We start from the raw sequence: 56,449 nt of genomic DNA, 5'->3' as shown, positions 1-56,449 counted from the left end.
CGCCGCGGCCAGCCCGCCCAGGCGTTCGAAGCCTTCGCCGAGGGCAACCGGCTGAAGCGCGGCCTGATCAATGCCCCGGGCGCAGCGCGCGCCAACGCCCAGGCCGCCGAGCGGATGCAGGCGCGGATGACGGCGGACTTCCTCGCCGCGCACGAGGGCAGGGGCGACCGCACGGCTCAGCCGATCTTCATCGTGGGCTTCCCGCGCTCGGGCTCGACCCTCATCGAGCAGGTGCTGGCGATCCATCCGCAGGTCCAGGGCCTGGGGGAGACGGGCGTGCTGCCCGAGCTCCTGGCGCAGGCCTACCCGGCCGCTCCGCGCCTTCCCGCCGCGCAGCTGAAGGACCTCGGCCACCGCTACCTGGCGGCCATGCGCGCCCGCGGCTGGGATGGCCGGCGGCGGTTCGTCGACAAGACGCTGGAGAACTACCTGCACGTCGGCATGATCCACCTGATGTTCCCGCGCGCCAGGATCGTCGAGAGCGTGCGCGATCCGATGGACGCCGGCCTATCCGCCTTCCGGCAGCTGTTCGCGAGCGGCAACGAGACGCTCTACGACCTGGCCGACATCGGCGCCGAATACCGCCGCTACCGCGCCCTGATGGACCACTGGCGCGAGGTGCTGCCCGGGCGGGTGATCGAGACGCCCTACGAAGCCCTGGTCGCCGATCCGGAGCCGGAGATCCGCGTCCTGCTGGCGCGGCTCGGCCTGCCGTGGGATCCCGCCGTGCTGCGCTTCCATGAGCGCGGGGGGGCGGTCAGGACGGCGAGCTCGGTTCAGGTGCGCAGGCCGATGTCGACGGCCTCGGTCGGCGCCTGGCGGGCGCTTGCCGACCAGCTCCGGCCGCTGATCGCGGCGCTCGGCCCGCTTGGCCCGTCGCCGAATGGAGGAAGTGGCGCGAGTGACGGGACTTGAACCCGCGACCTCCGGCGTGACAGGCCGGCGCTCTAACCAACTGAGCTACACCCGCACAAGGGGCCGGGCCGGCCCGTCGCGAAGTCGCGTCTGATAGGTCCCGGCCGGAATCGTGTCAACGGAAGAGTGGTCGGGGCTCCGCCCGGCATCTTCCGTGAGATTTCGGAGCTGGTCCGTGAGGTTTCATCGGTACGCCAAGCCCCGTTTGAATCGCGAGAATGGCTGGTCTAGAAGGGCGCCCGACTCCCCGAGGATTCCATGACCGCGTTCCTCCTTCAGTACCTGCCCATCGTGATCTTCCTGGGGATCGCGGGGGCCCTGGGCCTCGCCTTCATCCTGGCCGCCTGGGTGCTGGCGCCGAAGGCGCCGGACCCGGAGAAGCTGTCGTCCTACGAGTGCGGCTTCAACGCCTTCGACGATGCGCGGATGAAGTTCGACGTCCGCTTCTACCTGGTCTCCATTCTGTTCATCATCTTCGATCTGGAGGTGGCCTTCCTGTTCCCCTGGGCGGTGGCGTTGATGAAGTTGCCGGCGGCGGCCAGCCAGTTCGCCTTCTGGTCGATGATGTCGTTCCTGGGCGTGCTCACCGTGGGCTTCATCTACGAGTGGAAGAAGGGAGCCCTGGAATGGGAGTGATCGTCCCACCAGGCGAAGCGCGGTCTTCCATGGCGCCTGCCGGGGAGGCCGGACGCAGTTCGGTCGAAGGCTACGATCCCAAACGCCACGATCCGTTCTTCGACGGCGTCTCGCAGCAACTGGCCGACAAGGGCGTCATCACCGCCGGGCTGGACGACCTGATCACCTGGGCGCGCACGGGCTCGCTGATGTGGATGACGTTCGGGCTGGCCTGCTGCGCGGTCGAGATGATGCAGGCCTCGATGCCCCGGTACGACCTCGAGCGCTACGGCTTCGCGCCGCGCGCCAGCCCGCGGCAGTCGGACGTGATGATCGTAGCGGGCACGCTCTGCAACAAGATGGCTCCGGCGCTTCGCAAGGTTTACGACCAGATGCCCGAGCCGCGCTACGTGATCTCGATGGGCTCCTGCGCCAACGGCGGCGGCTACTACTACTTCAGCTACTCCGTGGTGCGCGGCTGCGACCGGATCGTGCCGGTCGACGTCTACGTGCCCGGCTGCCCGCCCACCGCCGAGGCCCTGGTCTACGGCGTGCTGCAGCTGCAGAAGAAGATCCGGCGGACGGGAACCATCGTCCGATGACCTGGCCACATAAGTCCGCCGAGCTGGAAAGGCTCGGGAAGCGGCTCGTCGCCAACAGCGCCGGCGCGCTGACCAGCTTCGAGGTGGCGTACGGCGAGCTCAATCTGACCGCGCAGCCGCCGCGCATCGCCGAGGCGATGAGCTACCTGCGCGACGCCCACGGCTTCCAGCAGCTGATCGACGTCTGCGGGGCGGACTATCCCGAGCGCGAGCGGCGCTTCGACGTGGTCTACCACCTTCTCTCGATGACCCAGAACCTGCGCTGCCGGGTGAAGGTGGAGACCGACGAGGACTCGGCCGTGCCCTCCGTCACCGCGGTCTACCCCTGCGCCGACTGGTACGAGCGCGAAGCCTTCGACATGTACGGCATCTTCTTTGAGGGCCATCCCGACCTTCGGCGGATCCTGACCGACTACGGCTTCCACGGCCATCCGCTCCGCAAGGACTTCCCGATGACCGGCTTCGTGGAGGTCCGCTACGACGACGAGCTGAAGCGCGTGGTCTATGAGCCAGTGAAGTCGGTGGAATGGCGCAACTGGGACTTCCTCTCGCCCTGGGAGGGCGTGGAGAAGGGCTTCGCGCCGATCCCCGGAGACGAGAGGGCGGCCCTGGAAGACAAGCGCGGGGCCAAGCGATGACCGGCGAGAACGCGCCCGCGCTGCCGATGAACGCGGACCTCCCGGAAACCCCGGTCCGTAAGTTCAACATCAACTTCGGTCCGCAACACCCGGCGGCGCACGGCGTGCTGCGCCTGGTGCTGGAGCTCGACGGGGAGGTGGTCGACCGCGTCGATCCGCACATCGGCCTGCTGCACCGCGGCACCGAGAAGCTGATGGAGGCCAGGCCGTACCAGCAGACCATCCCTTACTTCGACCGCCTGGACTACGTGGCGCCAATGAACCAGGAGCACGCCTATGTGCTCGCCATCGAGCGGCTGATCGGCGTCGAGGTCCCGATCCGCGGCGTGTTGATCCGCACCCTCTACGATGAGATCGGCCGGATACTGAATCACCTGCTGAACGTCACCACCCAGGCCATGGACGTGGGCGCGCTCACCCCGCCGCTGTGGGGCTTCGAAGAGCGCGAGAAGCTGATGGTGTTCTACGAGCGGGCCTCCGGCGCGCGCATGCACGCCAACTACTATCGCGTGGGCGGCGTGCGTCAGGACCTGCCGCCGGAGCTCGTGCAGGACATCGTCGACTGGTGCGGCCACTTCCCGAAGGTGCTCGATGACATCGAGGGCCTGATCACCGAGAACCGCATCTTCAAGCAGCGCAACGTCGACATCGGCAAGGTGACCAAGGACGAGGCGCTGGCCTGGGGCTTCTCCGGGGTGATGGTGCGCGGCTCGGGCATCGAGTGGGACCTGCGCCGCACCCAGCCCTACGCCGCCTACAACGAGATGGAGTTCGAGATCCCGGTGGGCGTGCACGGCGACTGCTACGACCGCTACCTCTGCCGGATGGAGGAGATGCGGCAGTCGACCAAGATCATGCAGCAGTGCTGCGAGCGGCTGAAGAAGACGCCCGGCCTAGTGCTCTCCGACGATCACAAGATCGCCCCGCCGCGGCGCGGCGAGATGAAGCGCTCGATGGAGGCGCTCATCCACCACTTCAAGATCTACACCGAAGGCTACCGGCCGCCGCCCGGCGAGGTCTACGCCTGCGTCGAGGCGCCGAAGGGCGAGTTCGGCGTCTACCTGGTCTCGGACGGGACGAACAAGCCTTACCGCTGCAAGATCCGCGCGCCGAGCTACGCCTTCCTGCAGGCGATGGACTGGATGACCCGCGGCCACATGCTGGCCGACGTCTCGGCCGTGCTGGGCTCGCTCGACATCGTGTTCGGGGAGATCGACCGTTGAGCGTCCGCCGCCTGGCCGTCGAGCAGCCCGAAAGCTTCGCCTTCCGGGCGGATACCCTGAAGGCCGCCAGGGCCTGGATCGGCAAGTTCCCTGCGGGTCGGCAGGCCTCGGCGGTGATCCCGGTGCTGTGGCTGGTGCAGATGCAGGAGGGCTGGGTCTCCGAACCCGCGATCCGCGCCGTCGCCGAACTGCTCGACATGCCGGTGATCCGGGTCTTCGAGGTGGCGACCTTCTACACCATGTTCATGCTGGAGCCGGTGGGCACGCATGCGCTCATCCAGGTGTGCGGCACGACGCCCTGCCAGCTGCGCGGCTCGGAAGCCCTGATGGACGTCTGCAAGCGCCGCATCGGGCCGCGCGATCACCGCTCGGCCGACGGCAAGCTCTATTGGCAGGAAGTCGAGTGCATGGGCGCCTGCGCCAACGCCCCGATGGTGGCGATCAACGACCTGTATTACGAGGACCTCACGCCCGAGGCGCTCGAGGCGCTGATCGACGAGTTCGCGGCCGAGCGGCGCCCGAAGCCCGGCTCGGCGATCGGCCGGCAGGGTTCGGCGCCGGAGGGCGGCCCGACGACTCTGACCGATCCCGCGCTCTACGACGGCTCACGCGCCAAGCCGATCACCATCCCGAACCTTCCGGCGAAGGAGCGGGCGTGAGCATCGACCTGCGCGCCGCCAAGAAGCGGCTGATCGTGATGGGCGTGATCGACGGCGCGTGCTTGCTGGCGGCGCTGGCCGCGATCGCGGTCTATGTCGTAACGCACCGGCAGCCGGCGCTGATCGCCTTCGCCGTGTCGCTGGCGAGCGGTTTCGGGGCGCAGATCTGGTTCATCGCGGGCCTCAGGCGCCCGGGCGAGGGAGCGTAGGCGTGGCGGGTCTGCTGGCGGACAAGGACCGCATCTTCACCAACCTCTACGGCCTCCACGACTGGGGCCTGGAGGGCGCCAAGCAGCGCGGCTGCTGGAACGGAACCAAGGAGATCATCGACCAGACCCCGGAGTGGATCTGCGACCAGATCAAGGCCTCGGGCCTGCGCGGCCGCGGCGGCGGCGGATTCGGCACCGGGCTCAAGTGGACTTTCATGCCCAAGCAGGAGAGTGAGCGGCCGCACTACCTGCTGGTCAACGCCGACGAGAGCGAGCCCGGCGCCTGCAAGGACCGGGAGATCCTCAGGAACGACCCCCATCTCCTGATCGAAGGGTGCCTGGTCGCCTGCCGCGGGATCCGCGCACACACCGCCTACATCTACATCCGCGGCGAGTACGTCTTCGAGCGCGAGCGGCTCGAGGCCGCGATCAAGCAGGCTTATGAGGCGAAGCTGATCGGCCCCGGCAACGTCAACGGCTGGGACTGCGACGTGCGGGTGACGCATGGCGGCGGCGCCTACATCTGCGGCGACGAAACCGCGCTCATGGAGAGCTTCGAGGGCAAGAAGGGACAGCCGCGCCTGAAGCCGCCGTTCCCGGCCGGGGCCGGCATCTACGGCTGCCCGACGACGGTGAACAACGTCGAATCCATCGCCGTGGTGGGCACGATCCTGCGGCGCGGGGCCGACTGGTTCGCGGGCTTCGGCACCGAGAAGTCGACCGGCACGAAGCTGTTCGCGGCCTCCGGCCACGTGAACCGGCCCTGCGTGGTCGAGGACGCCATCGGCATCCCCATGCGCCAGCTGATCGAGGACTATTTCGGCGGCGTCCGCGGCGGCTGGGGCAACCTGAAGGCCGTCGTTCCCGGCGGCATCTCCATGCCGATGATCCCGGCCGCCGAAGCCGAGGAAGCGATCATGACCTTCGAGGACCTGGCGGCGCGCAAGTCGGGCCTGGGCACGGGCACAATGATCGTCATGGACAAGGACGCCGACCTGGTGAAGGCGATCGCCCGGGCCGCCTACTTCTACAAGCACGAGAGCTGCGGCCAGTGCACGCCCTGCCGCGAAGGCACCGGCTGGATGTGGCGGGTGATGGAGCGGATGGTCACCGGCGAGGCCGAGATGAGCGAGATCGACCTGCTGCTGGACGTGGCTTCCCAGGTCGAGGGGCACACGATCTGCGGCCTTGGCGACGCCGCCGCCTGGCCGATCCAGGGTCTGTTCCGCCACTTCCGCCCGGAAGTGGAGGCGCGGATCAACACCTACCGCGCGCGCAAGGGATCCTTTCCCGGCGCCAAGGTGGCGGCGGAGTAGGTGATGTCCGGCGAACCCGACAACATCGTCCTGCAATATCTGCCGAGGATTGATAAGAAGGTCGACCAACTGATTCAGGACGTGCGCGACCTGAAGGGCTGCGTCTGCGCACTCGAAGACAACATGGTGGTTGCCCGGCGTCGGCTGGATCGGGTCGATGAACGCCTGGATCGCATCGAGCGTCGGCCGGACATCATCGACGCTCCGCCGGGAGTTCGCGAATAATGCCCATCTGCAAGGTCGACGGCGAAGAGGTCGAGTTCGAGCCGGGGATGAACGTCCTGCAGGTCTGCGAGCTCGCCGGCAAGGAGATACCGCGCTTCTGCTACCACGAACGGCTGTCGATCGCCGGCAACTGCCGGATGTGCCTAGTCGAGGTGAAGCCCGGACCGCCGAAGCCGCAGGCCTCGTGCGCGCTGCCCGCCGCCGAGAACATGGAGATCTTCACCGACACGCCGATGGTGACCAAGGCGCGCCACGGGGTGATGGAGTTCCTGCTCATCAACCACCCGCTGGATTGCCCGATCTGCGACCAGGGCGGCGAGTGCGACCTGCAGGACCAGGCGATGGGCTATGGCCGCGACGACAGCCGCTACACGGAGAACAAGCGGGCCGTCGAAGAGAAGTACATGGGCCCGGTCATCAAGACGGTGATGACCCGCTGCATCCAGTGCACCCGTTGCGTGCGGTTCATCACGGAAGTCGCCGGCGTGCCTGAGATCGGCCTCATCTCCCGCGGCGAAGATGTTGAAATCACGACCTATCTCGATCGGGCGGTGAGCTCGGAGCTGAGCGGCAACGCCGTCGACCTCTGCCCGGTGGGTGCGCTGACCCACAAGCCCTGGGCGTTCAACTACCGGCCCTGGGAGCTGAAGAAGACCGAGAGCGTCGACGTCCACGACGCGCTGGGCGCCTCCATCCGGGTCGACGCCCGCGGCTCGGCGGTGCTGCGGGTGCTGCCGCGCACCAACGAGGACATCAACGAGGAGTGGATCTCCGACAAGACCCGCTATGCGGTGGACGGCCTCTCGCGCCAGCGGCTCGACCGGCCCTACATCCGCGAGGGCGGGCGGCTGCGGCAGGCGTCCTGGAGCGAGGCGCTCGACCTCGTCGCCGCCAGGCTCAAGGCCGCCAAGCCGGAGCGCATCGGGGTGATCGCCGGCGACCTGCAGGACGCCGAATCCATGAAGGCTGCGATCGACCTGTTCCGCGGACTGGGCGTGGCGAGCCTGGATTGCCGTCAGGACGGGATGGCGCTCGGCGAGGGCCCGCGCGCCAGCTGGCTGTTCAACTCGACCATCGCCGGCATCGAGGCGGCTGACGTGGCCCTGCTGATCGGGACCAATCCGCGCCTCGAGGCGCCGGTGCTGAATGCGCGCTTCCGCAAGCGCTGGCTGGCGGGCGGACTGCGCGTGGGGCTCATCGGCGAACCGGCCGATCTCACCTATCCCTATGACCATCTGGGCGCCGGCCCCAAGACCCTGGGCGGGCTCTCGCGGCAGCGGAACGAGTTCGTGCAGGCGTTCAAGGCCGCCAAGGCGCCGGCGATCATCCTCGGCGCAGGCGCGCTGACGCGAGCCGACAGCGCAGCGGTCGTGAAGGCCGCCGCGGCGCTGGCCAAGGCCGTCGGGGCGACCTGGAACGTGCTGCACACCGCGGCCGCCCGCGTGGGCGGCCTCGATCTCGGTTTCACGCCGCAGGCGGGCGGCAAGACCGCGCGTGAGCTCGCGTCCAGGGGCGGCGCGGACGTGCTGTTCCTGCTGGGCGCAGACGAGATCGACCTGACGGCCAGCAAGGCCTTCACCGTCTACCTCGGCACGCACGGCGACCGCGGGGCGCACCGGGCCGACGTGATCCTGCCGGGCGCGGCCTACACCGAGAAGAACGGCATCTACGTCAACACCGAGGGCCGGGCGCAATTCGGCGTGCGGGCGGTGTTCCCGAAAGGCGAGGCGCGCGAGGACTGGGCGATCCTGCGGGCGCTCTCCGAGCGGGTCGGGCAGCGGCTGCCCTACGACACCCTGGACGATCTGCGCCGCAAGCTGTTCGCCGACCACCCGACGTTCGGGCGCATTGACTACGTCGAAGGCAGGGCCGCCGCCGCCGCGATGGACCTCGGCGCCCTGGGCGCGCCCGGCGAGCTTTCCGACGAGCCGTTCGCGAGCCCCGTCAAGGCGTTCCACCTCACCAACCCCATCGCCCGCGCGAGCGTGACGATGGCCGAGTGCGCGGCCCTGGCCGCGGGCCCGGCGCGGATGGCGGCGGAGTAGGCCATGATCCGCGCTCAGAGTTATTGGGCCACACCCGGCGGCTGGACCCTCCTCACCGTCGGCCAGATCCTGGCGGTCGTGGTCTGGATCCTGATCTCGCTGGCCTTCCTGCTGCTGGCGGACCGCAAGATCTGGGCGGGCGTGCAGCTGCGCAAGGGCCCCAACGTGGTCGGGCCGTTCGGCTTGCTGCAGTCGTTCGCCGATTTCGGAAAGTTCCTGATCAAGGAGATCGTGGTGCCCGACGGCGCCGACAAGACGGTCTTCCTGCTGGCGCCGCTGATCGCCTTCACCCTGGGCTTCGGGGCCTGGGCGGTGATCCCGCTCGCCCCCGGCTGGGTGGTCTCCAACATCAACGTCGGCGTCTTGTACCTGTTCGCGATCTCCTCGCTCGGCGTCTACGGCATCATCATGGGCGGCTGGGCGTCGAACTCGAAGTACCCGTTCCTGGGCTCCCTCCGCTCGGCCGCCCAGATGGTCTCCTACGAGGTCTCGATCGGCTTCATCATCGTCACCGTCGTCATCCTGGCGGGCACCCTGAACCTGCAGCAGATCGTCGCCGCGCAGGCCGGAGGCTTCTGGAACTGGAACGTGTTCGGCGGACCGGGGCCGATCTGGACCAAGCTGCTGACGATCGTCATGCTGCCGATGGCGGTGATCTTCTTCATCTCGGGATTGGCCGAGACCAACCGGCCGCCGTTCGACCTGCCGGAAGCGGAGAGCGAGCTCGTGGCGGGCTACGCGGTCGAATACTCCTCGACCCCCTACCTGCTGTTCCAGATCGGCGAGTACGCAAACATCGTCCTGATCTGCGCGATGACCTCGATCCTGTTCTTCGGCGGCTGGCAGGCGCCGTTCCCGACGCCGTTCACGGCCAGCTGGAGCCCGACCGCGGCGAGCTTCTTCGGCTTCATGTGGTTCTTCCTGAAGATCATCTTCTTCTTTTTCCTGGTGGCGATGGCCAAGGCCGTGGTGCCCCGCTATCGCTACGACCAGCTGATGCGGCTGGGCTGGAAGGTGTTCCTGCCGACCTCGCTCGTGGCGGTGGTGGCGGTTTCGGCCTGGCGGGTGTTCGGAGCCGCCGCGTGAGGCTGCTGGCGCTCCTCGGGCTGGCGGCGCTGGCGGCGGCCTGCGCCACGGCCGCGCCGGAAGGCGGCGTCGCCACCTACGACGCCCTGAAGCAGGCGCATGCGGACTGCGCGGCGAAGGGCGGAACCCTGGTGCTCAAGAGCGGCGGCGATCCCGAGTACATCGGCGATTACGGCTGCGAGAGGAAATGAGGATGCTGCAGCGGATCGGACAGGCGCTGAAGGGCGCGGCGCTCCTGGACTTCGCCGAAGCCTTCGGGCTTGGCCTCAAGTACATGGTGCGGCCCAAGGCCACCGTGCAGTACCCGCACGAGCGCAACCCGCAGAGCCCGAGGTTCCGCGGCGAGCATGCGCTGCGCCGCTATCCCAACGGCGAGGAGCGCTGCATCGCCTGCAAGCTGTGCGAGGCGATCTGCCCGGCCCAGGCGATCACCATCGAGGCCGAGCCGCGCGCCGACGGCTCGCGGCGCACCACCCGCTACGACATCGACATGGTGAAGTGCATCTACTGCGGCCTGTGCCAGGAGGCCTGTCCGGTGGACGCTATCGTCGAGGGCCCGAACCTGGAGTTCGCCGTGGAGACCCGCGAGGAGCTCTACTACGACAAGGAGAAGCTGCTCGACAACGGCGACCGCTGGGAGCGGCAGATCGCGAAGAACCTGGAACTGGATGCGCCGTACCGATAAGACGGCGGCGCCATTCAGAGCGCTGCAAAGTCGACGCCGTCTCGCCCGATCCGGTGAGACGGACAAGAGAGTGAATTCGAGGGGTTGAGAAGAGCCGGATGGCCTTGCAGGCGATCGCATTCTACTTGCTGGCGGCGGTGACCATCGCGGCGGGATTCGCCGTCGTCTCGGCGCGCAATCCGGTCCACTCGGTGCTGTTCCTGATCGCGGCCTTCTTCTCGGCCGCGGGCCTCTTCGTGCTGATGGGCGCCGAGTTCCTGGCCATGCTGCTGGTGGTCGTCTACGTGGGCGCGGTCGCGGTGCTGTTCCTGTTCGTGGTGATGATGCTGGACGTCGACTTCGCCGCTCTGCGGCAAGGCTTCGCCCGCTACATGCCGCTGGGCGGCCTGGTCGCCGGCGGGCTGGCGATCGAGATGGTGGTGGTCTCGACGACCGTCGCTACGCAAGGCGCCGCCAGGCTGAACGACCAGCCGATGGCCCGCGGCGCTGCGGCCGCGGCCAATGTCACCAACGCCGAGGCGATCGGGCGCGTCCTCTATACGAACTACATCTACTTCTTCCAGGCCGCCGGGATGGTGCTGCTGGTCGCGATGATCGGGGCGATCGTGCTCACCCTGCGCCACAAGCCCCACGTGCGCCGGCAGGTGATCGCCGACCAGGTGGCCCGCACGCCAGGCGCGGGCCTGCGCATGGTGTCGCTGAAGCCGGGCCGCGGAGTGGGCGAATGAGCATCGGGCTTGCGCACTATCTGGCGGTCGCCGCGATCCTGTTCACGATCGGGGTGTTCGGCATCTTCGTGAACCGCAAGAACGTGATCGTCATCCTGATGTCGATCGAGCTCATCCTGCTGGCGGTGAACATCAACCTTGTCGCCTTCTCGGTCTATCTGGGCAACGTGGTGGGGCAGGTGTTCGCCATGTTCGTGCTGACCGTGGCTGCGGCCGAGGCCGCCGTGGGCCTGGCGATTCTCGTCACCTTCTTCCGCAATCGCGGCGACATCGCCGTCGACGACGCCTCGATGATGAAGGGTTGAGGGCGCCCATGTCTCCGCAGACGCTCGTCACCGTCATCCTGTTCGGGCCGATCATCGGCGCGGCGATCGCGGGCCTGGTCGGCCGAAGGATCGGCGATGTCGCCTCGATGGCCATCACCACGGGCCTGCTGTTCCTCTCGGCCGTGCTCTCCTGGATCGTCTTCGCCCAGTGGACCTGGGGCGGCCTGCAGCCCTTCACGGTCACCTACGCGCCGTTCATCCAGGTCGGGACCTTCATCTCCAACTGGAGCTTCCGGCTGGACGGCCTCTCGGCGGTGATGCTGGTCGTGGTGACGACGGTCTCCTCGCTCGTGCATCTCTATTCCTGGGGCTACATGGCCGAGGACGACAGCAAGCCCCGGTTCTTCAGCTACCTGTCGCTGTTCACCTTCGCCATGCTGGCGCTGATCAGCGCCGCCGACCTCATGCAGCTTTTCTTCGGCTGGGAGGGCGTCGGCCTGGCGAGCTACCTCTTGATCGGCTTCTGGTTCAAGAAGCCCACCGCCAACGCCGCTGCGATCAAGGCTTTCGTGGTCAACCGGGTGGGCGACTTCGGCTTCGTGCTCGGGATCATGACCACCTTCTGGGCGTTCGGCTCGATCCAGTTCGCCCAGGTGTTCCCGGCGGTGGCCGCGCATGCCCACAAGGCCTGGCATTTCGCGAGCTGGGACTTCCGGCTCATGGACCTCGCCTGCGCCCTCTTGTTCGTGGGCGCGATGGGGAAGTCGGCGCAGTTCTTCCTGCACACCTGGCTGCCAGACGCCATGGAGGGTCCGACGCCGGTTTCGGCGCTGATCCATGCGGCGACCATGGTGACGGCGGGCGTCTACATGGTCTGCCTGCTCTCGCCGATGTTCGAGTACGCGCCGGCGGCGAAGAACCTCGTCGCCTTCATCGGCGCGATCACCGCGTTGTTCGCCGCCACCGTCGGCATGACGCAGAACGACATCAAGCGGGTGATCGCCTACTCGACCTGCTCGCAGCTCGGCTACATGTTCATGGCCGCCGGCGTCGGCGCCTACCAGGCCGGCATGTTCCACCTGTTCACCCACGCCTTCTTCAAGGCGCTGCTGTTCCTGGGCGCGGGCTCGGTGATCACCGCCATGGCGCACGAGCAGGACATGCGCCGCTACGGGGCGCTGGCCCGGTTCCTGCCGGTGACGTTCGCGGTGATGGTGATCGGCACCATCGCCATCACCGGCCTCGGGATCCCGGGGCTCGAGTGGGGCTTCGCGGGGTTCTACTCCAAGGACTCGATCATCCACGCCGGCTATGCGGCGGGGCTGGCGGGCGACCCGATGGGGTACTTCACCTTCATCATCGGAGTCTTCGTGGCCGGGCTGACCGCCTTCTACTCCTGGCGGCTCGCCTTCTTCACCTTCAACGGACGCGCGCGCTGGACCTCCGAGGACCTCGAGCACCATTGGCACAACCGCGATGACCTGCACGGCGCGCACGACGACCACGCGACGGACGCGCAGATCGAGACCCACGACGAGCCGCTCGCCGACCACGCCGCCGCGCACGACCACGGCCACGGCGCGGCCGTGCCGCACGAGACCGCGTGGAGCATGCGCCTGCCGCTGATCCTGCTGGCGATCGGGGCGATCGCCTCCGGCTTCCTGTTCGAGGAGCGCTTCGTGGGCGGCGAGCAGCACGCGTTCTGGCGCGGCGCGATCTTCACAGCGGCCAACAACCATGTGCTCGGGCCGCTGAACGCGCCCTGGTGGATCCTCTCGGCGCCGCTGATCTTCTCGCTCGTGGGGCTGCTGGTCGCGGCCTACATGTATCTCTGGAAGCAGGGCCTGGGCGCACGGCTCGCCGCCCGGCAGGGGCCGCTCTACCTGTTCTTCTACAACAAGTGGTTCTTCGACGAGCTCTATGACGCGACCTTCGTGCGCGCCGCGCGCTTCCTCGGCGACCTGTTCTGGAAGGGCGGCGACCAGCGGATCATCGACGGTCTCGGCCCCGATGGCGTCTCGGCGGTGTCCTACGCCATGGGCCGCCGGACCGGTCTGCTGCAGACCGGCTACGTCTATCACTACGCCTTCGTGATGCTGCTGGGCGTCGCGGGCCTGCTGACCTACGCCCTCGTGGCGTGGAACGCGTGAGGGGAAAGGGCGCGCATGACCGGCATCCTGTCGCTCACCACCTTCGCCCCGATCGTGGGCGTGGTCGGTATCCTGATCCTGCGCTTCTTCGGCCGACCGGAGGAGCCGCGCACGCTCAACGCCGCCCGATGGATCGCGCTGATCGCCACGCTGGCGACCTTCGCGCTCTCGGTGCTGATGCTGGCGGGATTCGATCCCAACCAGGCCGGCTTCCAGTACCTGGAGGATGCGCCCTGGTTCGGAGTGTTCCGCTACCGGATGGGCGTGGACGGCATCTCGGTGCTGTTCGTGATCCTGACCACGTTCCTGACGCCGCTGTGCATCATCGCCTCGTGGAAGTCGATCACCAGCCGCGTGCTCGAGTACATGATCGCCTTCCTGATGCTCGAGACGCTGATGATCGGCGTGTTCACGGCGCTCGATCTGATCCTGTTCTACATATTCTTCGAGTTCGGCCTGATCCCGATGTTCCTGATCATCGGCATCTGGGGCGGCCAGCGGCGCGTCTACGCGGCGTTCAAGTTCTTCCTCTACACGCTGCTGGGCTCGGTGCTGATGCTGGCAGCCATCCTCACCATGGTCGCGATCTCCGGCACCAGCTCCATCCCGGCGCTGATGACCTACCACTTCGATCCGGGCCTGCAGATCTGGCTGTGGCTCGCCTTCACCGCGTCATTCGCAGTGAAGCTTCCGATGTGGCCGGTGCACACCTGGCTGCCGGACGCCCACGTCGAAGCGCCCACGGCGGGCTCCGTGGTCCTGGCGGGCATCCTGCTGAAGATGGGCGGCTACGGTTTCCTGCGCTTCTCGCTGCCGATGTTCCCCTCCGCCTCGCAGTTCTTCACGCCGCTGGTCTTCGCGCTCAGCGTCATCGCGGTGATCTACACCTCGCTGGTGGCCTGGCGGCAGGTCGATATGAAGAAGCTGATCGCCTATTCGTCGGTGGCCCACATGGGTCTCGTCACCATCGGCATCTTCTCCGGCAACGTACAGGGCGAGCAGGGCGCCATCTATCAGATGCTGAGCCACGGCGTGATCTCCGGGGCCCTCTTCCTGTGCGTCGGCGTGGTCTACGACCGGATGCACACCCGCGAGATCGCCTTCTACGGCGGGGTCGTGAACCGGATGCCCTGGTACGCGGCGGTGTTCATGCTGTTCACCATGGGCAACGTCGGGCTGCCCGGCACCAGCGGCTTCGTCGGCGAGATGCTGTCGATGACCGGCGCCTACGCCGCCTCCACCTGGACGGCGATCCTGGCGGCGACGGGCGTGATCCTCTCGGCGGTCTACATGCTGACGCTATATCGCAAGGTGGTGTTCGGCGAGCTGGTCAATCCGAAGCTCGCCGCCATCGCCGACCTGGAGGTCCGCGAGGTGGTGATCTTCGCCCCGCTGATGGTGGCGACGCTGCTCATGGGCGTCATGCCGTCATGGATCTTCAACGTCACCCAGGCCTCGGTCGACCACCTGACCCAGACCTACCGTGCGGCCATCGGGGGCTGAGCTTTAGATGAATTTCTCCGCCGGCCTCGCGGTCGCCTACCCGGAACTCATCCTGGGCGCCGGCGCGCTCCTGCTGCTGGTCGTGGGCGCGTTCGCGCCGCGGAGCACGGGGGTGGTCGGCGCGCTGAGCATCCTGGCGTTGGTCGCCGCCGCCGTGGCGGCCGCCGTCCAGCCGCTGGGCTCGGCCTTCGCCGGCGGGCTGGTGTTCGACTCCGCGGCGGCCTTCGCCAAGGTCGCGATCTACCTGGCGAGCGCGGTCTGCGTGCCGCTCGGGCAACGCTGGTTCGAACGGCGGGGCATCCGCAACTTCGAGTTCCCGATCCTGATCGTCATCGCCGCGCTCGGCATGGGGATCATGGCCTCGTCCGGCGACCTCATCTCGCTCTACCTCGGGGTGGAGCTGCATTCGCTGGCGCTCTACGTGCTCGCGGCCATGCACCGCGACGACGCGCGGGCCTCGGAGGCGGGGCTGAAGTACTTCGTCCTCGGCGCGCTTTCTTCGGGCCTGCTGCTCTACGGCGCGAGCCTGATCTATGGCTTCGCCGGCTCGACCATCTTCACCGACATCGCCGCGGCGGTGAGGGGCGGGGCCGGGACGGGCGTGCTGTTCGGGCTGATCTTCCTGATCTGCGGGCTGGCCTTCAAGGTCTCGGCCGCGCCGTTCCACATGTGGACGCCGGACGTCTACGAGGGCGCGCCGACGCCGGTCGTGGCCTTCTTCGCCGCCGCGCCCAAGCTCGCCGCCATGGTGCTGTTCGGCCGCGCGCTCGGCCAGGGCTTCGCCGGCGCCGCCGGACAGTGGCAGGAGGTGCTGATCGCCATCGCCCTGATCTCGGTGGCGGTGGGCGCGTTCGCCGGTCTCGCCCAGCGGAACCTCAAGCGCCTGTGGGCCTATTCCTCGATCGCCAACGTCGGCTACGCGATTCTCGGCATGGCTTCCGGCACCGCCGAGGGCATGCAGTCGATGCTGGTGTTCATGGTGCTCTACATGATCGACGTGACCGGCTTCTTCGCCTGCCTCGCGGCGTTGTCGCGCCAGGGTCGGCCGATGGAGACGATCGACGACATGGCGGGGCTGATCAAGGCGCAGCCGGGGCTGGGGCTCGCCATGACCGCGTTCTCGCTATCCGCCCTGGGCCTGCCGCCGTTTTCCGGCTTCTGGGCCAAGGTCTACGTCTTCAAGGCCGCGCTGCACGCGGGCCTCGCCTGGCCGGCCGTGCTGGGCCTGGTCGGCTCGGTGGTGGCGGCCTTCTACTACCTGCGACTGGTGAAGGTGATCTGGTTCGATGCGGCCGAAGGGGCGACCGATAGGCCCGCGCCCGAGGCCCGCGGCATCGCCGTGGCGCTGGCGCTGTTCTCCTTCCCGGTGGTGATGGTGGCGCTCCGCTGGATCGACCCGCTCGCCGCCACCGCCGCCCGCGCCTTCGGCCTGGCGTAAGGAAGAGAACCACGGAACGCACGGAACACACGGAATTGGCGCTTCGCGCCGGTTCGAACCGCCCGCCGCGAGCCCCAGCGAGCGAGTCAGTCCTCAAGCGTCTGATCCTGGCGGACCTTCGACGCCACCGCCGCGACGCCAATCCGTGAAACCCGTGGTTGCTCTTTTTCCGTGTGTTCTGTGGTCCGTCTCATGACCCCGCACCCGCCGATCGAAGCCTACGACGAGATCGACTCGACCAACGCCGAGGCGCGACGGCGGGCGGAGGTCGGGGAAGCCGGGCCCGTGTGGATCACCGCCGCGGTGCAGACCGCCGGGCGCGGACGGCGCGGGCGCAGCTGGTCGACGGCGCGGGGCAACCTCGCGGCCACCCTGCTCATGACCACCGATGCGCCACCGGTCGAGGCCGCGCAGGTCTCCTTCGTGGCCGCGCTCGCCGCCGCCGAGCTCGCGGACGCCTGCCTGGGGCCCGCGATCGCGCGACTGAAGTGGCCCAACGACGTCATGATCCACGGCCGGAAGTGCACCGGCATCCTGGTGGAATCCGGCGCCCGGCCGGACGGACGCCTGTGGCTGGCGGTAGGTATCGGGGTGAACCTCGCGCATGCGCCGCCGAACGTGGAGCGTCCGGCCACCGCCTACGCCGAGCATATGCCAGGCCGGCCGCCCGAGCCGCTGGCGGCGCTGGAGGTGCTGGCCACGCGCTTCGAGTCCTGGCGCGAGGCCTGGGCGAGGCAAGGGTTCGCGCCGATCGCCCGCGCCTGGAGCCTGCGCGCGCTCGGCATCGGCCAGCCCTGCGAGGCGCGGTTGCCGAACCGCACGCTGGCCGGCGTCGCCGAGGGGCTCGATCCGGACGGCGCGCTCAGGCTGCGGCTGGACGACGGCGGCCTCGAGCGGATAACCGCAGGCGACGTCTTCTTCGGGGGAGCCTGAGGCATGCTGCTGGCGATCGAGCAGGGCAACACCAACACGCTCTTCGCCGTGCACGACGGGACGAGCTGGTCGGCCCAGTGGCGCACGGCGACCGAGAGCGCCCGCACCGCCGACGAATACGCCGTCTGGCTCTCGCAACTGCTCAACATGGCCGGGCTGCAGCTTGGGGTGTTCGACGGCTGCATCATTTCATCGGTCGTGCCGCAATCGATCTTCAACCTGAGGAACCTCTCGCGGCGCTACCTGCACGTGGAGCCGCTGGTCATCGGAGAGAACGCCGAGCTCGGCATCGACATCCGCATCGACAAGCCCTCGGAAGCCGGCGCCGACCGGCTGGTGAACGCCATCGGCGCGCACGCCGCCTATCCCGGCGACCTGATCGTCATCGACAGCGGCACCGCCACCACCTTCGACGTGGTGGCTGCGGACGGGGCCTTCGAGGGCGGCGTGATCGCGCCCGGGATCAACCTGTCGATGGAGGCGTTGCACACCGCGGCGGCCAAGCTCCCGCGGGTCGCGATCCAGAAGCCGCAGCGGGTGGTGGGGACCGACACCGTGGGCGCCATGCAGTCGGGCGTGTTCTGGGGCTACATCGCGATGATCGAGGGCCTGACCGCGCGGATCAAGGCCGAGCGGGGCGCCCCGCTCACGGTGGTGGCGACCGGCGGCATCGCCTCGCTGTTCCACGGGGCGACGCTGAGCGTCGACCACTTCGATCCGGACCTCACCATCCGCGGGCTGCTGGAGATCTGGCGACGCAACCAGGGCCGGAGCTGATGGCCGCTGACGGAGCCGATGACGAGCTCGTCTTCCTGCCGCTCGGCGGGTCGAACGAGATCGGCATGAACTTCAACCTCTACGGCTATGGGCCGCCGCACGACCGTCGCTGGATCGTGGTCGACCTGGGGGTGACGTTCGGCGACCAGTCGACGCCGGGCGTCGAGGTGATCCTTCCCGACCCGACCTACATCGAGGACTACGCCCATCGGATCCTCGGCATCGTGCTGACCCACGCCCATGAGGACCACATCGGCGCGGTGGCCTGGCTCTGGCCGCGGATGAAGGCGCCGATCTACGCCACCCCGTTCACCGCCTTCGTGCTGCGCGAGAAGCTGCGCGAGGCCGACCTGCTCGACGAAGTCGAGATCATCGAGGTGCCGCTGGGCGGGACGATCGACCTGGGGCCATTCCATCTCGAGCTGATCACGCTCACCCACTCAATCCCGGAGCCGAACGGCCTGGCGATCAAGACGCCGCTCGGGACCGTGCTGCACACCGGCGACTGGAAGATCGATCCCGATCCGCTGCTCGGCGGACCTACCGACGTGGCGGCGATCCGCAGGCTGGGCGATCAGGGCGTGCTGGCCATGGTCTGCGACTCGACCAACGTCTTCGTCGATGGCCGCGCCGGCTCGGAGGCGGCGGTGCGCGGGACCCTGATGCCGCTGATAGCAGGGCTGAAGGGCAAGGTCGCTGTCGCCTGCTTCGCCTCCAACGTGGCGCGGATGGACAGCGTCTGCCGCGCCGCCGAAGCCGCCGGCCGGCGCGTCTGCCTGGTGGGACGCTCCATGCGCCGGATGGCGGCCGCCGCCAAATCGGTGGGCCTGATGGCGGACCTGCAGCCGTTCCTGGAGGAGAACGAGGCCGGCTATCTGCCGTCCGAGGCGATCCTCTATCTCTGCACCGGAAGCCAGGGGGAGCCGCGCGCCGCCTTGGCCCGGATCGCCGACGGCACCCATCCGCACGTGACGCTGGGCCAGGGCGATGCGGCGGTCTTTTCCTCGCGGATCATTCCCGGCAACGAGATCCCCATCCGCAACCTGCAGAACAAGCTCGCCGACCGCGGCGTGCGGCTCTACACCGAGCGCGACCATCCGGGCATCCACGTCTCGGGCCACCCCTGCCGCGACGAGCTCGCCGACATGTACCATTGGGCGCGGCCGCAGATCGCCGTGCCCACCCACGGCGAACGGCGCCACCTGCTGGAGCACTGCGCCTTCGCCCGCGATCTGCAGGTCCCGCAGCAACTCGCCCCGCGCAACGGCGACATGGTGCGGCTCGCGCCCGGCCGGGCCGAGGTCGTCGACGAGACGCCGGCGGGCCGCCTCTATGTCGACGCCGGCGTGCTGACGCCCGAGAACGGCGAGGCGCTGCGCGAGCGCCGCCACGCGGCGTTCAACGGCGTGGTTTCGATCGCTGTGGTGCTGGACCGCAAGGGGCGCATCGCCTCGGGTCCGCAGGTGCGCGCGCTCGGCCTGCCGACCGATGCGGATTATCCGCTGGACGAGGTGCTGGACGACCTGGCCGAGGAGGCCGAGACGGCGCTGAACCGGCTCTCCGGTCAGGACCGCGGCCTGGACGAGACCGTGGAGACGGCGCTTTCCCGCGCCGTGAAGAAGGCCAGCCAGCGCATCTGGGGGCGCCGTCCCGTCGTCGAGACCACCGTGCTGCGCATCTAGGGCGGGCCCGCAAGGCGCTCCGACGGCTTGATTTCAGAGCGCGATTCGACGTCCGGCGGTCGCTGATCGCATCGGGTTCTAGGGATCGTGCGGAATCATTGGAACGCCCAGGGCCGACAATCCGGACACCTTGCCGTCGGAGCCGCGGATGAAGCTCACCGGAATGGTGTCGCCGTCGTTGTCCGCGAGGAACTTGTCGCCGCCGAGAGCGATGAGCTCCACGGTGACGCCGCCGTAGCTGACCTCCAGGCTCCCGCCGTCGACGGCGACCTTGGCGAGTCCTTTGCCATAGCTCCCCGCATAGTCGGACATCTGCGCCGGGCTGAGGGCGACCGCATCGATGATCTGCGGCGACCAGCCCGACCAGCCGTACTCCCGCGCGACGGCCTGCATCAGCTCCATGACCACCTGCATTCCGGCATCGCCGTTGGCCATGCCGACGATCGCCCGCTCACCCTTCGGCCAGGCGACCAGGTTCGCCTTGAATCCCCAGTCGTCGCCGCCGTGTGTGAACCGCAGGTCGTCCCCTTGGCCCTCGACCTCGACGCCGATCCCCCAATGGCCGAGACCGGGCGTCAGCATCGTCTTGGCGCTCGCCTGGGACATCAGCGGGCTCGTCTCGCCGTTGTGGGCGCGCTCCAGCGCGATCGCCCACTTGGCGAGGTCCGTGGGTGTGGTCCAGAGCCCCGCCGCGGCCATTTCGGGGTAGGTGTGGTAGCGGCCCTCCACAGCCTGACCTGTCCGCAGGTAGCCCGTCGCGAGCTGCGGCTGCCGGGTGGCCGGCGGGGGCTGCTGGTAGGTGCTGTCGATCATGCCGACGGGACCGAGGTCCTTTTCGATGCGGGCGATCCGCGCCGCCTGGGAGGGCGCGGCGACGGCCGGGACGCAGACCAGCATGCACGCGCCGAATGCGGCTGCGCGCCAGACGCGAAGAGACATATCGGTTCACCCCGAGATCGACGCCGGCGAAGCTAGGCCCGCTGCGGCCGGTGTTCACCTTAATTCTCGGTCACGTGGTCGCCCGGCGGCGCCGGCGCGCTTCGGGGGGCTCGACGAATGGCGCCGCCCATAGGCGCCGCAGCTTGCCGAGCGCGGGCGTGCGGGTTTTGATGGGTGGGCGAGACGCGGGAATCGCGCCGCACGCGAGGAGGAGCGTTCAGTGACCGCTTATTTGGGCGTCCGTGTCGCGGACTTCAGCCAAGGCGTCGCCGGGCCGATGGCCGCCATGCTGCTCGGCGACTACGCGGCGGAGATCGTCAAGATCGAGCCGCCGGGCGGCGACCGCTACAAGGACCATCCGGGCTACCTCGCCTTCAACCGCAACAAGCAGGTCCTGACGCTGGATCTGAGCGCGCCGGCGGAGCTGAAGATCGCCAAGCAGCTGATCGCCGGGGCCGACGTGGCGATGTTCGACCATGCCCCCGGCGTGCTCGCACCGCTCGGCCTCGACGCCGAGACCCTGACCGCCGCCCACCCGGCGCTTATCCACGTCTGGATGCCGCCCTACGGGACGAGCGGCGCCTGGAGCGGGCTTCCGGCGCACCACAACCTCCTGACCGGGCTCATCTCGGCGGCCTTCCGGCAGGGCGCCTACGCCGACCAGCCGGTGCACCTGATCCAGCCGCTGCTCGGGTATGGCCAGGCGGTGATGGGCGCGTCGGCGATCGGCTCGGCGCTGCTGGAGCGCGCCCGCAGCGGGCAAGGCCAGGCGGTGACGGTCAGCGGCCTGAACGGCGCCGCAGAGGTCTCCGGGATCTCCCGCGCGGAGCGGCAGGCGCCCTTGCCGCGCGGCGTGCCTCCGGGCGCCAATCCCCGCTACCGGCTCTACCAATGCGCCGACGGCCAGTGGTTCTTTCTGGGCACGCTGTTCACGAACTTCTATCGCAAGGCGTTCGAGACCCTGGGGCTCGGCGACGTCTTCGAGGCCATGGAGATCGACATGGTCGCCGCGCGCGATCTGCTGACAGAGATCTTCGCGACGCGGCCGCGGCAGGAGTGGCTGGAGCTGCTGCACGCCAACGACGTCCCCTGCGCCCCGGTGGTCGACCGCGAGGACTGGTTCGCCAGCGAGACGGTGCGCGAGGCGGGACTCCGGCTCACCTTCCAGCATCCCGCGCTCGGCGAGGTCGCCATGCCCGCGCCGCCCGCCCGGCTGTCAGCGACGCCGGCCAGGGTGAGGGGCCTGGCCGAGACCATCTCCGCGCCGCCGCGGTGGGAGCCGCGGGCGGCCAGCCGTGGGAAGGGCGGCGCCGCGGCGCCGCTGGCCGGCGTCCGGGTGCTCAACCTGGGCACGGTGATCGCCGGCGCGTACGCGGGGACGATCCTCGCCAACTTCGGCGCCGAGGTGGTCAAGATCGAGGGGCCGGAGGGCGATCCGTTCCGCTCTGACGGCGTCGGCTTCCTGGCCTACAACCGTGGCTGCCGGGGTCTCGGCCTCGACCTGAAGCAGGCGGACGCCCGGGCCGTCTTCCTCGAGCTCGCCAAGCAATCCGACGTGGTGATCGACAACTATCGGCTGGGCGTGCGCACACGCCTCGGCATTGACTATCCGGCCCTTAAGGCGATCAATCCACGCATCATCTCCTGCTCGATCAACGCCTATGGGGACACGGGGCCGCGGGCCGCGCGGCCGGGATTCGATCCGCTTCTGCAGTCGGAGGGCGGGATGCAGTCGGGCCAGAGCGGCGCCGACCATCCAACGCTCATCACCATCCCGGTGAATGACGTCGCGACCGCGGGTTCGGTGGCGGCCGCGGTGATCGCGGCGCTCAACGCCCGCGAGCGGACCGGCGAGGGCCAGGAGATCCTCACCAGCCTGATGGCCTCGAGCCTGCTCTTCCAGCTGCAGGAGGTGACGACCTATCCCGGGCGGCCGCCGAACACACCCGGCGAGATCGACTGCATCGGCGCGAGCGCGCTCGAGCGCTACTACGCCTGCGCGGACGGCTGGATCGGCATCGCCTGCGGGGCGGCGGACGAGGCCCGTGCGCTCGCCCGCGTGCTGGACGTCGACGTCGGCGACCCGGCCGCGGCGCTGACGGCCGCCCGCGAGGGCGAGCTCGCCGGGAAGCGGGCGGCCGCCTTCGCCGCCCGCCCGCGGGAGGAGACGCTCAGCGCGCTTCTCGCGGCCGGCGTTCCGGCCGCCCCGGCCCTGCGCACGGCCGAAGCCCTGCAGGATGATTGGCTCTGGGAAAACGGCTTCTTCCAGCACTGGGAGCATCCGCGCCTAGGGCCGCTCATCGGGGTCAAGGCCTTCTCCGAGTTCGCCCGCACGCCGGCGGGCTACAGACTGCCGACGCCGGACCTCGGCCAGCACAGCCGCGAGGTGCTGCAGGATTTCGGCCTCGGCCGGGAGCGCATCGAGGCGCTGATCGCGTCCGGCGCGGTGTTCGAAGCCCGCACGCCGGCGCCCCTGGAGTCGGCTTGAGCGGCCGGGTCGGACTGGCCGGCTGGCTGGATCGGGAGGCGGCCGACCTGTACCCGGGCTCCTTCGCCCTGGTCATGGCGACCGGTATCATATCCAACACGCTTTGGCTGGAGGGATTCGCCGTCCTCTCGAGGGCGCTGTTCGCGGTGGTCCTCGCCGCCTATCCGTCGCTTTGCGCGCTCATGGCCGTCCGCCTGGTCCGCCACTGGCCGAAGCTCTGGGCCGACCTTGTCAATCCCCGCCTGGTGTTCGCCTTCTTCACACTGGTGGCGGCCTCCGACGTGTTCGGCGTGGGGCTCGATCTCAGGGGTTACGCGGGCGCCGCGGCGGCGCTCTGGGTGTTCGCGCTCGTCGTCTGGACCCTGCTGGTCTACGTCAGCTTCGGCGTCCTCACCTTCCGCAACACCGCCCAAGGCGCGAACGTGGTGCACGGCGGCTGGCTGATCGCCATCGTGGGCACCCAGAGCCTGGTGATCCTCGGCGCGCGGATCATCCCGGAGCAGGGGGCGCTCGCGCCCAGCCTGTTCGTGCTGATCCATATGTTGTGGGGCGTGGGCCTCGCGTTCTACGGCATCTTCATTACGCTGTTCTGCTACCGGATCTTCTTCTTCGAGGTGGGCCCCGAAGACGTGACCCCGCTGCTCTGGGTCGTGATGGGGGCCGCCGCCATCAGCACAAACGCCGGGTCCATGCTCATCCTGACCAGGAGCGGCGTGCCCTTCCTCGTCTCCATGCGCCCCTTCATCGACGGGGTGACGCTGATCATGTGGATCTGGGCGACCTGGTGGATCCCTATGCTCGTGCTCTTCGGCCTCTGGAAGCACGGCCTGAAACGCGTGCCGCTCTCCTACACGCCCATGCTCTGGAGCCTCGTGTTCCCGCTCGGCATGTATGCGCTCGCGAGCCTCAGGCTCGGGCTCGCCGCAGAGTTCGCGCCGCTGCGCAGGCTGGCCGAGACCATGGTCTGGGTGGCGCTCGCGGCCTGGGCGCTGACCGCGATCGGACTGGTCGCGGCCGTCTGGGCCCGAGCCCGCAGGCTCGTGGCGCCCGTGTCCGCGCGGTGATCTCGCGTCCGCGCCCAGCGGGCGCTATACCGCCTGGATGATCGGCAAACTCAACCACGTTGGCGTGGCCACGCCCTCGATCGAAGACTCCGTGCGGCTCTACCGCGACATGCTGGGTGCGACCTCGATCGGCGAGAAGTTCGTCATGGAGGAGCAGGGCGTCTGGGTCTGCTTCGTCAACCTGCCCAACAGCCAGATCGAACTGATCGAGCCCTATGGCGAGGCCTCGCCGATCCGCGCCTTCCTTGAAAAAAACCCAAAGGGCGGCCAACACCACGTCTGTTTTGAGGTGGTCGACATCGAGGCCGCACGCGACGATCTCGCCGCCAAGGGCGCGACGGTGCTCAACGGCGGCAAGCCGCGGATCGGGGCGCACGGCGTGCCGGTGATCTTCGTCCACCCGAAGGACATGGGCGGCGTGCTCGTCGAGCTGATGGAGACGCCGAAGGGAGCGCACCGATGAGTCCGTTCACCTGGGCCGCCATCTACCTCACTGTCTGGTGGACGGTGTTGTTCGCCGTCCTCCCGATCGGGGTGGTCAGCCATGCCGAGGCCGGCATCGACAAGGGGGACGGCGGCGATCCCGGCGCGCCGGTCGATCCGAAGCTGAAGCGCAAGTTCCTCACCACCACGTGGATCGCCGCGGTGATCTGCGTGCTGTTCTGGACCGCGCTGCACTTCCACCTCATCCATCTGCCCAGCCTGCCGAGCGAAGTGCACGAGGTGCGCTAAGCTCGCAGCCCGCGTTGCCAAGCCGCGTCGCCTGACGCTATCAGAGCCGCTCGCCCAAGCCCCACCGGAGCCGCATGCGCCTTTCGCGTTACTTCATGCCGACGCTGCGCGAGGCGCCCTCGGACGCCCAGATCGTCTCGCACCAGCTGATGCTTCGCGCCGGCCTGATCCGCCAGGAGGCGGCCGGCATCTACGCCTTCCTGCCCCTCGGCCTTCGGGTCCTGAAGAAGGTCGAGCAGATCGTTCGCGAGGAGATGAACCGGGCGGGCGCGATCGAGGTGCTGATGCCCACGCTGCAGCTCGCCGACCTGTGGCGAGAGAGCGGCCGCTACGACGACTACGGCGAGGAGATGCTGCGCATCAAGGACCGCCACGAGCGGGACCTGCTGTACGGGCCCACTGCGGAGGAGGTCATCACCGAAATCTTCCGGGCTTATGTGAAATCCTACAAAGACTTGCCAAAGAATCTTTACAACATCCAGTGGAAGTTCCGCGACGAGCGGCGGCCACGGTTCGGCGTGATGCGCGGCCGCGAGTTCCTGATGAAGGACGCCTATTCGTTCGATGTCGACGAAGCCGCGGCCCGGCGGTCGTACAACCGCATGTTCCTGGCCTACCTCAACACCTATGCGCGGATGGGGCTGAGGGCGATTCCGGTGCGCGCCGACGCCGGCCCGATCGGCGGCGACCTCAGCCACGAGTTCATCATCCTGGCCAACACCGGCGAGAGCGAGGTGTTCGCGCACCAGGACCTGGTGGAGATGGGCGCGCCGGGCCCGGACATCGACTGGGACGGCGACCTCCAGCCCTTGGTCGACCAGCGCACCCGCCTGTACGCAGCCTCCGACGAGATGCACGATGCGGCCCGCTTCAAGAAAGAGGTGCCCGAGGCCAAGCGGATGACCGCGCGCGGCATCGAGGTCGGCCACATCTTCTATTTCGGCGACAAGTACTCGAAGCCGATGAAGGCGGTCGTGGCCGGGCCTGACGGAGTCGAGCGGCCGGTGCAGATGGGCTCCTACGGCGTCGGCGTCACGCGATTGATGGGGGCGATCATCGAGGCGAGCCACGATGAGGCGGGGATCATCTGGCCGGACAGCGTTGCGCCGTTCGACGTCGCCGTCGTCAACCTGCGGGTAGGCGAGGCGGCCGTCGATCAAGCGGCGGAGGCCGCCTACCGGGGGCTGCAGTCGGCCGGCAAGGAAACCCTGCTGGACGACCGCGACGAGCGGCCGGGCGCGAAGTTCGCCTCGTTGGACCTGGTCGGCCTTCCCTGGCAGCTGATCGTCGGGCCGAAGGGCGTCGCCGACGGTGTCGTAGAGATCAAGCGCCGGGCCACCGGTGAGCGGCAGACCCTGCCGCTCGAAGCCGCGCTCAAGGCGATCCGCGGGTGAGCGAGCCCGCCGCCGGCGCGCGCGCCCCGCCGTTCGGGCTCTGGGAGCGGATGGTGGCGGGCCGCTACCTGCGGGCCAAGCGCAGCCAGGGCGGCGTGGCGCTGATCTCGATCATCTCCTTCATCGGCATCCTGCTGGCGGTGGCGGTGCTGATCATCGTGATGTCGGTGATGAACGGCTTCCGCTCCGAATTGCTCGGCCGGATCCTGGGCTTCCAGGGCCACGTGTTCGTGGCCGGCGGAGTGGTCGACGGCCCGGCGCTCGGCCCCGCCGTGCAGCGCATCCGCGCGGTCCCCGGCGTCGTCCAGGCGACGCCCGTGATCCAGGGCCAGGTGCTGGCGATGGGCCCGAACCAGGTGACGGGGGCGGTGATCCGCGGCGTCTCGGCCGCCGATGTGGCCGCAAGCCCGATCATCGCCAGGAACATTACCCACGGGTCGCTGAAGGGGTATGGCGAGGGCGAAGACGGCGGCGACCGCGTCCTGGTGGGCGACCGGCTGGCCGAGACGCTGGGCGTGCACGCCGGCGATCCGTTGACGCTGATCTCGCCCTCCGGAGCCGCGACGGCGTTCGGCGGCTCGCCGGTGCAGAAGACCTTCATCGTGGCCGGCACCTTCACGGTCGGCATGAGCCAGTACGACCAGGCTTACATCTACATGCCGCTGGCCACGGCGCAGCTGTTCCTGGGCCGCGAAGGCTCCATCGACGAGATCGAGATCAAGCTCAAGAACCCCGACGAGGCCGAGCGGCTAAAGGGCCGGATCGCCAGGGCCGCCGGACCCACGGCGCTGGTCACCGACTGGACGCAGCGCGACACCTCCTTCTGGGGGGCGCTGAAGGTCGAGCGCAATGTGATGCGGCTGATCCTGATGCTGCTGGTGGCGATCGCCGCGCTCAACATCATCTCGGGCCTGGTGATGCTGGTGAAGAACAAGGGCCGCGACATCGCCATCCTGCGCACCATGGGGGCGGGGCAGGGCGCGATCCTGCGGATATTCTTCATGGCCGGCGCCTCGATCGGCGCCCTTGGCACCTTCGCGGGCCTGCTGCTCGGGACGCTGTTCTGCATCTACATTCAGGAGATCCAGACTTTCGTGGAGGCGGTCACGGGCCAGGCGGTGTTCTCGTCCGACGTCTATTTCCTCTCCCACATCCCGGCGAAGGTGGACTGGTCGGAGGTGGCGTTGATCACCTTCTGGGCGCTGGCGATGAGCTTCGTGGCGACCTTGCCTCCCGCCTGGCGGGCCTCGCGCCTCGATCCGGTGGAGGCGCTCCGCTATGAGTGAGCGCCGTTCCGTCCTGTCGATCCGCGGCCTCGAGCGAGCCTACGACACCGCCGTCGGGCCGCTGCCGGTGCTGAAGGGGGTCGATCTCGACGTCTATCCGGGGGAGATCGTGGGCCTGATCGGGCCCTCCGGCTCAGGCAAGTCGTCGCTGCTGCACGCCGCGGGACTGCTGGAGCATCCGAACGCCGGGCGCATCGGCATCCTTGGCCTCGACTGCTCGAACCTCGGCGACCGCGCCCGCACGCGCGTGCGGCTGGCGACCATCGGCTTCGTTTACCAGTTCCACCATCTGCTGCCGGAGTTCTCGGCGCTCGACAACGTCGCCCTGCCGCAGATGATCGCCGGCCGCAGCCGCAAGGCGGCGCGCAACCGCGCCCAGCGCCTGCTGCGCGAGCTCGGCCTCGCCGACCGGGTGGAGCACCAACCCGCCCAGCTCTCCGGCGGGGAGCAGCAGCGGGTGGCTGTCGCCCGCGCGCTCGCCAACGCCCCGAAGCTGCTGCTGGCCGACGAGCCCACCGGCAACCTCGACCCCGCGACCTCGACGGCGGTGTTCGAGAACCTTTACGCGCTCGCCCGCAAGGCCGGCGTCGCGGCGCTCATCGCCACTCACAACCTCGAGCTCACCCGCCACATGGACCGGGTGCTCGCCTTGAAGGACGGCCACCTGGAGCCGCAGACGGCCGCGCATCACTCGTAGCGCAGCGCGACCGCCGGCTCCGCGCGCGCGACGCGGAAGGCCTGGTCGCCCACGGTGAGCACCGCGACCAGGGCCGCCGCGAGCGTGGGGGCGACGAAATACGCCGGATTGAGCGCGATCCGCTGGTCGAAGCCGGCGAGCCAGGCCCGCATGGCGAACCAGGCGAGCGGCCAGGCGATCAGGTTGGCCAGGATCACCGGCTTCAGGAACTCCCCGATCAGGAGCCGCATCACATCGCGCGTCGAGGCGCCCAGCGTCTTGCGGATGCCGATCTCCTTGAATCGCCGCGTGGTGTTGAAGGCGGCGAGGCCATAAAGCCCGAGGCACGCGATGAACCCAGAGAGCACCGCGCCGGCCGCGAACAGCTGGCCGCGACGCTCCTCCGGGTCGTAGTAGGGGTTCAGGGCGGCCTGGACGCTTTGCGCGCGGAACGGCACCCCCGGGACCAGGGAACGCCAGACGTGCTCGATCTGGCGCGTGATCTCGGCGCGGTCGGCTTCGGGGACGCGCACGGCGGCGCTCCAGTCGTCCGGCTCGAGCGTGGTCGCGATCCGCGTGTCCTGCATGTAGATCTGCGGCGGCGCGGGCTTGCGGGGCGAGAGGAAGCGTACGTCATCCACGACGCCGACGATCGTCGCCACCAGGGACTTCCCCGCATCCGTCCGCCCGAACGCGACTTTCTGGCCGACAGCCTTGGCCGGATCGGCGAAGCCGAAGGCCCGCGCGGCGCTCGCGTTGATCATGACGTTCAACTGCCAGTCGCTCGGGGGGACGCCTTTCCAGCTCGCCATGTCGTCCACCCGCTGCTGCGATCCCAGCACGCGGCCGGCGATCAGGTGCAGGCCGTAGGTGCGGGCGTAGTCCGCGCCGATCCGTTCGGTGGTGATGTCCGGCTCGAAGCTCGGGTTGCTCAGCCGCTTTACATTCGTCGTGCTCTCATTGTCGGTGGCCGGGTACCGATCGGACGCCGTCGCGTCGATCACGCCTGGGATGTCCCTGAACGCCTGCATGATCGAGCGCGACCGCGGCGCCGCGTCGGCGGAGCTCAGGCCGTTGACGATCACCAGACCGTCGCGCCGGAACCCCAGGTCGGCCGTGCGGACGAATTGGATCTGCCTGAAGATCACCGCCGTGCAGATCATCAGCGTGATCGCAATGCTGAACTGCAGGATGGTGAGGGCCGCGCGCACGCGCGCGCCAGCGCGTCCCCCGCCGGGCGAACGGGCCGAGGCGAGCACGGCGGCGGGTCGGAAACCGGCGAGCACGAACGCGGGGTACAGGCCTGATATCAGGCCGACGACCAGGCACAGGCCGGCCAGAGGCGGCACGAACCCCTGGGACCCGAAGTAGCTGAGGCGGATGGGCTCGCCGAGGACGGCGCTGACTCCCGGCATGCAAACCTCCACCAGCGAGGCTGCGATCAGGCCGGCGGCGAGGGCGAGCGCCACGGCTTCGCAAACGAATTGCACGATCAGGGCGCGGCGTGTCGCGCCGACGACCTTGCGCAGCGCCACCTCCCGGGCGCGCATGCCCGCGCGCGCGGTCGCCAGGCTGATGTAGTTCACGATGGCGATCAGCAAGGTGACGAGGCCCATCACGGCCAGTGCGCCGATGAACAGCGGATCGACGCCGGGCTTGAACGCGCCGCCGATCCTCGCGTCGTAGAAATGCGCGGCCGTGATCGGCATGAGACTGTACGACAGCTCCCGGCTGGGCGGCCGGCGGACGTCATTGTCGACCCGCCGGTCGATGAACGCCGGCATCGCCGCCTGCATAGCGCGGGCGTCAGCCGGCGAGCGCAGTTGCACGTAGGTGTACAGCATGGAGCTGCCCCAGCTGGTGAAGTACCCGCGCTCGATGGGAAACAGGTTGGGATCGAAGCGCGCGATGAGATCGAGTTTGAGATGCGTGTCGACCGGCAGGTCCCTCAGCACGCCCGTCACCCGGTAATCGTGCGGCTTGCCGTCGAGCACCAGCGTCAGCACGCGGCCAAGCGGATGATCCGTGCCGAAGTACTTGCGGGCCATCGACTGGCTCATCACCAGGCTCGAGTCGTCGGCCAGCGCCGTTTTCGCATCGCCCGCCGCGAGCGGCAGCGCGAAGACGTCGAAGAGGCTGGAGTCGGCGAACGCGATCTTCTCGTAGGTGCTTCGCTCGCCCGACCGGACAATTCCGGTGGAGTCCATGATCCTGACCGCCGAGCGAATCTGCGGGAAGTCGAGGAGCAAGGCCGGGAGCAATACCGGCTGCGTGTCTGCCGACGGCTTCGAGGGCCGACCACTCATGGTGGACGTCCGGTTGATCCGGTAGATGTCGTTGGCGTGCGGGATCCAGCGGTCGAACCCGGCCTCGAACCGGACCACAGAGAGCAGGATCGCACAGACCGCGATGCCGAGCGCGAGGCCCAGGACGTTCAGCGCCGCGTAGAGGCGGTGGCGGGAAAGCGTGCGGTAGAGGGCGAGCGCGTAATTCGACCACATGGCGGAAATTCTCAGGCGGCCCGACGGGCGGTGACCACGATGCGGCCGTCGAGCATGTTGACGACCCGCCGCGCCATGTCGGCATGCGCCGGGGAGTGAGTGACCATGACGATGGTCGCGCCCTCGGCGTTCAGGCTCTTCAAGATGTCCATCACCTGCTCGCCGTTCACCGTGTCGAGGTTGCCGGTGGGTTCGTCGGCGAGGATCAGCGAGGGCTGGCCCACGATGGCGCGGGCGATGGCGGCGCGCTGCTGCTGGCCGCCGGAGAGCTGGTGCGGATAGTGCCGCGCGCGGTGGGCGATGCCGACACGGTCCATCGCCGCCTGCACGTGCGCGCGGCGGGCCTTGCCGGCCCAACGGCGATAGACGAGCCCCAGCTCGACATTCTCGGCGATGGTCAGCTCGTCGATCAGGTTGAAGCTCTGGAAGACGAAACCCAGGTGATCGCGCCGGATGCGGGCGAGATGCGCCTCGTCGAGGCCGGTCACCTCCTCGCCCTGAAACAGATAGCGACCGCTGGTCGGCCGATCGATCAGGCCGATGATGTTGAGCAGGGTCGACTTCCCGCAGCCCGAGGGGCCCATGACAGCCACGAACTCGCCCGCCTCGATCGAAAGCTCGATGGCGCGCAGCGCCGTTGTCTCGACCTCGTCGGAGCGGAAGGTGCGATGGATGTCGGCCAGCGTGATCATGGAGCTTCCTAGCGGATGATGAGGTGCTTGTAGGCTTCGAGGCCGGAGTAGGAGGAGACGACGACCTGGTCGCCCGGGCTGAGACCGCGCAGGACCTCCACCTGGTCGAGGTTGCGACGGCCGGTCGCGATGGCGCGGCGTTCGGCGCGGCCGCCGGAGGTCATCACGAACGCCCAGGCGCCGCCTGAGGCCTCGAGCCAGGGCCCGTTGGGCAGCACCAGGGCCGGGCGCACTCCGCCGAGCGTGAGGCGCAGATCAAGGCTCTGGCCGCGCTTGATGGTGGCCGGCGGCGCATCTTTGAAACCGAGCTCGGCGCGGAAGCGGCCGTCGGTCACCTGCGGCAGGACGCGCAAGACGACGAGGGGCACGGTGCGGCCGTCCAGCTGCGCGCTCGCTGTCTGGCCGGGCGAAATGCGGCCCAGATAGAATTCGTCGACGTCGGCGAGCAGCTTGTAGGCGCCCTCGCCATCGACCTGACCGACCGTGTCGCCGGCCCTGAGCGGTTGACCAGCCTGCAGGGTGAAGTTGGTGAGCCGGCCCGAGGCGGGAGCCCTGAGGACCAGGGCGCCCAAGCTCGATTGGACGACGTCGAGATTGCTGTTCAGCCGCGCCGCGGTTTTGCGGATCTGCGCGGCCTGGGTGCGGCGGATGACGTCTTCCTGGGCAAGCTCGCCCTGCAGCGTCTTGAGCCGGTCGGCTTCGTAGGCGGCCTCGTCGGCGAACGGGCGGACGGCGGCGTCGGCCTCGAGCCCTGCCGCCCGCAGCCGTTCGTGCCTGGAGAGGTCGCGCCTGGCGGTGAGCAGCTTGTAGTTGGCGTCGGCGATCTCCGCCTCGCGTGCGGCGCGGGCCTGCTGCAGGGCGAGTTGTTGAGCGCTGGCGTCGCCGAGACGGCCCGAGATCTCCGCCTCGCGGGAGGTGACGTCCAAGGTGAGCTGCGGATTGACGAGACGGGCGAGGGGGGTTCCTGCGGCGACCTCCTGGCCGTCCTGGGCAAGCACCTGGGCCACCTGGCCGCCCTGGATCGCCACCACGAAGGTGGAGCTGAGCGGGGCTGCTGCGGCGCGCAGCGGCAGATAGTCATCGAAGGGCGCGCGGCGGACCTCGGCGAGTTCGATCTCCCTCCGCTTGACGCTGATCGCTCCTGCGCCCGGCGCCCACCGGAGGGCGGCCGCAAGCACGGCCAGGACCACGACGCCGGCGCTGACGAAGACCAGCAGTCGATGCCGTCGCCAGCCCTTCGGCTTAGCGATCGGCTTGTCCATGTCCTCACCCGGCGGGTCGAGGTAGGAAGTCGGGGAACTGGACGCCATGGACCTTCGAATGCAAGCTCAAGGGCTCAAGGTACCGTAATGGCTGGCAAGCTGAAGACGCTGATCTTATTTGGATTTTCCTCGCGTGAGGCGCGCGGCTGCGCGGTAGCGGACACAGTGTCCGTTTCCGGACAGGGGTGAGGGCGTGTCAAGCGCCAATCCGACGCTGCTGTTCGTCGACGACGACGCCGACGTGCTGACGTCGGCCCGCATCCTGCTCGGCCGCAACGGCTGGCGGATGCTCGAGGCGACCAGCCCCGCGGAAGCCTGGAGCGTGCTCGCCGCCGAGCGGGTGGACGTGATCCTGCTCGACCTCAACTTCACGCGGGGGGCGACGACCGGCGAAGAGGGCTTCCGCTGGCTCGCCGACCTGCGCGCTCATGATGCGGACGCGGTCGTGGTGGTGGTGACCGGCCACAGCGGGGTCAAGATCGCGGTCGCCGCGATGAAGGCGGGCGCCAGCGACTTCGTGATGAAGCCGTGGAGCAATGCCCGACTGCTTGACACCTTGGCTGACGCCCTGGCCCTACGGCGGCGGCGAGGAGGAACGGCGCCTGAAGCGACCGAACCGCCCCCCGTGCTGTTGGGCGACAGCGCCGCGATCGAGGCGGTGCGTGATCGAATCGCCCGCGTCGCGCCCACCGGGGCCTCGGTCCTGCTCCACGGAGAGGCTGGGACGGGAAAGAGCCTGGCCGCCCGCGCACTGCACGCCCGCTCCCGGCGCGCGGCGGGCGCCTTGGTGCGTCTCGACCTGCGCGGCGCGACGACGGATGGCGCGGGCGTGTCGGGCGCGCTGCGCGCTGCGGCCGGCGGCACGCTCTTCCTCGATGAGCTCGCGGGGCTCGCGCCTGCGGCCCAGGCCGAACTTGTCGCCCAGCTGGATCGGACCGAAGCGCGGTTGATCTCGGCCACCCGCAGCGTCGAAGCCGCCCGGGCCGCCGTGCGCGACGACCTGATGGCCAGGCTCTCGGTCATCGAGATTCGCCTTCCGAACCTGCGCGAGCGCGACGCCGACGCGGTGCTGCTCGCCGAGCACTTCATCCGCTTGTTCGCCCGCCGCCATGCGCGGCCGCCGAAGCCTCTGGACGAGAGTGCGATCAACCGCCTCATCCACGAACCGCCGCCCGGCGAGGTTCGGGGCCTCCGCCAGGCGGCCGAACGGGCCGTGGTGCTGACCGAGGCGGACGTGCTCACCGCAAGCGATTTCGCGCCGCCCGAGGCGCCGCCGGGGGCGATCGCCGCCCGAGCCGACCTCAACCTTGCGCGGCATGAGAAGACGGCGGTGGAGGCGGCGCTGAGGCGCCACGCCCACAACGTGAGCCAGGCCGCCAAGGAGCTCGGCCTCACCCGCGCGGCGCTCTATCGTCGTATGGCGAAGCATGGTCTCTAGCACCCTTGTTCCGCGGATCGCGGCTCAGGCGCTGGTGTTCGCGGGCGGAGCCGCGGCCATGGTGGCGGCGCGAGCGGGCCTGCCTGCGACGGCCCTGCTGACCGCGGTCACGGCCCTGTTCGCCGCCGTCTGGTTGATCAACCGCGCGCTCGCCGACGCCGCGGCGCCGCCGCAGGCGATCGAGCCCGACCATTTCCGCCTGGGCCAGGAGCGCGAGTTGCGCACGCTCCAGCTGTTCCTCGACCAGGCGCCGACACCCCTGGTGATGCTGGCGGCCGGCGGCGCCGTGACAGCCGCCAACCGCGCCGCGCGGCGGCTCTTCCGCACCGATGGTCCAGTGGACGCCGCTCCCGACCTCGCCGAGGCCATCGCCGAGACGAACCCAGACGGCCGGCGCACCATCCGGCTGAACGCGGGGGGATTGCCCCGAACCTACGCGCTCTCGGTGGCCGACGTGGTGAGTGCGGGCGCCGCCCTGCGGCTCGCCGCCCTCACGGACATCCAGGGGGAGATCCAGGCGGCCGAGGCTGCGGCGCTGAAGGAGCTGCTGCAGGTCCTCTCCCACGAGATCATGAACTCCCTGACGCCGCTCGCCTCCCTGGCCCAGAGCGCGGGCGAGCTGGTGGCGGAGGGCGGGGCGGAGAACGCCCGCCTGGCGCGTGACAGCCTGGGCGTGATCGTCCGGCGCACCGAGGGGCTGCAGCGGTTCGTCTCCGCCTATCGCAGGCTGGCTCGCCTGCCGGATCCGGCCCCTCGGCAGGTCAGCCTGAGCGAGGTGCTGGAGGAGGCGGCGCGGTTGTTCCGCACCCGCTGGACGGCCATCCCGCTGGAGCTCGAGACGCCCGCTCCGGACGTGATGATCCGCCTCGACCCGGATCTCACCGCCCAGGCGCTGATCAACCTTCTCGCCAACGCGGCCGAAGCGGCGGGCTGCGGGTCCGGGCGCCCCCACGTCCGTCTGGCGGGCGCCGCCGCGGGCGACGGCGTCACCATCACCGTCGAGGACAGCGGGCCGGGCGTCGCCCCGGACGCGCGCGGCGAGCTGTTCCGTCCGTTCTTCACCACCAAGCCCGACGGCAGCGGCATCGGCCTGAGCCTCGCTCGCCAGGCGGTGGTCAGCCAGGGCGGCCAGCTCGTCCTGGCCCCCAGCGACCCAGGCGGCGGGGCGAGGTTCGTGATCGAGCTCTAGCCTAGGTCGCCTTCGGCTCCCGTCGCGGTCGGCCCCAAAGGAGCCGGGTGCGCGTGCGGAAGGCGACGCGGCCGTCCTTGGCGTAAGACGCGAGCGCGGCGCGCAGGTCGACGTCGAACGCCGCGGAGAGCTCGGGCCCCAGCTTGGCGCGGGTCCAGGTGGCGCGGGAGTGCTCGCCGTCGATCAGGTCCTCGACCGGCATCCGGACCTCGCCCCAGACATCTTCCCGGCCCTCGATGTCGATCCAGGCTTCGTGGCCGCGCGCGGCGGCGACAAACGCCGGGCCGTTCCAGACACCGCCCAGCCGTTCGACCCAGTTCTTGATCACCGCCCGGTAGGCCTCGATCCACGGCGCCTCGACCGGGCCGTCGCCGTCCAGCACGACGATCCGGGCGCCAGGCGCGAGCGCATCCGCCAGTGTGGGGAAGAGGAGCGTGTGCTCCATCCAGTGGATGCTGGCGCCGGCCGTGACGAGGTCGAAAGGCCCGATCAGCTCCGCGTCTTCGGCGAGCGCCTGCACCCAGCGGATGTTGCCGTGCTGGCCCCGGTCGGCGGCGCGGGCCGCTGCGATCATGGCCGCCGAGGGATCGACGGCGATCACCTCGGCGAAGTGGTCCGCCACAGGGATAGTCAGCTTGCCGGGTCCGCAGCCCAGGTCCAATGCGCGCGCCCGGCCCGTCGCGAGGGCAAGCAGCCGCGCGAATAGGCCGGACGGGTAGGGCGTGCGGTGGGCGTAGGCCTTCACCACGTCCTCGTCGGCGAACTCGATCCCGGGACGGGCGGCGGGCGGCTTGCTGATCATGGACGACAGCCTACCCGCTTGACTTCGAGAACAAAAGGCGAATAAGAACGTACCCGGAACATCCACAGCTGGAACGTCGCACATGGTTCGTCTCGCGCGAGAATCGCTGGCCTTTATGTCGGTCGCCAGCTTTGTCTGGATGGTGTGCGCCGTGGCCGTCCATATGGGCTGAGCGCCATGCGGATGGGGGAGCGGGCCGCCTTGAGCGAGACGAATGAAGCCTTCGTCCACCTGCGCGTCCGCTCGGCCTACTCGCTGCTGGAAGGCGCCATCAAGGCCGACAAGGTGGGGGACCTCGCCGGCGCAGCGCAGATGCCGGCGGTGGCGCTCACCGACCGGGCCAATCTCTTTGGAGCGCTGGAGTTCTCCGTCGCGGCCAAAGGCGCGGGCGTGCAGCCGATCGTGGGCTGCCTGTTGCCGGTGAGCGGCCTCGGCGAGCGGCCGCCGGAGCGCTGGGCGCGGTCGCCGGCGGTGGTGCTCCTGGCGCAGAACGAGGCCGGCTACCGCAACCTCGCCGAGCTCTCTTCGGCGGCCTATCTGGAGATCGACGCGGCGGAGGAGCCGCACGTCGCCTGGGCGAAGGTCGTCGCCCGCGCCGAGGGCCTGATCCTGCTCTCCGGCGGGCCGGACGGGCCGGTCGACCACCTGTTCGCCGCCGGCAAGGCCAAGGAGGCGCGGGCGGCGCTCGCCGAGATGCACCGGGCGTTCGGCGACCGCTTCTATGTGGAGCTGCAGCGTCATGGGGAGGCGCGCGAGGCGGCCGCCGAGCCGGAACTCGTCCGCTTCGCCTATGAGGCCGACGTGCCGCTCGTCGCCACCAACGACGTCTACTTCAAGTCCGCCGCGATGCACCCGGCGCACGACGCCCTCTTGTGCATCGCCGACGGCGCTTTCATCGGCCAAGACGAGCGCCGACGGGTGACGGCGGAGCACTGGTTCAAGCCGGCCGCCGCGATGCGCGCCCTGTTCGAAGACCTTCCCGAGGCCTGCGACAACACCCTCGACATCGCCCGCCGCTGCGCCTTCATGGTCGAGAAGCGCGATCCGATCCTGCCGCGCTTCTCCACCGCGGCCGGACGCAGCGAGGCCGAGGAGTTGGCGCACCAGGCGCGCGAGGGCCTCGCCGCACGCCTGGCGACGCATCCGCTGGCCGCCGAGCGCGAGGTCTACGACCAGCGGCTGGAGCGGGAGATCGGTGTGATCAGCCAGATGGGCTTCCCCGGCTACTTCCTGATCGTCTCGGACTTCATCAAGTGGGCCAAGGCGCGAGGCATACCCGTCGGACCCGGCCGCGGCTCCGGGGCGAGCTCGCTGGTCGCCTGGTCGCTGATGATCACCGACCTCGATCCGATCCGCTACAGCCTGATCTTCGAGCGGTTCCTCAATCCCGAGCGGATCTCGATGCCGGATTTCGACATCGATTTCTGCCAGGAGCGGCGGGAGGAGGTGATCGCCTACGTCCAGGAGAAATACGGCCGCGACCGGGTCGCTCAGATCATCACCTTCGGCACCTTGCAGGCGCGCGCGGTGCTGCGCGACGTAGGTCGGGTGCTGCAGCTGCCGCTGGGCCAGGTGGACCGGCTGGCCAAGATGGTGCCGGCCAATCCGGCCAATCCGGTGACGCTCGCAAGGGCGATCGAGATCGAGCCCCGGCTGCAGCAGGCCCGCGACGAGGACGAGGCCGTCGCCCGGCTTCTGGACATCGCCCTGCAACTCGAGGGACTCTACCGCAACGCCTCGACCCACGCCGCCGGCGTGGTGATCGCCGACCGCCCGCTCACCGAGCTCGTGCCGCTCTACCGCGATCCGCGCTCCGATCTGCCGGCCACCCAGTTCAACATGAAGTGGGTCGAGTCCGCGGGGCTGGTGAAGTTCGACTTCCTGGGCCTGAAGACGCTCACCGTGCTCGACCGCGCCATGCGCCACCTGGAGCGGCGCGGAGCCGGGTTCGCCTGGGAGGCCATCGCGCTGGACGACAGTCCCACTTACGAGCTGATGGCCTCGGGGCAGACGTTGGGGGTGTTCCAGCTGGAAAGCCAGGGCATGCGGGACATCCTGCGCCAGCTGCGCCCGGCCTCGCTGGAGGAGGTCACCGCGCTCATCTCGCTCTATCGGCCTGGCCCGATGGAGAGCATCCCCGAGTACGTCGACTGCAAGATGGGCCGCCGCCCGGTCGACGTTGTGCATCCGCTGCTCGAGCCGGTGCTGAAGGACACCTACGGGGTCATCGTCTACCAGGAGCAGGTGATGCAGATCGCCCAGATCCTGGCCGGCTATAGCCTGGGCGAGGCGGACCTCTTGCGCCGCGCGATGGGCAAGAAGAAGAAGGAGGAGATGGACCTGCAGCGGGCGCGGTTCCTCTCCGGCGCGCTGGAGCGCGGCCTGTCCGAAGGCACCGCCAACCTGCTGTTCGACCGGATGGAGAAATTCGCCGGTTATGGCTTTAACAAGGGCCACGCCGCGCCCTATGCGCTGATCGCCTATCAGACGGGCTGGCTGAAGGCGAACGCGCCGGTCGAGTTCTTCGCGGCCTCGATGAGCCTCGACCTCGCAAACACCGACAAGCTCTCGGTGTTCTACCAGGACGCCAAGCGGTTCGGCGTGAAGATCCGCGCCCCCGACGTGAACCGCTCGGGCGCCGACTTCGAGGTGGCGGACGGCGAGGTGCTCTACGCCCTGGGCGGGATCCGCAACGTCGGGCTGCAGGCGATGCAGCACGTGGCCGAGGTCCGTCGCGAGGGCGGGCCGTTCCGGGACATCTTCGACTTCGTCGAGCGCATCGACCCCAAGCAGGTCAACAAGCGCACCTTCGAAACCCTGGCGCGCGCGGGGGCCTTCGATTCCATACATCCCGACCGGGCCCAGCTCGCCGCTGCGGCCGAGGCCCTGATCGGCTACGCCCAGAGCGTGGCGGCGGATCGGGCTTCGGCCCAGGTGAGCCTGTTCGGCGGCGACCAGGCCGACGCCGCCCGGCCCCGCCTGCCCAAGACCGAGCCCTGGACGCCGGTGCAGCGGCTGGACGAGGAGCTGGCGGCCGTGGGCTTCTACCTCTCGGGTCATCCGCTGGAGGACATGGTCGAGGCGCTGCGCCGGCGGCGCACCGAGCTTTACGCCGATGCGGTGGCCAAGGCCGAAGCCGGCGCGGAGGCGCTGCGGATGGCGGGCGTCGTGCGCCGCAAGCAGGAGCGCGCGAGCCAGCGGACCGGCGAGAAGTTCGCCTTCGTGACGCTCTCCGATCCCACCGGCGAGTACGAGGTGCTGTTCCCGCCGGAATCGCTGCGCCGCTGCCGCGAGCTCCTGGAGCCGGGCAAGGCGGTGGCGATCACCGTCAGGGCCTCGGCCAAGGACGGCGAGGTGCGTTTCTTCGGCGACAGCGCCGAGCCGGTCGAGAAGGCCGTGGAGAACGTGGTGGCGGGCCTGCGGGTGCACGTGGCGCCGCGCAGCGCCGAGATCGAGGCTCTGAAGCGGCGCCTGGAAAGCGTCTCCAGCCGGCGAGGCGGCGAGATCGTGCTGGTGGCGGGCATCGGCGGCGGTCGTGAGGTCGAGGTGAAGCTCCCTGGCCGCTTCAGCCTGGACCCGGCGGTGCGCGGTGCGCTGAAAACGGCGCCCGGCGTGGTGTTCGTAGAGGATCTCTGATGATCGGACGCGCAGCCTTGAGCCTCCTCATCGGCCTCTGTGCGGCCGGCGCCGCACAGGCCCGCACCCATCGGCTCCCGGGCTTTCATGCGGCTCGCGCGCCCAAGGCGCACGTCTCGACCTCCCATCGCCGCGCCGGGACGGCGGAGATCAAGGCGCTCGGTCCGTCGAGCTTCCATCCGGTGAAGCGTTACAAAGGCTTCAGCTACCTCGAGCACGAGAAGCATCCCGAGAAGGACGACTGAGCCGAAAGCTGCGAGCGCTTCGGTCCGCGCGCCCCTAGATTGGGTCCATGAGGGCTCATCCGCTCGACCGGCCGATCTGGACCTCGCTCGTTACGCGCCAGAAGGCGCTCGCCTTCGGCGACGAGCGCGCCCGCCGCATCGATCCCGCCTACGGCGTTTTCGCCGTCGCCAGGGACGCATCGGATGAGAGCCGGGCCGCGCTCACCGACCTCGTCCGCGTCCACGGCGCTTCGGCGCTCGTCGAAGCCGAGCCGCCCGATGTGCCGCCGGGGCTGGAGGTGATGTCGCGGGATGTCCTCTGGCAGATGACCGCCGAGGAGGTGAAGCTGGTCGGGCCTGACTTCGCCTGGGTCGAGCTCACCGACGACGACGCGCCGGAGATGCTGGCGCTGGCTGGCCTGACCCGCCCGGGCCCGTTCTCCAGCCGCACCCACCAGCTCGGCGACTTCGTGGGGATCAAGCGGGATGGCGCGCTGATCGCCATGGCGGGCGAGCGGATGAAGCCGGACGGGTTCACCGAGGTCTCCGGGGTCTGCGTGCATCCCGATCATCGCGGCCACGGCTACGCCGCGGGCCTGATGAGCGTGGTGGCCGAGCGGATCGTCGCGCGGGGCGAGACGCCGTTCCTGCACGTCTACGACCATAACGTCCCGGCGATCGCCATCTACGAGGCGCTCGGCTACCGGCTGAGGCGGCTGATGGCCATGGTCACGGTGCGGGCCCGTTAGCCGCAAGCCGCGGGCGGCGGCCTTGCTTTTTCGCAGCTTAGCCCCTATCTGCCCGCCTCATTCCACACGCAGGCGTTGGCGGCGACGGGGAGACATCCCGCCGTTCTCCAGTCCGGTCCTCCCTCGGGAGGGGCAGCCTGCGGCGGCAGAACCGGAAGAAGGACTTTGTGAAAGCCAATGGCGCTTCCTGAATTCTCCATGCGTCAGCTCCTGGAAGCCGGCGCCCACTTCGGCCACCAGACCCATCGCTGGAATCCGAAGATGGAGCGGTACATCTTCGGCATCCGCTCCAACATCCACATCATCGATCTCAGCCAGTCGATCCCGCTGCTGCACCAGGCCCTGGTGAAGGCGCGCGAGGTCGCAGCCGCGGGCGGGCGGATCCTGTTCGTCGGCACCAAGCGCCAGGCCTCGGAGCCGATCGCCACGACCGCCAAGCGCTGCGCCCAGTACTATGTGAACCACCGCTGGCTGGGCGGCACGCTCACCAACTGGCGCACGGTCTCCAACTCGATCGCGCGGCTGCGGGAGCTCGAGGGCCTGCTGGAAGGCGAGGGCCAGGGCCGCTCGAAGAAGGAGCTGCTGCAGCTCACCCGTGAGCGGGACAAGCTGGAGCTCAGCCTGGGCGGCATCAAGGACATGGGCGGCATCCCCGACCTGATGTTCGTGATCGACACCAACAAGGAGGCGATCGCGATCCAGGAGGCGCGCAAGCTGAACATCCCGGTGATCGCCATCCTCGACACCAACTCGGGCCCCGACGGGATCACCTTCCCGATCCCCGGCAACGATGACGCGGCGCGCGCCATCCAGCTCTATTGCGACTTGATGGCCGACGCGATCCTCGACGGCCTGGCCGCCGGCCAGGCGGCGGCGGGGGTCGATCTCGGTGCGGCCGAGGCTCCGGTCGAGCCGGCGCTGTCGCGCAAGGCGGCCAAGGCGGCGGCTAAGCCGGCTGAACCGGCCGAGCCGGCGGAGCCAGAAGCTGCCACGCCCGAGCTCGAAGGTGCGGCGGCCGAGCTGGAGGCTGCGGCCGCGGCGCCGGAGGCCGAGCCGGAGACCACCGCGGCGGCGGAAGACGCCGCCGCGACCGAGACCCCGAGCGAAGAGCAAGCGGGCTGAGGGGTTCCCCCTCGCGTCCGCGCCCCTGTCGCGGCGGATCCTGCAAGGGACCCCGCACGTCTGAGATGAATCGAAGGAGCCGACCAATGGCGGAAGTGACCGCTGCGCTGGTCAAGGACCTGCGGGAGAAGTCCGGCGCAGGCATGATGGATTGCAAGAAGGCGCTGCAGGAGACGGGCGCCGACCTGGATGCGGCCATGGACTGGTTGCGCACCAAGGGGCTGTCGAAGGCCGCCAAGAAGTCCGACCGCGCCGCGGCCGAAGGCCTCGTGGCGGGCCTGGTCAGCGGCGACGGCAAGACCGGCGTGCTCGTCGAGCTCAACGCCGAAACCGACTTCGTGGCCAAGAACGACAAGTTCCAGCAGGCCGCCCGCGACATCGCGCGCGTGGCGTTGAACGTCGAGGGCGGGGTGGACGCGATCTCCCAGGCGACGCTGCCGAACGGCGAGACCGTGGCCGACCACGTGATGAACCTGATCGCCACGATCGGCGAGAACATGCGCGTGCGCCGCTCGGCGAAGCTCAGCGTCGGGCAGGGCGCGGTATCGCTCTACTTGCACAACAAGCAGGGCGACGATGTCGCGCAGCTCGCGGTGCTGGTGGCCCTCGAGAGCACCGGCGATCAAGCCCAGCTGCGGGACGTCGGCCGGCGCATCGCCATGCACGTGGCCGGCACGCCGACCCCGCCGCTGGCGCTCACGTCGGATCAGCTCGATCCCGCCGTGGTCGCCAAGGAACGCGAGATCCAGACCCAGATGGCGATGGAATCGGGCAAGCCCCGGGAGATCGCCGAGAAGATGGTCGAAGGCCGGATCCGCAAGTGGCAGGAGGAGGTCGTGCTCTTGAAGCAGCCCTTCGTCATGGACCCGGACAAGACGATCGAGCAGCTGATCGGCGAGACCTCCAAGCAGATCGGCGCGCCGGTCGCCGTAAAGGCGTTCGTGCGGTTCAAGCTCGGTGAAGGCGTCGAGAAGAAGGCCGACGACTTCGCCGCCGAGGTCGCTCAGATGTCCGGCCGCGGCTGACGGCGGCCACGGTCGCCATCGCAGGGGCGCGGCCCGCAAATGCAGGCCGCGCCCTTGGCTTATGCGCGGTTTGCGATAGGGATTGGGCCATGCCCGACGCGCAGCCCCGCTACAAACGCATCCTCCTGAAGCTCTCGGGGGAGGCGGGCGTTGGCGGCGACCAGTTCGGAATCGACGCCAAGACCCTCGACATCGTCACCGACGAGATCTGCCAGGTGGTGCGCGCGGGCGTGCAGGTCTGCCTGGTGGTTGGCGGCGGCAACATCTTCCGCGGCGCGGCGCTCGCCGAGACCGGTATGGAACGGGCCAGCGCCGACTACATGGGCATGCTGGCGACGGTGATGAACGCCCTGGCTCTGCAGGCCTCGCTTGAAAAGAAGGGCGTCTACACCCGCGTGCAGTCCGCCATCCCGATGGAGGCGGTCTGCGAGCCCTACATCCGACGCCGGGCGCTGCGGCACCTGGAGAAGGGCAGGGTGGTGATCTTCGCCGCCGGGCTGGGCGCGCCCTATTTCACGACGGATTCCGCGGCGGCGCTTCGCGCGGCCGAGATGGGCTGCGACGCGCTCTTCAAGGGCACCAGCGTCGACGGCGTCTACACGGCCGACCCCAAGCAGGACCGCAAGGCCGAACGCTTCGAGACGCTGACCTACCAGGACGTGTTGGCCAAGGATCTGCGGGTGATGGACGCCTCGGCGGTCAGCCTGATGCGCGACAACCATATCCCGATCGTGGTCTTCTCGATTCGCGAACGGGGCAATCTCCTGAAGGTGCTGACCGGCGAGGGAGTGTTCACCACCATCGCCTGATCGGCCGCCTCCAGCCGTACGAAGGAGCAAGACCATGGCCGCCACCGAAAAGCCGGTGCTCTCCAGGTATAGGGATCGCATGGACAAGGCGGTCCAGGCGCTGAAGGACGAGTTCGCGAGCCTGCGCACCGGCCGGGCCTCGGCGAGCCTGCTGGATCCGGTGCACGTGGAGGCCTACGGCTCCGCAATGCCGCTCAACCAGGTGGGCGCCGTGAGCGTCCCGGAGGCGCGCATGCTGATGGTGAGCGTCTGGGACAAGGGCCTGGTTGTCTCGGTCGAGAAGGCGATCCGCAACGCGGGCCTGGGGCTCAATCCGGTCGTCGACGGCCAGAACCTGCGCATCCCCATCCCTGCGCTCACCGAGGAGCGCCGCAAGGAGATCGTCAAGGTCGCCCACAAATACGCCGAGCAGCAGCGGGTGGCGGTGCGCAACGTGCGGCGTGACGCCAACGACGACCTGAGGAAGGCGGAGAAGGACGGAGCCGTCAATCAGGACGAGCACAAGCGCATGGAAGGCGAGGTGCAGAAGATCACCGACGAGGCGATCAAGCGCATCGACGAAGCCTTGAAAACCAAGGAACAAGAGATCATGCACGTCTAGGCGTGCGCGCTCGCGCCTGAAGGACTCCCGGAACGTCGATGGCCGCCCCGAACGACACCCCGACCGCGGGCGAGCGCGGTCAGGATGGCCAAGCCCATCCGCCGTTGCACGTCGCGATCGTGATGGACGGCAATGGCCGCTGGGCGAAGCGACGCGGCCTGCCCCGCACGCTCGGCCATCGGGCGGGCGTCGAGGCGCTCAAGCGGATCGTCGAGGCGGCGCCGAAGCTCAACATCAAATGGCTGACGGTGTTCGGCTTCTCCACCGAGAACTGGAGCCGGCCGGCGGCCGAAGTCGCCGAACTCATGGCGCTGCCGAAGCGCTACTTCGAGACCGATCTGGCGCGGTTGGAGCGCGAGGGCGTGCGCGTCGGGGTGATCGGCAGTCGGCAGGGCCTGAGCCGCGACCTGGTGAAGATCTGCGACGAGGCCGAACGGCGCACGGTCGGCAACGACGCCTTCTTCCTGACGGTGGCGTTCAACTACGGCGGCAAGGCCGACATCGTGGACGCCGCGCGCCGCTTCGCCGAAGACGTGGCGGCCGGCCAGGCTGAACCCGGCGACATCACCGAAGCGCGGTTCGCGAGCCTGCTCTCCACCGGGGGCGCGCCGGATCCTGACGTCATCATCCGTCCGTCGGGCGAGCAGCGGCTGTCCAACTTCATGCTCTGGCAGGCGGCCTACGCCGAGTTCGTCTTCCAGGACGTGCTCTGGCCGGACTATTCCGCCCATCACCTCGAGGCGGCGCTCGCCGAGTTCTACACCCGGAACCGTCGCTACGGCGCCGTCGTGGCCGATGACGCCCTTGCCACAGGCTAGGCGCTTCGACTGGTCGAACCTGCGCCTGCGGGTCGCCTCGGCCGTGGTCCTCGTCCCCTCGGCCCTGTTCGCCGCCTGGCACGGCGGCTGGATCTTCCTGCTGGTGATCTCGATCGGACTGGCGCTGCTGGCCATCGAGTGGGGCGGGATGAGCGCGCCGCGCGCCCCGGTGAGGGTCGCCGCCGCCCTGACCGCAGCCGTGCTGGCGGCGGTGTTCCTGGCGCATCTCGGGCTGATCAAGACGGCCTGGCTCGCCGTGCCCATAGGCGCCGTCGCAGCGGCGGTCATCGCCCGCGGCGTGGCCGAACGGGCGGTCGACGCGGCCTATGGCGTGCTCTATATCGCTCCGGCCGCGGTGTGCCTGGTCTGGCTACGCTCGACCAACCAGGGTGAATGGTGGACGCTGATGCTGTTCGCCTGCACCTGGGCGGCCGACATCGGAGCCTTCGCCATTGGAAGCCTGCTCAAGGGGCCCAAGCTCTGGCCCAGGTTCTCGCCCAACAAGACCTGGTCGGGTTTCGTGGGCGGGCTTGCGGCGGCGACGTTGGTGGGCACCCTGATGGCGGCGAAGTCGACCTTCCGCCTGGACCTGCGCGCCGCGGCGCTGGTGGGCCTGGCCGTCGGCCTTGCGACCATGGCCGGCGACCTGTGGGAGTCGGCCCTCAAGCGGCGCTTCGGGGTCAAGGACTCAGGCGACCTGATCCCCGGCCATGGCGGCTTGCTGGACCGCGTCGATGGGTTGATGTTCGCCGTCGTGGTGATGGCTGCCGCCCGCCTCGCCAACCACCTGGGATGGGGCCATTGAACCTGCCGCGTAAGATCAGCGTCCTGGGATCGACGGGTTCGGTGGGCGTTTCCACGCTCGACCTCCTGGCGCGATCCGGCGTGGAGGTGGAAGTCGCAGCGCTCGCCGCCGGGCGCAATGCGGCGCTGCTGGCCGAGCAGGCCCGGCGCTGGCGCCCCGAGGTCGCGGTCATCGAGGACGAACGGGCGCTGCCGGAGCTCCGCACGCGGCTGACCGGATCGGGCGTCGCCACGGCCGCCGGCGCCGCCGCGGTGCTGGAGGCGGCCTCGGCGGACGCCCAGTGGGTGATGTCGGCGATCGTCGGTTTCGCGGGCCTCGCCCCGACCCTCGCCGCGGCCCGCTCCGGCGCAGTCGTGGCGCTAGCCAACAAGGAGAGCCTGGTGTGCGCGGGGCCGGAGCTGCTGCGCACGGCGAAGCTCGCGGGCGGCGCGGTGATCCCCGTCGACTCCGAGCACTCGGCGATCTTCCAGGTGCTGGAGCCCCAGAACGCCGCCCAGGTGTCACGGCTGATCCTCACCTCGTCGGGCGGGCCATTCCGCGGCGCCAGTCGGGAGCAGATGGCGGCCGCCACGCCGGCCCAGGCGCTGGCGCATCCCAACTTCAGCATGGGCGCCAAGATTTCGATCGATTCCGCCACCATGATGAACAAGGGGCTGGAGGTGATCGAGGCGTCCTACCTGTTCGCTATGCCGCCGGAGCGGATCGAGGTCCTGGTGCATCCGCAGCAGATCATTCACAGCCTGGTGGAGTACGCCGACGGCTCGACGCTGGCGCAGCTCGGGGCGCCGGACATGCGCGCGCCGATCGCCTGCGCCTTCGCCTGGCCCGACCGGCTGCCGTGGCCCGCGCCGAAACTCGACCTGGTGGCGTCGGGCCCGCTCACCTTCGAGGCTCCGGACCCGCAACGCTTCCCGGCCCTCGCGATCGCCAAGTCGGCGCTGGCGGCCGGCGGACGGGCGCCGGGCGCCCTCAACGCCGCCAACGAGAGCGCCGTGGCGGCCTTCCTTGACCGTCGAATAGGCTTTCTCGATATTCCGCGCGTGGTGGGGCAGACCTTGGAGCAGCTGGAGCGTCAGACCTGGCTGCCCTCGATCGGCGATGACGTCCTCGAGGCGGCGCGCGCGACCGATGCGACCGCGCGCCGCGTGGCGGACGATGTGGTGAACGGCCTTATGGCTCAGGCCTGATCCCGGAAGGAGACGCCCCGGCATGCTCGGCTTCCTGCAAGCAGCTCCGCTCTACGCGCTCGCGTTTCTCCTGGTCGTGGGTCTGCTGGTCACGATCCACGAGCTCGGCCACTTCCTGGTCGCCAAATGGCTGGGCACCGCCATCGACCGCTTCTCGATCGGCTTCGGTCGGGCGCTGCTGAGCTGGCGCGACCGTTCGGGGGTGGAATGGCGCGTCGGATGGCTGCCGTTGGGCGGGTACGTACGGTTCGCCGGCGACGAGAACGCCTCGTCCATACCCGACGAAGCGGAGCTGGCGGAGTTGCGCCGCACCATCGCGGACAGCGAAGGGCCACAGGCGCTCCGCCGCTACTTCCATTTCAAGCCGATCTGGCAGCGGTCGCTGATCGTGATCGCGGGGCCGGCGGCGAACTTCCTGCTCGCCATCGCGCTGTTTGCGGGGCTGCTGATGGTTTTCGGCCGTGAGCTCATCCCGGCGCGCGTCGGCCTGATCCAGCCGAACAGCGCCGCCGCGGCCGCGGGCTTCCAGAAGGGCGACCTGATCCTGGCGGCCGATGGCCGGGCGATCGAGGACTTCGACGCCGTGAAGCAGGTGGTCGCCTTCCGGGCCGGGGTGCCGATCGACTTCCTCGTCCAGCGGGGCCAGCGCCAACTCCACCTCATCGCCACGCCCAAGTCCGAGCTCGTCAACGATCCCGTCGCCGGCGCGCAGCATGAAGGCATGCTGGGCATCGGCACGGCCGCCTCGCTGAGCGAGATCCGGCACGTTCACTATGGCCCTGTGCCGGCGGTGGCGGAGGCCACGACGCGCACCTGGCGGATGGTCACCACGACGGTCTATTACCTCGGCCGCATGCTGACCGGACAGGTCTCCGCGGACGGCCTGCGCGGGCCGCTCGGGCTGGCCAGCGCCACCGGCAAGGTCGCCGCGCTCGGCGCGGAGGGCGCGCCGACCGTCGGCGCCATGCTGGTCGGCGTCAGCGTGAACCTGATCCAGATCGCCGCGACGATCTCCGTCAGCCTCGGGTTCATGAACCTGCTGCCGCTGCCTGTGCTCGACGGGGGACACCTGCTCTTCTATGCGTACGAAGCGGTGGCGCGACGCCCTCTTGCTGCCAAGGTTCAGGCCGCAGGGTATCGGATGGGTCTTGCTCTGGTGCTTGGATTGATGTTGTTCGCGACGTGGAACGATCTGCAGCGCCAGCACGTGCTCACTTTCCTGGGCGGCTTTTCCTCCTAAGGTCGCCCTTTCCCAGTAACGGCTGATTCGATGCACAGAACCCGCGCCCGCAGCGCCGCGCTCGCCACCGGCCTTGCCCTACTTCTAGGGTCGACGGCGCTCGTCGCGCCGGACCCCGCGACGGCGCAGGTGCAACAGGGCGGCGTCGTCAAGCGGATCATCGTCAAGGGCAACGAGCGGATCGAACCTTCGACGGTGATCTCCTACCTACCGATCCAGGTGGGCGACACGGTGGACTCGGCCAAGGCGGACCTCGCCCTCAAGGCGCTGTTCCGCACCGACCTCTTCTCCGACGTGAAGATCGACTACCAGGACGGCGATCTGATCGTGACCATCGTCGAGAACCCGATCATCAACAGGGTGCTGTTCGAGGGAAACTCGAGCCTCAAGGAAGACAAGCTCAAGGACGAGGTCAGCGTTCGCCCGCGCGGCATCTTCACCCGCGCCAAGGTGCAATCCGACGTGGCCCGAATCCTGGAACTCTATCGCCGATCGGGGCGCATCTCGGCGACCGTGACGCCGCAGATCGTCGAGCTGCCACAGAAGCGCGTGGACCTGATTTTCAAGATCGACGAGGGCCCGAAGAGCGGCATCCTGCGGGTCAACTTCCTGGGCAACAAAGCCTTCTCGGACAATGACCTGCGCGGCGTCGTCGTGACCGAGCAGTCGCACTGGTACAAGTTCTTCTCCTCCAACGCCAACTACGACCCGGACCGGCTGGAGTACGACAAGGAGCAGCTTCGCAAGTTCTACCGCAACCGCGGCTATTACGATTTCCGGGTGATCTCCGCCGTGGCCGAGCTGGCGCCCGACAAGAACGGCTTCGTCGTGACCTACACCGTCGACGAGGGCCCGGAGTACAAGTTCGGCAAGATCACGGTGGAGACCGAGCTGCAGAAGCTCAATCCGAGCATCCTGCAGGCGCTGGTGCCGATCCACACGGGCGAGATCTACCAAGACAAGAAGCTCGAGGACTCGACGGATGCGCTGACGTTCGCGGCCGGCGCCGCGGGCTTCGCTTTCGTGGACGTGCGGCCGCGCTTCACCCGCCATCCCGAGACCAAGACGGTCGACGTGATCTTCGACGTCAAGGAGGGCCCGCGCGTCTACATCGACCGGATCGACATCGTCGGCAACACCCAGACCCTGGACTACGTGATCCGCCGGGAGATGAACGTCGTCGAAGGCGACGCCTACAACCGCGCGCTGGTCGACCGCTCCAAGCAGCAGATCAAGGCGCTAGGCTTCTTCAAGGACGTCGACATCACCGAGACGCCCGGCTCGGCGCCCGACCGCACCGACCTGCAGGTGAAGGTCACCGAGCAGCCCACCGGCGAGCTGTCGTTCAGCGCCGGCTACTCCTCCGTCGATCAACTGGTGCTCGATGTGGGATTCGCGCAGCACAACTTCCGCGGCCGCGGCCAGGATCTGCGCGCGCGGGCGTCCTGGGGCTCCATCAGCAAGCAGGTGGACCTGTCGTTCACCGAACCGCGCTTCGGCGGCCGCGACCTCGGGCTGGGCACCGACATCTTCTACTACGACTACGACCTCAGTCAGTTCTCGGCCTACCGCAGCAAAAGCATCGGGGCCAACGTGCGCGTGAGCTTCCCGATGAGCCTCAACTCGCGCGGATCGGCTGTCTACACCTTGCGCAACGACGACGTCTCGCTCGACTCGTCGCTCTGCGACCCGAGCCAGGCGCTGGTGTCGTTTTCGATCTGCGCCGAGCGCGGCTCCTTCATCACCTCGCTGGCCGGCTACGGGTGGCGCCTCGATCGCCGCAACGACGCCATCAATCCTTCCCGCGGATTCTTCGTCAGCATCAACCAGGACTTCGCCGGCCTGGGCGGTGACGTGAAGTACGTCCGCACCGAAGGGGAGACCGGCTGGTACCACGGCTTCAACAAGGACTTCATCCTCAGTGTCACCGGCCAGGCGGGCTTCGTGGGCGGCTGGGGCGGCGACCACGTGCGGATCAATGACCGCTTCTACAAGGGCGGCAACGACTTCCGCGGCTTCCAGACGGCCGGCATCGGTCCAAGAGACCTCACGTTCGGGCGCAGCGACTCGTTGGGCGGCAAGGCCTACGCGATCGGTTCGATCGAGCTCACCATCCCGACCTACCTGCCCGAGCAGTACGGCATCAAGGCCGCCCTGTTCACCGATTTCGGGACGCTCGGCCTGCTCGATCCGATCGACAAGCTGACGCCGGTGCCCGTCAACCCCAGCGACCTGACCCAGGGCTTCCAGAAGGACGCCAACGGCAATTTCATCCTCGCGCCCAATCCGGACATCAAGGACGATCTGTCGCTGCGCGCCTCGGCGGGGATCAGCATATTCTGGAAGTCGCCCATGGGTCCGCTTCGCTTCGACCTGAGCGGGATCCTCGCCAAGCAGCCCTACGACAAGACCGAAACCTTCCGGTTTTCCACTGCAACCAGGTTCTAAGACACATGACTTCGAAACACGTCCTCACGGCCGCATGCGCCGCCTTCGGCGCCCTGGCAGTCGCTTCCAGCGCCTCCGCCCAGACTGCGGCCGCCGCGCCGGCCAACGCCGGCCCGGCGATCAACGGCGTCTGCGTGATCAACATCGAGGCTGCGATCGGCACCTCGACGGTCGGCAAGTACGTCGACAGCCGCATGCAGCAGCTGGTCGCGCAGGTGAAGGCCGAGCTCGCCCCCGAGCAGTCCACGATCGAGACCGAAGGCAAGGCGCTCGAGTCGCAGCGCGCGAGCCTCGACGCCAAGACTTTCCAGCAGCGCGGTTCGGCGCTGCAGGGCCGCTACAACGCCCTGCAGGAAAAAGCCCAGCTGCGTGACCGCGAGATCCAGGCCACCGAGCAGAAGGCCATCGCCCGCATCGGGCAGGAGATGGATCCCGTCGTCCACCAGGCCTATGCGCAGAGAGGCTGCGGCCTGCTGCTCCAGCGAAACGCCGTGGTGCTGGCCAACCCGGCCATGGACATCACGCCCCAGGTGGTCGCCGGCTTGAACGCCAAGATCACCCAGTTCGCCTTCGATCGTGAGCGCCTGGACCAGACCGCCAGCGCGGCGCCGCCCGTCACGACCGTGCCGAGGCCAGCCACCACCCGTCGCTAGACGCAAACTCGGATCGAGGCGAGGCGCCATGCCCGATCCGCGCTTCTTCGAAGACCTCGGTCCGATCGGATTGGGCGACCTTGCGGCCCTCGCCGGCGCCGAGCTCACCGAGCCTGGCGCGGCGCGGCGAATGATCCGCGGCGTCGCGATCCTCGGCCGCGCCGGACGGGACACTGCGACCTTCCTCGCCGATCGCAAGCACGCGGCGAACCTGCCGGCGTCAGCCGCCGCGGCCTGCTTCGTCCGGGCGAAGGACGCCGAGGCGCTTCCGGAGGGCTGGGTCGCCCTCGTCACCCGCGAGCCGCAAGGCGCCTATGCGGAGGCGGCCGGCCGGTTGCACCGGGTGCGCGCCATCCCGCCGGGCCCGGCGATCGCGGACAGCGCCGAGCTGGAGGAGGGGGTGATGCTCGCTCCTGGCGCCGTCATCGGCCCCGGCGCGCGGGTCGGGCGGGGCACGCAGGTCGGACCGAATGCGGTAATCGGGCCGGGCGTCGCCATCGGCCGCGACTGCCTCATCTCCGGAAACGTGACCCTGAGCTGCGCGTTGGTGGGCGACCGGGTGAAGATCCTCGCCGGGGCGGCGATCGGCGAGGCCGGGTTCGGCGCCACCGTCGGCCCCCAGGGACTGATGGACATCCCCCAGCTTGGACGCGTGATCATCCAGGACAATGTCACCGTCGGCGCCAACAGCTGCATCGATCGGGGGGCGTTCGAGGACACGGTGATTGGCGAGAACACCAAGATCGACAACCTGGTCCAGATTGGCCACAACTGCCGCATCGGCCGTAACGTGGTGATGGCCGCGCATACCGGCATTTCCGGCAGTGTGGATGTGGGCGACGGCGTCCAGATGGGCGGCCGGGTCGGGATCGCCGACCATGTGACGATCGGCGCGGGAGCCCGGCTCGCGGCCGCCTCCGGGGTGATGGGCGACGTGCCGGCCGGCGAGACCTGGGGCGGGTTCCCGGCGCGGCCGATCCGTCGCTGGCTCCGGGAGGCGGCCTGGGTGGGGCGCATGGCCGCGCGCAAGGGGGGAGCGCAGGAATGAGCCGCAAGGCGCCGACGGCGGAGGGCGAATCCGAGATCGACATCACGGAAGTCCTCGCGCGCATTCCGCACCGCTACCCTTTCCTGCTGGTCGATCGCTGCGAGGAATACCGGCCGAACCAGTCGATCGTCGGCATCAAGTGCGTGACCGTGAACGAGCCCTTCTTCCAAGGGCATTTTCCTGGTTATCCGGTGATGCCGGGGGTGTTGATCGTGGAAGCGCTGGCCCAGACCGGCGCGGTCTTGATGTCGAAGTCGCTCGACGTGGACGTCGGCGGCAAGGCGATCTTCTTCATGTCCGTCGACAATGGCCGTTTTCGCGCGCCGGTGCGGCCCGGCGACGTATTGCGGCTGCGCGTCGAGGTGCTGCGCGCGCGCGGCGACGTGTTCAAGTTCCGAGGCAAGGCGGTGGTCGGTGACAAGGTGGCGGCCGAGTGCGAGTTCGCCGCCATGGTGGTGGAGACGTAAGTCGTGGGCAGACATGAAAACGTGAGCATCGAGGTCCATCCCACGGCCCTCGTGGAAAAGGGCGCGGAGCTGGCCGAAGGGGTCAGCGTCGGTCCCTATTGCGTCATCGGCGAGCACGTGAAGATCGGGCCCCGGACCAAGCTCCTGTCGCACGTGGTGGTCGAGGGCCGCACGACGATCGGCCAGGACAACACGATCCGGCCCTTCGCCAACCTCGGCGGTCCGCCGCAAGCGCCCTACAACGGCGAGCCGACGGAGTTGGTGATCGGCGACCGCAACATGATCCGCGAGCACGTCACCATGCACGTCGCGACAGCGGGCGGGCGCGGCGTCACCACCGTCGGCAGCGATTGCCAGTTCATGGCGACGGCCCACGTGGCGCATGACTGCGTGGTGGCCGACCATGTGATCCTGACCCATTCCGCGACGCTTGGTGGGCACGTCGTGCTGGATGAGTTCGTGATCGTCGGCGGCCTGGCGGCCATCCACCAATACTCGCGTGTCGGCAAGCACGCCTTCATCGGCGGACTTGCCGCGGTGACCAAGGACGTCATTCCGTACGGCTCGGTATGGGGCAACCACGCCCACCTGGAGGGCCTGAACCTCGTGGGGCTGAAGCGCCGCGGATTCAGCCGCGAGATGATCGCCGAGTTGCGCTCGGCCTACCGATTGCTGTTCGCGGAGGAGGGGACGTTCCAGGAGCGCATCGATGATACCGAACAGACCTTCGGTCACTCGGCCCCGGTGATGGAAATCATCGAGTTCATCCGCGCCGACGCCAGCCGCCCGCTCTGCCTGCCCGAACGCGAGGTGTGATGACCAAGCTGGGGCTGATCGCCGGCGGCGGCGGTCTGCCGCTGGAGGTCGCCGAGCATTGCCGGCGGACGGGAAGGCCGCTGTTCGTGGTGCGGCTGAAGGGTTTCGCCGACTCCGGGCTTACCGCCTATCCTGGCGCGGACGTCGGGCTCGCCGAACTCGGCCGCTGCATCAAGGCGCTAAAGGCGGCGCAATGCGAAGCGGTGTGCCTGGCGGGCCTCGTCGCGCGGCCGGACTTCGCGGCCCTCAAGCCCGATCTTCGCGGACTTGCGGCCTTGCCTGGCGCGGTCGCGGCCGCCCGAAAGGGTGACGACGCACTGCTACGCTTCCTGCTCGGCGAATTCGAAAAGGAAGGCTTCACGGTCGAGGGCGTCCATCAGGTGACGGCCGACCTTGCGCTCGGCGCGGGCGCGCTCGGTCGGGTGCGTCCGGACGCCGAGGCCTGCGCCGACGCCTCCCGCGCGCTGGAGGTCGCCCGCGCGCTCGGCCGGCTCGACATCGGCCAGGCGGCGGTGGTCTGCCGCGGCCTTGTGCTCGCGGTCGAGGCGCAGGAGGGGACGGCCGCCCTGTTGCAGCGCGTCGCGAGCCTGCCGGAGGCGATCCGCGGGAGCTCGCGCAACCGCGCCGGCGTGCTCGCCAAGGCGCCCAAGCCCATCCAGGAAACGCGGGTGGACATGCCCACCATAGGTCCGGACACCTTGCACGCCGCCGCCGCCGCCGGGCTGGCCGGCGTGGCGGGGGAAGCGGGCCGCCTTCTGATCGTCGAGCGCGAGACGGTTGTCGCGCTGGCCGACGAGCTTGGCCTGTTCGTGGTGGGCCTGGAGCCCGCGGCGGCGTGAAAGACGGGCCGCTGACCGTGATGCTGGTCGCCGCGGAGGCCTCGGGCGACGACCGCGGGGCGGGCCTCGCGCGCGCGCTGAAGCGCAGGCTGGGCGATGATGTTCGCTTCGTGGGCGTCGGGGGCGAGCGGATGCGGGCGGAAGGCGTCGAGAGTCCGTTCGACATCGCCGAGCTCTCCATCCTCGGGTTGTGGGAGGGTCTGCTGGCCTATCCGCGGGTCGTGCAGCGGGCGAACGAAGCCGCCGCCATGGCCGCGCACGAGGCGCCGGATGTGGTCGTGCTGATTGATTCCTGGGGCTTCACGCTGCGGGTCGCCCAGCGGATCCGGCGGCACGATCCCAAGCTGCCGCTCGTCAAGTACGTCGGTCCGCAGGTCTGGGCGACGCGCCCGGGACGGGCCCGGACGCTCGCGGCGGCGGTCGACCACCTGCTCTCCATTCACGCCTTCGATGCACCTTACTTCGAAGCCCAAGGTCTGCCGGTGACCTTCGTCGGCAACGCGGCGCTGAGCGTCGATTTCTCCAAGACCGATCCGGGCCGGCTCCGCGCCCAGATCGGCGCGAATCCCGATGAGCCGATCCTTTTGGTGCTTCCAGGCAGCCGGCCGGGAGAGATCGAGCGCATCATGCCCGCCTTCGAAGCGGCCGTGAACATCCTCAAGGCCGACCGGCCCGGGCTGCACGTGGTCGTCCCGGCTGCGCCGACCGTGCTGGAGCTGGTGAGGGCGCGCATGGCCGGATGGCCGCACCGGGCGCATCTCCTCGAGGGCGAAGCCGCCAAGCTGGACGCCATGAAGGCCGCCACCGTCGCGCTCGCCTGTTCGGGCACGGTGACGACGGAGTTGGCGCTCGCGGGTGCGCCCATGGTGGTGGGCTACCGCCTGGGCGCGATCACCGCGGTGATCGCCCGGCGGCTGATCCGCACTCGCTACATCACACTCTTCAACATCGCCGCCCATGACTTCATTGCGCCCGAGTTAGTGCAGGAGGACTGCACCGGGCCGAAACTTGCGGCGGAAGTCGCCCGGCGACTGGACGACCCTGACCTGCGCGCGCGTCAGGTCGCGGCGCAGTATGCGGCGCTCGACAAGATGGGCCGCGGTGGCCCGGATCCCTCTGAAACCGCTGCCGAGGCGGTGCTGAAGCTGCTGGAGACGCGGCGCGGGGATCAGCCGCGCTTGTCGATAGCCACGTAGCTGCGCTGGGTCGCGCCGGTGTAGAGCTGGCGGGGCCGGCTGATCTTCTGCGCCGGATCCTCGATCATCTCCTTCCACTGGGCGATCCAGCCCACGGTCCGTGCGACCGCGAACAGCACGGTGAACATCTCGGGCGGGAAGCCGAGGGCCCGCAGGGTGATGCCGGAATAGAAGTCGACGTTCGGATAGAGCTTGCGCTCGATGAAGTACTCGTCGCTAAGCGCGATCTTCTCGAGCTCCATGGCGACCTTGAGCAGGGGGTCGTCGCTGTCGCCTACCTCGGCCAGGACCTCGTGGCAGGTCTTCTGCATGACCTTGGCGCGCGGATCGTAGTTCTTGTAGACGCGGTGGCCGAAGCCCATCAGCCGGTAGCGGCGGTCCTTCACGCCCTGAACGTACTCCGGGATGCGGTCGACCGTGCCGATCTCCTTGAGCATGTTGAGGGCTTCCTCGTTCGCCCCGCCGTGCGCCGGGCCCCAGAGGCAGGCGATGCCGGCCGAGATGCAGGCGAACGGATTTGCGCCCGAGGAGCCGGCGGTGCGCACCGTCGAGGTGGACGCATTCTGCTCGTGGTCGGCGTGCAGGATGAAGATGCGGTCCATGGCCTT

General features: G+C 69.1%; 55 protein-coding genes and 1 tRNA gene (1 of these 56 cut by a window edge). 49 read left to right on the top strand and 7 right to left on the bottom strand.

What is annotated here, in order from left to right; all coding sequences use genetic code 11:
* Positions 1–915 carry the 3' portion of a tetratricopeptide repeat-containing sulfotransferase family protein gene (locus Q0W60_RS03745; protein ID WP_297692704.1) on the top strand. It extends 570 nt beyond the left edge of the window, so only the last 915 of its 1,485 coding nucleotides appear in the window; the start codon falls outside the window, past its left edge; its stop codon occupies positions 913–915.
* On the opposite strand, the gene Q0W60_RS03740 is transcribed toward Q0W60_RS03745, so the two are convergent.
* A tRNA-Asp gene (locus Q0W60_RS03740) sits at positions 894–970 on the bottom strand. The genes Q0W60_RS03745 and Q0W60_RS03740 overlap by 22 nt on opposite strands.
* Before the next feature lie 203 nt (positions 971–1,173).
* Here Q0W60_RS03740 and Q0W60_RS03735 point away from each other — a divergent pair.
* From Q0W60_RS03735 to Q0W60_RS03640, 20 genes are all read left to right on the top strand, one after another.
* Entirely contained in the window at positions 1,174–1,551 is a 378-nt protein-coding gene (locus tag Q0W60_RS03735) for an NADH-quinone oxidoreductase subunit A (protein ID WP_297692702.1), read from the top strand.
* On the top strand, positions 1,521–2,132 hold the full coding sequence (locus tag Q0W60_RS03730) for an NADH-quinone oxidoreductase subunit B (protein ID WP_297692700.1): 612 nt from the start codon (positions 1,521–1,523) through the stop codon (positions 2,130–2,132). The genes Q0W60_RS03735 and Q0W60_RS03730 overlap by 31 nt, the downstream gene beginning before the upstream one ends.
* On the top strand, positions 2,129–2,770 hold the full coding sequence (locus Q0W60_RS03725) for an NADH-quinone oxidoreductase subunit C (protein WP_297692699.1): 642 nt from the start codon (positions 2,129–2,131) through the stop codon (positions 2,768–2,770). The genes Q0W60_RS03730 and Q0W60_RS03725 overlap by 4 nt, the downstream gene beginning before the upstream one ends.
* Positions 2,767–3,993 carry an NADH-quinone oxidoreductase subunit D gene (locus tag Q0W60_RS03720; protein ID WP_297692697.1) on the top strand — a complete coding sequence of 409 codons (1,227 nt, stop codon included), beginning with the start codon at positions 2,767–2,769 and terminating at the stop codon, positions 3,991–3,993. Before Q0W60_RS03725 ends, Q0W60_RS03720 begins: the two co-directional genes overlap by 4 nt.
* Positions 3,990–4,652 (top strand): NADH-quinone oxidoreductase subunit NuoE, encoded by a 663-nt coding sequence (gene nuoE / locus Q0W60_RS03715; protein WP_297692695.1) that lies wholly within the window; start codon positions 3,990–3,992, stop codon positions 4,650–4,652. Before Q0W60_RS03720 ends, nuoE begins: the two co-directional genes overlap by 4 nt.
* Positions 4,649–4,861, top strand: coding sequence for a hypothetical protein (locus tag Q0W60_RS03710; RefSeq protein ID WP_297692693.1), 213 nt, complete (start codon positions 4,649–4,651; stop codon positions 4,859–4,861). The genes nuoE and Q0W60_RS03710 overlap by 4 nt, the downstream gene beginning before the upstream one ends.
* Positions 4,862–4,863: 2 nt before the next feature.
* A complete protein-coding gene (gene nuoF / locus Q0W60_RS03705; protein ID WP_297692691.1) occupies positions 4,864–6,177 on the top strand; it encodes an NADH-quinone oxidoreductase subunit NuoF in 1,314 nt (437 codons plus the stop codon).
* A gap of 3 nt (positions 6,178–6,180) precedes the next feature.
* Positions 6,181–6,402, top strand: coding sequence for a hypothetical protein (locus tag Q0W60_RS03700; protein WP_297692689.1), 222 nt, complete (start codon positions 6,181–6,183; stop codon positions 6,400–6,402).
* Complete coding sequence (nuoG, locus tag Q0W60_RS03695) at positions 6,402–8,447, top strand: NADH-quinone oxidoreductase subunit NuoG (RefSeq protein ID WP_297692687.1); 2,046 nt, start codon at positions 6,402–6,404, stop codon at positions 8,445–8,447. Before Q0W60_RS03700 ends, nuoG begins: the two co-directional genes overlap by 1 nt.
* Before the next feature lie 3 nt (positions 8,448–8,450).
* Positions 8,451–9,533, top strand: a complete 1,083-nt coding sequence (gene nuoH, locus Q0W60_RS03690) for an NADH-quinone oxidoreductase subunit NuoH (RefSeq protein ID WP_297692685.1) — start codon at positions 8,451–8,453, stop codon at positions 9,531–9,533.
* Positions 9,530–9,724: a hypothetical protein gene (locus Q0W60_RS03685; protein WP_297692683.1), complete on the top strand. Its 195-nt coding sequence runs from the start codon at positions 9,530–9,532 to the stop codon at positions 9,722–9,724. Before nuoH ends, Q0W60_RS03685 begins: the two co-directional genes overlap by 4 nt.
* Positions 9,725–9,726: 2 nt before the next feature.
* The gene (gene nuoI, locus Q0W60_RS03680; protein ID WP_297692681.1) at positions 9,727–10,218 is read left to right on the top strand and encodes an NADH-quinone oxidoreductase subunit NuoI; all 492 of its coding nucleotides are present in this window, start codon (positions 9,727–9,729) and stop codon (positions 10,216–10,218) included.
* A gap of 98 nt (positions 10,219–10,316) precedes the next feature.
* Positions 10,317–10,946 (top strand): NADH-quinone oxidoreductase subunit J, encoded by a 630-nt coding sequence (locus Q0W60_RS03675; RefSeq protein ID WP_297692679.1) that lies wholly within the window; start codon positions 10,317–10,319, stop codon positions 10,944–10,946.
* The gene (nuoK, locus tag Q0W60_RS03670) at positions 10,943–11,251 is read left to right on the top strand and encodes an NADH-quinone oxidoreductase subunit NuoK (protein WP_297692677.1); all 309 of its coding nucleotides are present in this window, start codon (positions 10,943–10,945) and stop codon (positions 11,249–11,251) included. The genes Q0W60_RS03675 and nuoK overlap by 4 nt, the downstream gene beginning before the upstream one ends.
* 8 nt (positions 11,252–11,259) lie before the next feature.
* Positions 11,260–13,362, top strand: coding sequence for an NADH-quinone oxidoreductase subunit L (gene nuoL, locus Q0W60_RS03665; protein ID WP_297692675.1), 2,103 nt, complete (start codon positions 11,260–11,262; stop codon positions 13,360–13,362).
* Between the two features lie 15 nt (positions 13,363–13,377).
* Positions 13,378–14,865, top strand: coding sequence for an NADH-quinone oxidoreductase subunit M (locus tag Q0W60_RS03660; protein ID WP_297692673.1), 1,488 nt, complete (start codon positions 13,378–13,380; stop codon positions 14,863–14,865).
* Between the two features lie 7 nt (positions 14,866–14,872).
* The gene (nuoN, locus tag Q0W60_RS03655) at positions 14,873–16,303 is read left to right on the top strand and encodes an NADH-quinone oxidoreductase subunit NuoN (protein ID WP_297692671.1); all 1,431 of its coding nucleotides are present in this window, start codon (positions 14,873–14,875) and stop codon (positions 16,301–16,303) included.
* Positions 16,304–16,495: 192 nt separating this feature from the next.
* Positions 16,496–17,236: a biotin--[acetyl-CoA-carboxylase] ligase gene (locus tag Q0W60_RS03650; protein WP_297692669.1), complete on the top strand. Its 741-nt coding sequence runs from the start codon at positions 16,496–16,498 to the stop codon at positions 17,234–17,236.
* 3 nt (positions 17,237–17,239) lie between these two features.
* Complete coding sequence (locus tag Q0W60_RS03645; protein WP_297692667.1) at positions 17,240–18,013, top strand: type III pantothenate kinase; 774 nt, start codon at positions 17,240–17,242, stop codon at positions 18,011–18,013.
* Positions 18,013–19,695 carry a ribonuclease J gene (locus Q0W60_RS03640; protein WP_297692665.1) on the top strand — a complete coding sequence of 561 codons (1,683 nt, stop codon included), beginning with the start codon at positions 18,013–18,015 and terminating at the stop codon, positions 19,693–19,695. The genes Q0W60_RS03645 and Q0W60_RS03640 overlap by 1 nt, the downstream gene beginning before the upstream one ends.
* Before the next feature lie 78 nt (positions 19,696–19,773).
* On the opposite strand, the gene Q0W60_RS03635 is transcribed toward Q0W60_RS03640, so the two are convergent.
* Positions 19,774–20,634: a serine hydrolase gene (locus Q0W60_RS03635; protein WP_297692663.1), complete on the bottom strand. Its 861-nt coding sequence runs from the start codon at positions 20,632–20,634 to the stop codon at positions 19,774–19,776.
* Positions 20,635–20,854: 220 nt separating this feature from the next.
* Here Q0W60_RS03635 and Q0W60_RS03630 point away from each other — a divergent pair, with 220 nt between their 5' ends.
* The 7 genes from Q0W60_RS03630 to Q0W60_RS03600 all read left to right on the top strand — a co-directional run bounded on the left by Q0W60_RS03630 (position 20,855) and on the right by Q0W60_RS03600 (position 28,295).
* Positions 20,855–23,122, top strand: coding sequence for a CoA transferase (locus Q0W60_RS03630; protein ID WP_297692661.1), 2,268 nt, complete (start codon positions 20,855–20,857; stop codon positions 23,120–23,122).
* The gene (locus Q0W60_RS03625; RefSeq protein WP_297692659.1) at positions 23,119–24,186 is read left to right on the top strand and encodes a tellurite resistance/C4-dicarboxylate transporter family protein; all 1,068 of its coding nucleotides are present in this window, start codon (positions 23,119–23,121) and stop codon (positions 24,184–24,186) included. Before Q0W60_RS03630 ends, Q0W60_RS03625 begins: the two co-directional genes overlap by 4 nt.
* Positions 24,187–24,223: 37 nt before the next feature.
* A complete protein-coding gene (gene mce, locus Q0W60_RS03620) occupies positions 24,224–24,649 on the top strand; it encodes a methylmalonyl-CoA epimerase (protein WP_297692657.1) in 426 nt (141 codons plus the stop codon).
* Entirely contained in the window at positions 24,646–24,918 is a 273-nt protein-coding gene (locus tag Q0W60_RS03615) for a DUF1467 family protein (protein WP_297692655.1), read from the top strand. Before mce ends, Q0W60_RS03615 begins: the two co-directional genes overlap by 4 nt.
* 74 nt (positions 24,919–24,992) lie before the next feature.
* Entirely contained in the window at positions 24,993–26,312 is a 1,320-nt protein-coding gene (gene proS, locus Q0W60_RS03610) for a proline--tRNA ligase (protein WP_297692653.1), read from the top strand.
* Between the two features lie 50 nt (positions 26,313–26,362).
* Positions 26,363–27,598, top strand: a complete 1,236-nt coding sequence (locus tag Q0W60_RS03605) for a lipoprotein-releasing ABC transporter permease subunit (protein ID WP_297692722.1) — start codon at positions 26,363–26,365, stop codon at positions 27,596–27,598.
* Entirely contained in the window at positions 27,591–28,295 is a 705-nt protein-coding gene (locus Q0W60_RS03600; RefSeq protein WP_297692651.1) for an ABC transporter ATP-binding protein, read from the top strand. The genes Q0W60_RS03605 and Q0W60_RS03600 overlap by 8 nt, the downstream gene beginning before the upstream one ends.
* Here Q0W60_RS03600 and Q0W60_RS03595 read toward each other — a convergent pair.
* Genes Q0W60_RS03595 through Q0W60_RS03585 form a run of 3 tightly spaced genes read right to left on the bottom strand, consistent with a single transcriptional unit; the run spans position 28,286 to position 32,729 of the window.
* Entirely contained in the window at positions 28,286–30,775 is a 2,490-nt protein-coding gene (locus Q0W60_RS03595) for an ABC transporter permease (protein WP_297692649.1), read from the bottom strand. The two genes, Q0W60_RS03600 and Q0W60_RS03595, sit on opposite strands and share 10 nt — an antisense overlap.
* 11 nt (positions 30,776–30,786) lie before the next feature.
* Positions 30,787–31,467, bottom strand: a complete 681-nt coding sequence (locus tag Q0W60_RS03590; protein ID WP_297692647.1) for an ABC transporter ATP-binding protein — start codon at positions 31,465–31,467, stop codon at positions 30,787–30,789.
* Positions 31,468–31,475: 8 nt separating this feature from the next.
* Positions 31,476–32,729 carry an HlyD family efflux transporter periplasmic adaptor subunit gene (locus tag Q0W60_RS03585; protein ID WP_297692645.1) on the bottom strand — a complete coding sequence of 418 codons (1,254 nt, stop codon included), beginning with the start codon at positions 32,727–32,729 and terminating at the stop codon, positions 31,476–31,478.
* Positions 32,730–32,922: 193 nt separating this feature from the next.
* On the opposite strand from Q0W60_RS03585, the gene Q0W60_RS03580 reads away from it, so the two are divergent.
* On the top strand, positions 32,923–34,167 hold the full coding sequence (locus Q0W60_RS03580; RefSeq protein WP_297692643.1) for a response regulator: 1,245 nt from the start codon (positions 32,923–32,925) through the stop codon (positions 34,165–34,167).
* Positions 34,157–35,356 carry an ATP-binding protein gene (locus Q0W60_RS03575; protein WP_297692641.1) on the top strand — a complete coding sequence of 400 codons (1,200 nt, stop codon included), beginning with the start codon at positions 34,157–34,159 and terminating at the stop codon, positions 35,354–35,356. The genes Q0W60_RS03580 and Q0W60_RS03575 overlap by 11 nt, the downstream gene beginning before the upstream one ends.
* A 1-nt stretch (position 35,357) precedes the next feature.
* Here the strand turns inward: Q0W60_RS03575 and Q0W60_RS03570 are convergent, their stop codons facing one another.
* Entirely contained in the window at positions 35,358–36,158 is an 801-nt protein-coding gene (locus Q0W60_RS03570; protein ID WP_297692638.1) for a class I SAM-dependent methyltransferase, read from the bottom strand.
* Positions 36,159–36,240: 82 nt separating this feature from the next.
* On the opposite strand from Q0W60_RS03570, the gene sidA reads away from it, so the two are divergent.
* The 19 genes from sidA (at position 36,241) to lpxB (ending at position 55,841) form a co-directional block, all read left to right on the top strand.
* Positions 36,241–36,330 carry a cell division inhibitor SidA gene (sidA, locus tag Q0W60_RS17375; protein WP_366075023.1) on the top strand — a complete coding sequence of 30 codons (90 nt, stop codon included), beginning with the start codon at positions 36,241–36,243 and terminating at the stop codon, positions 36,328–36,330.
* A gap of 29 nt (positions 36,331–36,359) precedes the next feature.
* Entirely contained in the window at positions 36,360–39,794 is a 3,435-nt protein-coding gene (dnaE, locus tag Q0W60_RS03565) for a DNA polymerase III subunit alpha (protein ID WP_297692636.1), read from the top strand.
* Positions 39,794–40,039 carry a hypothetical protein gene (locus Q0W60_RS03560; protein ID WP_297692634.1) on the top strand — a complete coding sequence of 82 codons (246 nt, stop codon included), beginning with the start codon at positions 39,794–39,796 and terminating at the stop codon, positions 40,037–40,039. The genes dnaE and Q0W60_RS03560 overlap by 1 nt, the downstream gene beginning before the upstream one ends.
* A 47-nt stretch (positions 40,040–40,086) precedes the next feature.
* Positions 40,087–40,767: a GNAT family N-acetyltransferase gene (locus Q0W60_RS03555; RefSeq protein ID WP_297692632.1), complete on the top strand. Its 681-nt coding sequence runs from the start codon at positions 40,087–40,089 to the stop codon at positions 40,765–40,767.
* A gap of 177 nt (positions 40,768–40,944) precedes the next feature.
* Positions 40,945–41,889 (top strand): 30S ribosomal protein S2, encoded by a 945-nt coding sequence (gene rpsB, locus Q0W60_RS03550; RefSeq protein WP_297692630.1) that lies wholly within the window; start codon positions 40,945–40,947, stop codon positions 41,887–41,889.
* A gap of 86 nt (positions 41,890–41,975) precedes the next feature.
* Positions 41,976–42,914, top strand: coding sequence for a translation elongation factor Ts (gene tsf, locus Q0W60_RS03545; RefSeq protein WP_297692628.1), 939 nt, complete (start codon positions 41,976–41,978; stop codon positions 42,912–42,914).
* Between the two features lie 89 nt (positions 42,915–43,003).
* Entirely contained in the window at positions 43,004–43,723 is a 720-nt protein-coding gene (pyrH, locus tag Q0W60_RS03540) for a UMP kinase (protein WP_297692626.1), read from the top strand.
* Between the two features lie 34 nt (positions 43,724–43,757).
* Entirely contained in the window at positions 43,758–44,324 is a 567-nt protein-coding gene (gene frr / locus Q0W60_RS03535; protein WP_297692625.1) for a ribosome recycling factor, read from the top strand.
* A gap of 38 nt (positions 44,325–44,362) precedes the next feature.
* Positions 44,363–45,142 carry a polyprenyl diphosphate synthase gene (gene uppS / locus Q0W60_RS03530; protein ID WP_297692623.1) on the top strand — a complete coding sequence of 260 codons (780 nt, stop codon included), beginning with the start codon at positions 44,363–44,365 and terminating at the stop codon, positions 45,140–45,142.
* The gene (locus tag Q0W60_RS03525; protein WP_297692621.1) at positions 45,120–45,947 is read left to right on the top strand and encodes a phosphatidate cytidylyltransferase; all 828 of its coding nucleotides are present in this window, start codon (positions 45,120–45,122) and stop codon (positions 45,945–45,947) included. Before uppS ends, Q0W60_RS03525 begins: the two co-directional genes overlap by 23 nt.
* Positions 45,935–47,134 (top strand): 1-deoxy-D-xylulose-5-phosphate reductoisomerase, encoded by a 1,200-nt coding sequence (gene dxr, locus Q0W60_RS03520; RefSeq protein WP_297692619.1) that lies wholly within the window; start codon positions 45,935–45,937, stop codon positions 47,132–47,134. The genes Q0W60_RS03525 and dxr overlap by 13 nt, the downstream gene beginning before the upstream one ends.
* A 22-nt stretch (positions 47,135–47,156) precedes the next feature.
* Positions 47,157–48,374, top strand: a complete 1,218-nt coding sequence (locus Q0W60_RS03515; RefSeq protein WP_297692618.1) for a site-2 protease family protein — start codon at positions 47,157–47,159, stop codon at positions 48,372–48,374.
* Positions 48,375–48,404: 30 nt separating this feature from the next.
* On the top strand, positions 48,405–50,822 hold the full coding sequence (bamA, locus tag Q0W60_RS03510) for an outer membrane protein assembly factor BamA (protein ID WP_297692616.1): 2,418 nt from the start codon (positions 48,405–48,407) through the stop codon (positions 50,820–50,822).
* 5 nt (positions 50,823–50,827) lie between these two features.
* Complete coding sequence (locus tag Q0W60_RS03505; RefSeq protein ID WP_297692615.1) at positions 50,828–51,475, top strand: OmpH family outer membrane protein; 648 nt, start codon at positions 50,828–50,830, stop codon at positions 51,473–51,475.
* A 28-nt stretch (positions 51,476–51,503) separates the two neighbouring features.
* Complete coding sequence (gene lpxD / locus Q0W60_RS03500) at positions 51,504–52,523, top strand: UDP-3-O-(3-hydroxymyristoyl)glucosamine N-acyltransferase (RefSeq protein ID WP_297692613.1); 1,020 nt, start codon at positions 51,504–51,506, stop codon at positions 52,521–52,523.
* Positions 52,520–52,990, top strand: a complete 471-nt coding sequence (gene fabZ / locus Q0W60_RS03495) for a 3-hydroxyacyl-ACP dehydratase FabZ (protein ID WP_297692611.1) — start codon at positions 52,520–52,522, stop codon at positions 52,988–52,990. The genes lpxD and fabZ overlap by 4 nt, the downstream gene beginning before the upstream one ends.
* A gap of 27 nt (positions 52,991–53,017) precedes the next feature.
* A complete protein-coding gene (lpxA, locus tag Q0W60_RS03490; protein WP_297692720.1) occupies positions 53,018–53,806 on the top strand; it encodes an acyl-ACP--UDP-N-acetylglucosamine O-acyltransferase in 789 nt (262 codons plus the stop codon).
* Complete coding sequence (gene lpxI / locus Q0W60_RS03485; RefSeq protein ID WP_297692609.1) at positions 53,806–54,645, top strand: UDP-2,3-diacylglucosamine diphosphatase LpxI; 840 nt, start codon at positions 53,806–53,808, stop codon at positions 54,643–54,645. Before lpxA ends, lpxI begins: the two co-directional genes overlap by 1 nt.
* Positions 54,642–55,841: a lipid-A-disaccharide synthase gene (lpxB, locus tag Q0W60_RS03480; protein WP_297692607.1), complete on the top strand. Its 1,200-nt coding sequence runs from the start codon at positions 54,642–54,644 to the stop codon at positions 55,839–55,841. Before lpxI ends, lpxB begins: the two co-directional genes overlap by 4 nt.
* Here the strand turns inward: lpxB and Q0W60_RS03475 are convergent.
* Positions 55,814–56,449, bottom strand: a 636-nt coding sequence (locus tag Q0W60_RS03475) for a citrate/2-methylcitrate synthase (protein ID WP_297692605.1), incomplete at its 5' end; no start/stop codon positions are given. The genes lpxB and Q0W60_RS03475 overlap by 28 nt on opposite strands.

The organism is Phenylobacterium sp., from assembly GCF_025934275.1.
GTDB lineage: Bacteria > Pseudomonadota > Alphaproteobacteria > Caulobacterales > Caulobacteraceae > Phenylobacterium.
This window is presented reverse-complemented; position numbering and strand designations above follow the sequence as displayed.

Bases quoted from the DNA above. Each gene is read 5' to 3' on its own strand.
- Q0W60_RS03735 (WP_297692702.1), top strand. From the start codon at position 1,174: ATGACCGCGTTCCTCCTTCAGTACCTGCCCATCGTGATCTTCCTGGGG.
- Q0W60_RS03725 (WP_297692699.1), top strand. From the start codon at position 2,129: ATGACCTGGCCACATAAGTCCGCCGAGCTGGAAAGGCTCGGGAAGCGG.
- Q0W60_RS03720 (WP_297692697.1), top strand. From the start codon at position 2,767: ATGACCGGCGAGAACGCGCCCGCGCTGCCGATGAACGCGGACCTCCCG.
- Q0W60_RS03700 (WP_297692689.1), top strand. From the start codon at position 6,181: ATGTCCGGCGAACCCGACAACATCGTCCTGCAATATCTGCCGAGGATT.
- nuoG (WP_297692687.1), top strand. From the start codon at position 6,402: ATGCCCATCTGCAAGGTCGACGGCGAAGAGGTCGAGTTCGAGCCGGGG.
- nuoH (WP_297692685.1), top strand. From the start codon at position 8,451: ATGATCCGCGCTCAGAGTTATTGGGCCACACCCGGCGGCTGGACCCTC.
- nuoI (WP_297692681.1), top strand. From the start codon at position 9,727: ATGCTGCAGCGGATCGGACAGGCGCTGAAGGGCGCGGCGCTCCTGGAC.
- Q0W60_RS03675 (WP_297692679.1), top strand. From the start codon at position 10,317: ATGGCCTTGCAGGCGATCGCATTCTACTTGCTGGCGGCGGTGACCATC.
- nuoK (WP_297692677.1), top strand. From the start codon at position 10,943: ATGAGCATCGGGCTTGCGCACTATCTGGCGGTCGCCGCGATCCTGTTC.
- nuoL (WP_297692675.1), top strand. From the start codon at position 11,260: ATGTCTCCGCAGACGCTCGTCACCGTCATCCTGTTCGGGCCGATCATC.
- Q0W60_RS03660 (WP_297692673.1), top strand. From the start codon at position 13,378: ATGACCGGCATCCTGTCGCTCACCACCTTCGCCCCGATCGTGGGCGTG.
- nuoN (WP_297692671.1), top strand. From the start codon at position 14,873: ATGAATTTCTCCGCCGGCCTCGCGGTCGCCTACCCGGAACTCATCCTG.
- Q0W60_RS03650 (WP_297692669.1), top strand. From the start codon at position 16,496: ATGACCCCGCACCCGCCGATCGAAGCCTACGACGAGATCGACTCGACC.
- Q0W60_RS03645 (WP_297692667.1), top strand. From the start codon at position 17,240: ATGCTGCTGGCGATCGAGCAGGGCAACACCAACACGCTCTTCGCCGTG.
- Q0W60_RS03640 (WP_297692665.1), top strand. From the start codon at position 18,013: ATGGCCGCTGACGGAGCCGATGACGAGCTCGTCTTCCTGCCGCTCGGC.
- Q0W60_RS03635 (WP_297692663.1), bottom strand. From the start codon at position 20,634: ATGTCTCTTCGCGTCTGGCGCGCAGCCGCATTCGGCGCGTGCATGCTG.
- mce (WP_297692657.1), top strand. From the start codon at position 24,224: ATGATCGGCAAACTCAACCACGTTGGCGTGGCCACGCCCTCGATCGAA.
- Q0W60_RS03615 (WP_297692655.1), top strand. From the start codon at position 24,646: ATGAGTCCGTTCACCTGGGCCGCCATCTACCTCACTGTCTGGTGGACG.
- proS (WP_297692653.1), top strand. From the start codon at position 24,993: ATGCGCCTTTCGCGTTACTTCATGCCGACGCTGCGCGAGGCGCCCTCG.
- Q0W60_RS03605 (WP_297692722.1), top strand. From the start codon at position 26,363: ATGGTGGCGGGCCGCTACCTGCGGGCCAAGCGCAGCCAGGGCGGCGTG.
- Q0W60_RS03600 (WP_297692651.1), top strand. From the start codon at position 27,591: ATGAGTGAGCGCCGTTCCGTCCTGTCGATCCGCGGCCTCGAGCGAGCC.
- Q0W60_RS03595 (WP_297692649.1), bottom strand. From the start codon at position 30,775: ATGTGGTCGAATTACGCGCTCGCCCTCTACCGCACGCTTTCCCGCCAC.
- Q0W60_RS03590 (WP_297692647.1), bottom strand. From the start codon at position 31,467: ATGATCACGCTGGCCGACATCCATCGCACCTTCCGCTCCGACGAGGTC.
- Q0W60_RS03585 (WP_297692645.1), bottom strand. From the start codon at position 32,729: ATGGACAAGCCGATCGCTAAGCCGAAGGGCTGGCGACGGCATCGACTG.
- Q0W60_RS03575 (WP_297692641.1), top strand. From the start codon at position 34,157: ATGGTCTCTAGCACCCTTGTTCCGCGGATCGCGGCTCAGGCGCTGGTG.
- Q0W60_RS03570 (WP_297692638.1), bottom strand. From the start codon at position 36,158: ATGATCAGCAAGCCGCCCGCCGCCCGTCCCGGGATCGAGTTCGCCGAC.
- sidA (WP_366075023.1), top strand. From the start codon at position 36,241: ATGGTTCGTCTCGCGCGAGAATCGCTGGCCTTTATGTCGGTCGCCAGC.
- Q0W60_RS03560 (WP_297692634.1), top strand. From the start codon at position 39,794: ATGATCGGACGCGCAGCCTTGAGCCTCCTCATCGGCCTCTGTGCGGCC.
- Q0W60_RS03555 (WP_297692632.1), top strand. From the start codon at position 40,087: ATGAGGGCTCATCCGCTCGACCGGCCGATCTGGACCTCGCTCGTTACG.
- rpsB (WP_297692630.1), top strand. From the start codon at position 40,945: ATGGCGCTTCCTGAATTCTCCATGCGTCAGCTCCTGGAAGCCGGCGCC.
- tsf (WP_297692628.1), top strand. From the start codon at position 41,976: ATGGCGGAAGTGACCGCTGCGCTGGTCAAGGACCTGCGGGAGAAGTCC.
- pyrH (WP_297692626.1), top strand. From the start codon at position 43,004: ATGCCCGACGCGCAGCCCCGCTACAAACGCATCCTCCTGAAGCTCTCG.
- frr (WP_297692625.1), top strand. From the start codon at position 43,758: ATGGCCGCCACCGAAAAGCCGGTGCTCTCCAGGTATAGGGATCGCATG.
- uppS (WP_297692623.1), top strand. From the start codon at position 44,363: ATGGCCGCCCCGAACGACACCCCGACCGCGGGCGAGCGCGGTCAGGAT.
- Q0W60_RS03525 (WP_297692621.1), top strand. From the start codon at position 45,120: ATGACGCCCTTGCCACAGGCTAGGCGCTTCGACTGGTCGAACCTGCGC.
- dxr (WP_297692619.1), top strand. From the start codon at position 45,935: ATGGGGCCATTGAACCTGCCGCGTAAGATCAGCGTCCTGGGATCGACG.
- Q0W60_RS03515 (WP_297692618.1), top strand. From the start codon at position 47,157: ATGCTCGGCTTCCTGCAAGCAGCTCCGCTCTACGCGCTCGCGTTTCTC.
- bamA (WP_297692616.1), top strand. From the start codon at position 48,405: ATGCACAGAACCCGCGCCCGCAGCGCCGCGCTCGCCACCGGCCTTGCC.
- Q0W60_RS03505 (WP_297692615.1), top strand. From the start codon at position 50,828: ATGACTTCGAAACACGTCCTCACGGCCGCATGCGCCGCCTTCGGCGCC.
- lpxD (WP_297692613.1), top strand. From the start codon at position 51,504: ATGCCCGATCCGCGCTTCTTCGAAGACCTCGGTCCGATCGGATTGGGC.
- fabZ (WP_297692611.1), top strand. From the start codon at position 52,520: ATGAGCCGCAAGGCGCCGACGGCGGAGGGCGAATCCGAGATCGACATC.
- lpxI (WP_297692609.1), top strand. From the start codon at position 53,806: ATGACCAAGCTGGGGCTGATCGCCGGCGGCGGCGGTCTGCCGCTGGAG.